Below are 57671 nucleotides of genomic sequence, written 5' to 3' on the forward strand. Positions count from 1 at the left end.
GGCTGAAAATGTACACTGTGAATTGCTTCAGTTTGATGTTTCTGATACCAAAATGAGCGAAAATGTATTACAAGATTTCCGCAAAAATAATCCTGATGCAGAAATTGAAATCATTGTAAATAATGCAGGAATAACCAGAGACGGCCTTTTTATGTGGATGAAGCCTGAAGACTGGCATTCGGTAATCAACACCAGTTTAAATGGTTTTTATAATGTTACACAGCCTCTATTAAAAGATATGCTGAAAAGGCGCTATGGTAGAATCATTAATATTGTCTCACTTTCGGGCTTAAAAGGAAATGCCGGGCAGGTAAATTATTCGGCTGCAAAAGGGGCATTAATTTCTGCAACCAAAGCACTGGCAAAGGAAATTGGTAAAAGAAAAGTTACTGTAAATGCTGTAGCACCCGGTTTTATAACTTCAGATATGACAGCCGATTTTGATGAAAAAGAACTCAAGAAAATGATCCCATTAAATCGTTTTGGCGAAGCAGAAGAAGTAGCCGATTTAGTGAGTTTTTTGGCTTCTAAAAAAGCTTCCTATATTACCGGAGAAGTTATAAATATTAACGGCGGACTCTATTCTTAAATGGCAAAGTGGAAAGGAAAATCCAGGGGCAGCGTTTTAGGAATGAGGATTTATATTTTTATCCTAAAAAATTTCGGCCTTTATGCGTCCTATTTTGTTCTGCTTTTTGTGGCGCTTTACTTTGTTTTTTTTGCTTTTAATTCAACTGAAAGTGTCTACTTCTTATTTAAAAAGCATCTTGGTTACTCTAGAACCAAAGCTGTCTTGAACGTTTATAAAAGCTATTTTACCTTCGGAAAGATTCAATTAGATAGGGTGGCCATAGCTTCGGGTTTAAAACATAAATATACTTTCGAATTTGACGGAATTCAGCACATTCAAAATTTATTGAAACAAAATAAAGGCGGGATTTTGCTTACCGCACACATCGGAAATTTCAACCTTGCTAAACATTTCTTTGACAAAAAACATGATCATACTATTGTAAATCTGGTAGTTACCGATCTGGAACACGAAGAGATCAAAAATTACCTGGAATCGGTTACCGGAAAATCGGCTATAAAACTCATTGTTTTAAAAGAAGATCTCTCCCATATTTTTGAAATGAACAATGCGCTTCAAAATAACGAACTCCTTGTCTTTGCTGCCGATCGTTATACCGAACATGCTAAAACTTATACTCAAGATTTTATGGGGAAACCGGTGAAATTTCCCCAGGGTCCCTTTAAACTGGCTGCACGTAATAAAATCCCAGTGTTGTTTGTTCACATTATGAGAGAGCAGAATTTTCATTATCATTTTTATGCAAGGCCTTATAATCCTGAGAAAAATGAGGCGAAAAATTTATTAAAAGCTTATCTTGAAAACCTTGAAATGATGCTAAAGAAATACCCTCATCAGTGGTATAATTATTACGATTATTGGAACGATTTCAGCTAAAATCAGTTTATGGAAGAAAATTTATTGAAAGAACCAATTTTAGAATTAGATAGAATACTTCAGTTAATTCCTCAAAAGCCACCATTTGTAATGGTAGACAGTTTGTTGGAGTATAATGAAAAGGAAGGTACCACGGGATTTACTATTCCCGCAGATAATATTTTAGTTGAAAACAATATCTTTTCTGAACCCGGCGTAATAGAGCATATGGCGCAAAGTATGTCGCTTTGGCGTGGTTACCAGGGATTTTTAAGCGGACTTGACAAACCAAAAACAGGGTTTATTGGTGCAATTAAGGCTGTAGAAATTATGAGACTACCAAAGTCCGGAAGTAAACTGACTACTTATGTGGAGATTCTCCAGGAGTTTTTGAACGTAACTTCTGTTGGCGCACGTACTTTTGATGAAGAAGGAAATCTTTTAGCCACTTCTGAAATGAAAACGGTAACTGTAGATTAATTATGCTGGAGAAATCCCTAACTACCATTACAAAACTTAAGGTTCGTTTTCACGAATGTGACCCGTTGCAAATCGTTTGGCACGGGAATTACCTGAAATATTTCGAGGAAGGCAGAGAAGATTTTGGAAGGGAACACGGTATTTCTTACCTCGATGCAAAAGCTGAAGGATTTTCCACGCCCATTGTAAAATCTGTTTGTGAACATAAATTACCTTTAAAATACAGTGATTCATTTACGGTAGAAACTACTTTTAAAAATTCAGATGCGGCAAAAATCAATTTTTCTTATAAAATTTATAAGGGTGACAATTTGATCTGCACCGGGAAAACAACGCAGGTTTTCCTGGATAAAAACCGTGAATTAGTCTTAAATAATCCGCCGTTTTTCTTAGATTGGAAAAAGAAAATGAAGTTGCTTTAATGAAGAAGCTCTACCTGTTAGACGATGCTATTATTTCTCCGCTTGGATTTTCTATTGAAGAAAATATCAGTGCCATTCGAGAAGGGAAATCGGGTTTACAACTTCAGCAAAAACCTGAGATCACCGAAAATTCTTTTTACGCGGGAATTATTGATGAATCCCCTTTAAATGATGCTTTTAAAGCCATTCGAAACCCTAAAAAATATACCAAGCTTGAGAAAATGATGCTGCTGGCGGTACAGCAGATTTTAAATAAAAACCCAAACTTAAATTTAGCTGAAACCGCCCTGGTGATTACTACCACGAAGGGCAATATTAACCTCCTAAAAGATCCCGGTAATTTTCTTGAAATCCGTTTAAAACTAAGCGAACTCGGAAAAGTGATTGCTAATTTTTTCGGCTTTATTCTAAAACCCATTATTGTTTCTAATGCCTGTATTTCTGGTGGTCTGGGACTTGCTGTGACGAGAAGATTAGGAAGTATAGGAAAACTTAAAAATGCACTAGTGGTGGGAGGCGACCTGGTTAGCGATTTTGTAGTTTCAGGTTTCAACTCGTTCCAGGCTTTAAGCCAGGAAGCTTGCAAACCATTTTCTAGAGACCGCAACGGAATTAGTTTAGGCGAAGCCGCAGCGGCTATGCTTGTGAGTATTGATAAACCTGAAAGTTCAGGAAATATAGCATTGATTGGAGATTCTACAGTAAATGATGCAAACCATATTTCGGGACCGTCCAGAACCGGAGAAGGACTATATCAAAGCATTCAAAAAGCGCTAAAAGAAGCTTCTATTTCTACAACAGAAATAAATTTTTTATCGGCTCACGGCACGGCAACTATATATAATGATGAAATGGAAAGTATGGCTTTTCATCGGTCTGGATTACAAAATACGCCGCTTCACAGTTTAAAAGGCTATTTTGGGCACACTTTGGGCGCTTCAGCTTTAATAGAAAGTATTGTTACCAAACATTCGATGCTGAAAAATCACTTGTACAGTTCCAAAAATTTCGGAGAATTAGGGGTTTCTAAATCACTGAATATAATCCAGCAAAATGGGGAAAAGCAAATTAATTATGCGCTAAAAACCGCTTCTGGTTTTGGAGGATGTAACCTCGCTTTGGTTTTTAAAAAGGAATAAATGCAACAGGATTTCTACATAAAAGATTGGGTTAAGATAAAGGATGGAAAGATCTCAAATTCAAAAAGTGAGATTTTTAATTCTTCGGAAAAGAACCTCGATTTTTTCCTTAAATCGGTTTATGATTTTTTAGAACTGAAGTACCCGAAATTTCATAAAATGGACGGCTTATCTAAATTAGGGATTTTAGGGACCGAAATTCTTTTTAGAAAGAATAGTATTTCTACCGATACCGCGTTAATCCTATCTAATAATGCCTCAAGCCTGGAAACCGACAGGCAATTTCAAGAGAGTACAAAAACCTTTGCTTCCCCTGCGTTATTTGTTTATACACTACCTAATATTGTTTTAGGCGAGGTCAGTATAAAATTTAAACTACAAAGCGAAAATGCTTTTTTTATAGCGGAAAGTTTTAATGCTGAATTACTTAAGAATTATACTGAAAGTTTATTGACTTCGGGAAAGTCTTCAGAAGTGCTTTGTGGCTGGTTAAACTTGCAAAATGGCGAATATGATGTATTTTTGTGCCTGATTTCCCCGGAAATAAATATCTCTTTTTCCGAAGAAAGCCTTAAAAATTTATATTTTGCTGAAAATGATTAACCTACAAACCGAACTTAAAGAAAGTATCATCGAGCAACTCAACCTGGAGGATGTGGAGCCGGCTGATATAGGAAACGACGAACCGCTTTTTGGTGACGGTTTAGGGCTGGATTCTATAGATGCGCTGGAACTTATTGTACTTTTAGAAAAAGATTACGGTATAAAACTTACTGATCCTGCCCAGAGCAGGGAAATTTTTGTTTCCATAAATAAAATGGCAGAATTTATAGAAGCGAACCGTACCAAATAAACTATGAATAGAGGTGTTGCCGTAACCGGAATGGGAATTATTTCTGCTATTGGCAAAAATACCGAGGCCAATTATAGATCGCTCTTGTCTAAGGAAAGCGGAATTAGTTTTCCTGAAATTCTTAAAACCACCCATAAAAATATCCCGGTTGGGGAAATTAAAATTTCGAACAAATCACTTGCCGAAGCCTTAAAGCTACCTCAAGATCATAGTTTTACCCGTACTGCTTTACTTGGCAGTATAGCAGTAAAGGAAGCCCTGGAGCAGTCAAAGATTAAAATTGATACTGAAACCGGTTTTATCTCGGGAACCAGTGTGGGAGGCATTGATGCGACTGAAAATCATTTTAAAGAATTTACAGAAGGTAAAACTAAGAACAATCGTTTTATTCGTTCTCAGCATCCCGGATTTACTACGGAAAAAATAGCCGAACATTTCGGTATTACGGGATTTGTTAGCACAATTAGTACCGCCTGTTCCTCTGGAGCAAACGCAATTATGATGGGTGCCAGAATGATTAAAGCGGGAAAGCTAAAACGCGTTATTGTTGGCGGAACAGACTGTCTTACCAAGTTCACGCTGAACGGATTTAATTCATTAATGATCCTGTCAGATCAACATTGCCGGTCTTTTGATGAAAACCGCAGTGGACTAAATTTAGGAGAAGGAGCCGCTTATCTGGTTTTAGAAGCCGAAGAAGAATTAAAAGGAAAAACTGTTTTAGGAAGAATTATGGGATATGGAAATGCGAATGATGCGTTTCACCAAACTGCTTCTTCAGAAAATGGGGAAGGCGCCTTTTTAGCGATGCAGGAAGCGCTAAAAATTGCAGAAATTAATTCAGGAAAAATTGATTATATCAACGCCCACGGTACTGCTACTAAAAATAATGACCTTTCGGAAAGCAGAGCAATACGAAGACTTTTTGGTGAGAATGTTCCCCATTTTAGTTCTACGAAGGCTTTTACCGGACATAGCCTGGCGGCTGCAGGTGCTTTAGAAGCGGTTTATAGCTTGATAAGCTTAAACAAGCAGCAAATGTTTCCAAATCTCAATTTCTCCCGGGAAATGAGTGAAACAGGATTGGAGCCGGTTACCGAATTAAAAGAAAAGAAATTGAATTTTATTTTATCAAATTCCTTCGGATTCGGCGGTAATTGCACCTCCTTAATTTTCGCTAGAGATGAAGCCTAAAATTTACATTAACGGGATTAGTAGTATTTCTGCGCAAAATTTAGATTTTGAGGAGAATCCGGTTTCCTATCACAAAACCATTTTCCCGGCAATTTCACCAAATTATAAGGAGTTTATAAAACCAATGGCTTTAAGGCGAATGTCTAAAGCTATAAAAATGGGAATTACTTCGGCAAAAGTAGCTTTAAATGAAGTGAAAATTGAAAATCCAGATGCCATTATCACCGGCACCGGCGAAGGTTGCAAACAGGATACCGAGAGATTTCTGGAAAATTTAATAGACCAGGACGAAGAATTGTTATCGCCAACTTCATTTATACAATCTACGCATAACACTATTGGAGGGCAAATTGCTTTAAATTTAGGCTGTAAAAATTACAATGTCACTTATACACAAAATTCAGCTTCTTTAGAAAGTACTTTGTTAGATGCCGAAATGCAACTTTTAGAAACTTCAAAAAAGAAATCTGTTTTGGTTGGAGGCGTAGATGAGCTTTCAGAAAAAATAACTCAGTTTAGAGCGCTGGATGGGCAATTAAAATCTATTGATATTCATAACCTGGATTTATTGAAGGAAGATTCCCCTGGTACAATCACTTCTGAAGGCTCACATTTTTTCACACTTTCAACAGAAAAAAACAATAATTCATATGCTGAATTTAGAGACGTTTCTATACAAAATTCCATTCAGCCGGAGAAAATTAATGATGAAGTTGAAATTTTCCTGAATAGGAACACTATAAATGCTGCTGCAATAGATGTAGTGATTTTAGGGAATAACGGCGATAATAGGTATGACCATTATTATAAGAATCTGCAGCAAAATCTTTTTAAAAATACCGCCCAATTAGCTTATAAACATTTGGTAGGAGATTATGATACGGTTTCGGGCTTTGCACTTTACTCAGCGTGTAAAATTTTAAAAAACCGCAGAATTCCTTCTATAATGAACCTAAATACTTCAACCCCAAAAGAATTGAAGAACATTTTAATTTACAATCAGTATCTTGGAAGGGATCACAGTTTAATTTTACTAAGTGCAGTTTAGAATTATAAACACGATTATCATTCTCTTGCTGGCTGCAGGATTGGTATTAGCCTTTTTTGAGCTCGCCTCGTTTATTTATGTGCTGGCTTTTATAGTTTTTTACATTTTTTTTCTACTAATAGTTGCTACCAATGTGCGTTTTAATTTTTTCGTAAAATCTTTTAGCGAAAATCGAAAGATCAAGGAAAACCATATCGCCATAACTTTTGACGATGGCCCGGTGGAAAACACATTGGAAGTACTTAAAGTTTTGGATAAGTATAATGCAAAGGCCGGCTTTTTTTGCATTGGAGAAAGGATTGAAAAATATCCAGAGATCTTTAAAGAAATTATTCAAAAAGATCATCTTGTAGGTAATCACACTTACACTCATACCAGAAAAATGGGCGCTCTAAGTGTTTCCAGGATTATTTGGGAAATTGAAGAATGTAATAGAATTGCCGAAGAAACCGCAGGAATAAAGCTAAAGCTATTTAGACCACCTTTCGGAATAGTAAGTCCAAAAACACAAAAGGCACTTGAAAGGACCGGCTTAAAATCTGTAGGCTGGAGCATCCGTTCTTTTGATGCCGTAGTTTCTTCAGAAGAAATTATTTTAAATAGAATTAAGAAAAGAATAAAACCAGGTGCGGTAATTCTTTTGCACGATAATAATGCTAAAACCGTCAACATACTGGAACAGTTGTTGTTATTTTTGAAAAATAATCATTACGAGGTCGTAAGACCCGATAAATTACTGGAAATCAATGCGTATTCTTAGTCTCTTACTTTTCTTTTTTAGCCTTAACCTGGCTGCCCAGCAAGAACTTTCTAAAAAAGAAGTTGCACAATTCCAGGAAAAAATGACGGCTAAAGCAAACGAGCTTGAAACTTTACAAGCCAATTTTATGCAGACCAAGAGTATGGAGATGATTGCAAACGAAACTGTGAGCCGCGGGAAAATATACTATCAAAATCCTGGAAAGCTAAAATGGAAATATACCGAACCACAAGATTATATAATACTTTTTATAGAAGGTAAATTACACATTAATGACGCCGGGGATAAAAGTGTTAGGAATACTGCTTCCAGTAAACTTTTTGGCAAAATCGCTAACTTAATAATCGGAAGCGTGAATGGTAAACTACTTCAGGATAATGAGAACTTTGATATTTCATATTTTAAAGAGAATGATAATATAATAGCGGTTATTATTCCTAAGGATGAGCATTTAAGTCAAATGTTTTCAGAAATTCAAATGCAATTTAATACTGAAAATTTAGTGGAAAAAGTAAGTTTGATCGAAGAGTCAGGCGATGCTACAGTTATTGAGTTTAGCGAAATCCAGTGGAATAAAGATATTCCGTCTTCTGTATTTCAGCCTTAAAACTTACTTTAAAGGCTAAAAATCCTGAATTTTCTGTTTAAATTAGTAAAAAACTTCGGAGCAAGCTAGGGGAGCATTGTTATTGGAAAAGATAGTTTAATTTCGATGCACCCCGATACTTCCTCACGAATCATTTAATCTCGATTATCGAGTAAGACATCAACAACCAACCAATATGTTATTAAAGGATTTTTATTCGGTATTGAATTCTTCCAGGGAAGAGGGGAAATATTTTACAAAACTTCAAATTAATAAAGATCACGCTATTTACGAAGGGCATTTTCCCGGCAGGCCGGTAACTCCTGGTGTAATTTTAATGCACTTATTTAAAGAAGAGGCGGAGCGTAGGTGTGATTGTAAACTTCAGTTCAAAAAAGGTTCTAATGTAAAATTTATGGCAGTAGTAGACCCTAATAAAAATGCTGTATTAAATCTGGAATCTGAAATTGAAGAATTAAACGGAGAAATAAAACTTAAAGGAATTGCACGAAATTCGGAAGGTATATCGTTGAAAATCAATTCTTTTTATAAAAAATTAGAATCTTAGTCGTTTAACATATTGTGCTCTGCTTTTTAATTATACTTTTGCAGTTAAAGCCATTTTAATTTGAACCAAAAACCAATATATCAATCCAGATTTGAAGCTTTAAATTGTTGTATTCTCATTCCTACCTACAACAACGAAAAGACTCTGGGCAGTGTTTTGCAGGATTTACTGTTATACACGTCTAATCTTTTGGTAATTAATGATGGTTCTACAGACGCTACCGAAACAATTCTCAAAGATTTTCACGAAATAGACATTCATCACTTCGAAGAAAATAAAGGTAAGGGTGAGGCTTTAAAACATGGATTTAAGCTAGCTGAAGACCTGGGATATGAATATGCTATTACTATAGATTCAGATGGCCAACACTATCCCGATGATCTGGATATTTTTCTTACGCATTTAGAAGAAAAAAGTGACGATTCTGAGATTTTACTCGTAGGAGACCGTAATATGGGCCAGGATGGGATTCCGGGAAAAAGTACCACTGGAAATAAATTTTCTAATTTTTGGTTTTTAGTGGTTACCGGCACCCAACTTACTGATACGCAAAGTGGCTACAGGCTTTATCCCTTAAAAGTGGTGAATCAAATAAGACTTTATACCAATAAATTTGAGTTGGAAATTGAAATTATTGTAAAGTCTGCCTGGAGAAAAGTAAAGGTTAGAAACGTACCTATTAAGGTTTTTTATGAAGAAAACCGGGTGACGCATTTTAGACCTTTTTGGGACATTACCAGGATAACCATACTTTATATTTGGTTTGTTTTGGTAAGTTTTTTCTATATCCATCCTCGCGATACTTATCAGGATTTTAGGAAGAAGGGTTACAAACGTTTTTGGAAAGAAAATATAATTAAAAGTCAGGAGCCTGCGCATAAAAAGGCGGCGGCAATCGCACTTGGAGTGTTTGTAGGTATTTTACCGTTTTGGGGGCTGCATACTCTTTTGGTGTTTAGTCTTGCAGCTTTATTTAAACTCAACAAAGTAGTAGCATTTCTCTTTAGTAATATTAGTATTCCGCCACTTATTCCATTTATAATTTATGCGAGTTACCAGGCGGGTTCTTTGCTTACCGGTCGCGGTTTAGCCTGGGAATTAAGACCGGAAGATTTTGATTCTACTGCCGATATTTTCCTTGGGCTTTGGCAATATATAATTGGAAGTTTTGCCCTCGCAGGAATTGCAGCCCTACTGCTGTGGATTGTCTTTTATTTCTTATTTTCGGTGACAAACCAAAAACAGGTGGTAAAACCTTAAATGCACACTCTTTTTCTCAGGCTTTATTATTTTTTCCGAAAACAGAAAGCAGTTGGTTTTTTGTTGCTTGCACTGTTTGTAGTTACCGGTGGATATTTTGCTACTAAAATTCAGTTAGAAGAAGATGTCACCAAACTGATTCCAACTGGAGAGAAACAGGATGTTTTGAGGAAAGTTCTGGATCATACCGAGTTTTCAGATAAACTCATTATCGCTATTTCTTCAGAAGAAAAAGATCCCGAAGCACTTACCCAATATGCAAATCAATTAACCGATTCCCTTCATAGCAAAATACCGGAATATTTTACTAAAATTCAGGGGAAAGTACCTGAAGAAGGAATTCTGGAAGTTTACGATTTTGTGTACCAAAACTTACCTTTATTTCTAAATGAAAGAGATTACACTGAAATAGAGCAGCGGCTTACAGTTGATAGCATCCAAAATCGCCTGGAGAAATCGTATAAAAACCTGGTTTCTCCCACCGGCTTTGTTACAAAGCAATTCATTTTTAAAGATCCTCTTTCTATAACCAATCTGGGCTTACAGAAGCTTCGGGAATTACAGGTTGATGATAACTTTCAGATCTATAACAACTATTTAATCTCTAAAGATGAACAACATTTACTATTGTTCATCACGCCTAAGTATTCCTCTTCAGAAACTAAAAACAATGAGATTTTTATCAATGAATTGGAGCAAATTGTTTCGGGTTTAAATCAAAATTCAAAGGTTACTGCACAGTATTTTGGCGGGGTTTTATATGCAATTGCAAATGCAAATCAGATTAAAAAGGATATTCAAATAACCTTAAGTATTGCTTTTAGTATTCTGTTTATTTTACTAATCTTCTTTTACCGAAAGTTCTACGTTCCTCTATTGCTTTTTATTCCAAGTGTTTTCGGCGCTTTAATGGCAATTAGCATTTTATATATTACAAAATCTTCGGTTTCAGCTATTTCTTTGGGAATTGGTGCTATTCTCTTAGGCATTAGTCTGGATTACGCTCTGCATATTCTTACTCATTTCAGGAATAATGCTAATGTAGAATCGCTGTATAAGGATGTGGTCAAACCTATTTTAATGAGCAGTTTTACCACGGCCATCGCTTTTTTATGCCTTTTATTTCTCAAAAGTGAAGCTCTAAACGATTTGGGAATTTTTGCTGCTGTTAGTGTTACGACTGCTTCAGTTTTTGCACTAATTTTAATTCCGCAGTTTTATAGAGCACCAAAAGATTCCAAAACAATAAAATCTAATTGGTTAGATAAAATTGCTGCAAAACGGTTTTATCAGAATAAGATTCTTGTTGGTGGAGTGATCTTACTATTTATAGGCGGGATTTTCTTTTTCAATTCAGTTAAATTCAATGAAGATCTTTCTCAGCTTAATTATGAACCTGAACATATAAAACAAGCTGAGGAAAATATTAAGAATATCTCCGGAAAAGCCGCCAACACTACTTACGTGGTTTCCTACGGAAAAGATATTGAAGAAGCCCTCGAGCAAAACAACGAGTTATACCAGGAATTACGGCTATTGAAGAATGAAAATAAGGTTAAAAGCTTTAGTAGCATTGGTGGAGTAGTGCTTTCTACCCAAACCCAGAATAAAAAAATCGAAAATTGGGAAGATTTCTGGACCCAATCTAAAAAGGAAATTCTAAAAGAAAATCTGCTAGAGGAATCGGCTAAGCTTGGTTTTAAGGAAAAAAGTTTTACCCGATTTTATGAGCAATTAAACAAAGATTTCAGCGGAATTTTCCTTGACGATTATCGCAATGTTAATACCCTTTATTTAGATGATTTTATAAATAGAAGTCCGGGGTTTGCTACCGTAACCAGTACCGTTAATTTTGACGAAGTGCAACCTGATGTATTAAAGAAGCTGGAAAAAGATAAAAACATTATTGCAATAGATAGAAAACAAATGAACCAGGACTTTCTTGGGAATTTAAAAAACGAATTTAACCGACTTATCTTATTTTCAGTCCTTGCGGTTTTCTTTGTTTTATTGTTGTTCTACCGTAGGTTATTGCTAAGTCTACTTACGCTTTTACCTATTGCTATCACCTGGATTATTGCGCTGGGGATTATGGCAATTTTCAGCATCCAATTTAATGTTCTTAATATTATTATTTCCACCTTTATTTTTGGCCTGGGCTTAGATTACAGCATTTTTATTACCAATGCCTGCCTTAAGGAATACGAGATCGGTAAACCGGCTTTAAAAACCTATCAAGCCTCTATTTTATTATCGGTTTTAACTACTTTACTGGGAATTGGTGCGCTTGTTTTCGCCAAACATCCCGCGTTACAATCGGTTTCCATAGTTTCAGTTATTGGGGTGCTAACAGCGATGATCGTAGCATTCGTACTACAAACAAAAATCTTCCAGATCTTGTTCTTTAATAGCAAAAGAAATGGAAAGCCAGCTTTCAGTTTCATTTCTTTTTTTAAAAGAAAAGGGGTAAAAGAAAAACTATATTTCCAGCAGAAAGTTTTATCAAATTATCGATATAAATCTGTTTATAAAAAAGCAAAAAAGGAATTTTCCAGTGACAGGGAACGGTTTCTAGTAATTTCTAGATTTATAGAACCAAATGAAAAAGTGTTTTTACAGAACACCTATTTAGGACTTTTACCGGTGTTCTTATTTCTGAAAAATCAAAATGCTCATTTTACGGTTTTTGATCCCAATGAAGAAAATTTAGAGATTTCAAAAAATACTTTCAGCGCCAATTCTGAAAATTTGCAATTTCAGAAAGAATTTCCATTAGAATTTAATGATATTTCCGTACTTATAATTGCTAAAAAGCCGGAAGCAACAATTGCTGAAAGCCTAAAAGATGCCATAAAGAAAAATGCTGATAAAGTAATTATTTTAACTTCGGAGTACGAGAGCAGGTGGTTAATAGACGATAACTTTGAAATCGCTTATCGTCAAAATGATATCCTGGTTTTAAAAAGAATGGATTAAGTGAAATTATTTTTTATAAAAATATCAGTTTTTATTGGAGTCCTATTTCTCCTAAATTCCTGTGGAATAAAGCGCTCTATGCAGGATCGTCCCGATATTTCCGGAATAGAAGATATAGATACTACTAGAACTAAGCTCAGTGATACTCATTTTAAGATTGGCAAAAATTCATTGTATAAAAATAAATATGGCATTTGGGAATTATATATTGAAGGAGATGCCTTGGAGCGCGGTGTAATAAGCGGAAGCTTAACCCGGGAGTTGATGCACAAGCAGGAAACTGCTTTTATGGATAAGATCTATGAACTCGTTCCCGGCACCGGATACCGTAACTTTCTTAAAAAAACCGTGGCCTGGTTTAACCGTAAAATGTATTTGCACGTACCGGAAGAGTATAAGCAGGAAATTTACGGCACTTCACTATTTGGATTAGAAAAGTATAATGAATTCGCTCCGGCATACGTTAGAATGCTTTATTTTCATGGAGCACACGATATTGGTCACGCCTTGCAGGATCTAATGCTGGTGGGTTGTACTTCTTTTGCTGCCTGGGATGATAAAACAGAAGATGGGCAATTACTATTGGGCAGGAACTTCGATTTTTATGCGGGCGATGAGTTTGCTGAAGAAAAAATTGCAGCCTTCGTAAATCCCGATAAAGGGCATAAGTTTATGATGTACACCTGGGCCGGGATGATTGGTTCGGTGAGCGGTTTAAATGAAAAGGGCATCAGCGTAACCATAAATGCCGGAAAAAGTAAAATCCCAATACAGGCGAAAACTCCAATTAGTTTGGTTGCACGTGAGATCTTGCAATATGCCTCTTCAACTGCAGAAGCTATAGAGATCGCTAAGAAGCGTGAAGTTTTTGTTTCGGAATCTATTATGGTCGGTAGCGCTTCAGAGAGCAAAGCGATCTTAATTGAAGTGGCGCCCGGGAATTTTGGAGTTTTTGAAGTTGAAAATTCTAATAAATTAATTTGCAGCAACCATTTTCAAAGTGAAGCTTATGCGGAAGATCACCGAAACTTAAAGGCCATTGAGGAAAGTCATACCCAATATAGATTTGATAAAATGCAGGAATTGCTTTCTGAGAAAGAGAAATTAAATCCGAAAAAAGCTGCTGAAATATTAAGGAACAAAGCGGGATTAAAAGGTGCTAAGCTGGGGATGGGAAATGAAATGGCGATAAATCAACTGCTTGCTCACCACGGCATTATTTTTAAACCTGAAGAAAGAAAAGTTTGGGTGTCAGCAAATCCTTATCAACTTGGTGCTTTTGTAGCTTACGACCTGGATACTGCATTTAAAAAGTTTGAAGCCGGAAATGTTTCGGGGAGTGTTTTGCAAGCTCAGGAAACCATTGCTGAAGATCCTTTTGTAAATACTGAAGCTCATAAAGATTACGAGAATTACCGAAAATTAAGTGCTGAGATTACTGAAGCACTTTCTAAAGAAAAGAAGGTTTCAGAAGAAAAAATTAAGCGATTAAAGTATTTAAATCCTTATTTCTGGGAAGTTTATAAAATTGCCGGCGATTACTATTTTCAGCAAAAAGAGTTTAAAAAAGCGGTGATCAATTATAAGCAGGCAAAAAGGAGGGAAGTGACCACTTTACCAGACGAGCAATACTTAGAAAAAATGATTAAAAAATCTTACCGCAAAATCTAAAATGACAAATTACCTTGATATAAATAAGAATGAGGAATTGCTGAAAAAACAGCTAAATTATGCTTTGGCGAATTCACCATTTTATAAAAAGCGTTTTGCAGATTGTAAAATTGATATTGACGCAATTCAGTCTCATGAAGAATTCAGAAAGATCCCGATTACTACTAAAGAGGATTTGCAGAATTATAACGAGGAATTTATTGCGGTTAGAAAGGATGAAATTATAGATTATGTAACTACTTCAGGGACGTTAGGGAATCCGGTTAGTTTTGCCTTAAATGACACCGACTTGGATCGGCTGGCAGAAAATGAACGACTGTCTTTTGAAATGGTAGGAGTCAGGAAGTCTAGCGTGGTGCAACTTACTACGACTTTGGATCGCAGGTTTATGGCCGGGATGGCTTACTTCCTGGGATTACGAAAACTGGGCGCTGGGATTGTAAGAACCGGAAGCGGCTTACCCGGTTTACAGTGGGAATCTATACAGCGATTTCAACCTGATTTTTTGGTTGCAGTTCCTTCATTTCTGCTGAAAATGATCGATTTTGCTATTGAAAACGGAATCGATTATAAAAACTCTTCCATTAAAACTGCCGTTTGTATTGGGGAACCTTTGCGAAATCCAGATTTCAGTCTGAATTCTTTAGGACAAAAAATCAAGAATTTATGGGATATAGAATTATTTTCTACCTACGCCAGTACCGAAATGGGAACCGCTTTTACCGAGTGTGAATATCATAAGGGCAATCATAGCTTACCCGATTTGATCTTTTCGGAAGTTTTAGATGAAAATCAAAACCCGGTAGAATCCGGTAAAATTGGGGAATTAGTGGTGACGCCTTTACAAACCCAAACAATGCCGTTAGTGAGATTTGCAACCGGGGATATGGTAAAATTTTACGGCCAAAATTGCGATTGTGATAGAAAGTCAATGAGAATTAGCACACCTGTTGGGCGTAAAAAGCAAATGATAAAATTGAAAGGAACTACCCTTTATCCGCAGCAAATCATCAATTTACTTACGGCTTTTCAATCCCTGAAAATATTTGTTATTGAAGCAAGTTTAAATGAAAATCAAACCGATGAAATCCTGATAAGGATTCCTAATGATTTTGCTGAAATTAATAAGCTTCAGGAGCATTTGCAAGCGGGACTAAAAGTGAAAGTTAGCTTAAAAAAAACCTCAGTAGAAAAAATTGAACAGCTAAAATTTCCCAGAGAAAGCAGGAAACCAAAGCTTTTTCACGATTTCAGATAGATGTGAAAACTAATTTTTTAAATGAATGACAGAGTATATTTTGACAATTATTGCTTATTTATACGCAACCTTTTTGGGTTTAGTACATCTACTTAGAAACAACTATTATGAAAAAATATACTTTAATCCTGCTTAGTTTAATATCAGTTGTAGCATGTTCTAAAAATGATGATTCAATTCAACAAGAAATTTTACAAGCCGATAAAGTAATTTTTGGTGGCGTTTATGGTATGTGCGGTGGAGACTGCAGAGATTTGTATCTAATTAATAGCAAAGGATTATATAAAGATGCTGACAATACTTCGGATGAGTATGGGGATTGGTCAAATACTACTTTTGAAGAGAAAATGAATGAGGGAAAATTTAATGCAGCTAAGAGGCTTTTTGAGGTACCATCAAGTTTACTGAACCAGGGACAGGATGAATCAGAAGAGCTTATCGTTCAATCCTGGGCTGATGTAGATTATTACTTATATATTGAAAAGGATGGTAAATCAAAGGAATTAATTCTGGACCATATACATAAAGATGCAAGTCCCGAGATTAAATCTTATTTTAAGACTTTTCTGGAAAGTTATAAGGAATTAGGAGGATATATGATTGACACTACTAATATTGAACGATACTATTAACCAATATTTCTAAGTAGTAAGCTTAAATAATCTTCTTTATAACCCTTAATTGATGAGTATGTCTTTTTAGTTCAGCATTAAAAATTCCTGAATGATCAATACGATCAATACGAACTTTTCCATCTACATGAATAATATAATTATCGTTCATCATAATACCCACGTGATCTATTATTCCTTCTTTATCATCAAAAAAGGCCAGATCTCCAGCTTCACTTTCTTCAATAAAACTAAGCGGTTCGCCTTGTTTAGCCTGATCAGCTGAATTTCTATTTAATTGGTAGCCGTTTAACTTGTAGACCATTTGTGTAAGTCCGCTGCAATCAATTCCCAGCGGCGATTTCCCGCCCCAGGCATACGGACTGTTTAAATAGAGCAGTGCAGTTTTTACAATTTCCATTTTAGGTTTCTCCCCTGTAACTGAATGTCCTTCAAAATGATGGTTTAATAAACCAGTAGCATTAAGGGACGCGCCAATAGGGATAGTAATAAGATGCCCGTTATGATCGGTCACGAAATCAAAAAGATCTGCAGAATATTTTGGAGTAGTCTGGTCTAACTGGAAATAAGTTTCTTCCGGTATTTTAAGTAATTGTTTATTTGAGATCCAGGCCTCAAAATTATCGAATGCAACACGAATCCTGCTCCATTGAGCACGTTCTTCAAGTATTTTAAAATGTTCTCCATAAAGAACCTGAGAGACCATTTCGCTATTATTAGATGTGGTTTCACGAAGTGGCACAATGCTTAAGGGGCAAATTCCGTATTGCATTCAATAAAAAATATAAAATTAAGAGTTTCGCTCTATTACCATTGCAGATGCACCGCCACCGCCATTACAAATTGCGGCCGCACCTAATTTAGCATTATTTTGCTGCAATACATTTAGTAAAGTAATTAGAATTCTTACTCCGCTACAACCCAGTGGGTGACCAAGAGAAACAGCACCACCATGAACATTGGTAATCTCGTCGCTAATTCCCAAAATCTTCATATTAGCCAGTCCAACTACAGAAAAAGCTTCGTTGAATTCAAAGAAATCTATTTCATCTTGAGCAACACCTGCATTTTTAAGCGCTAAAGGTAAAGCTTTGGCTGGAGCAGTAGTAAACCATTTTGGTTCTTGTGCGGCATCAGCAAAACCTTTAATGCTGGCCAGGATTTCTACACCTAATTCTTCAGCTTTGGCACGGCTCATTAAAACCACGGCACCAGCGCCATCGTTAATTGTAGAAGCATTTGCAGCAGTTACCGTTCCGTCTTTACTAAACGCGGGACGAAGTGAGGTTATTTTATCCATTCTCACATTCTTGAATTCCTCGTCTTCTTTTACCACTAAAGGATCTCCTTTTCGCTGTGGCACTTCAACCGGTACCACTTCATTATCAAATTTTCCATCGGCCCAGGCTTGAGCAGAACGTTCGTAAGATTTAATGGCAAATGCATCCTGATCTTCCCTGGAGAATTGATGTTCGGTAGCACAAAGATCGGCGCAAACACCCATTGCATTATGGTCGTAAGCATCTACCAAACCATCCTTTTGCATTCCATCTTCCATTTTTGCAGGTCCAAATTTTTGACCTTTTCTATGGTATAAATAATGCGGAATTAAACTCATATTTTCCATTCCGCCGGCCACAACAATAGAAGTTTGTCCCAGCATAATAGATTGAGCGCCCTGCATTACGGCTTTCATCCCGCTGGCGCATACTTTATTTACAGTTGTACATGGAACGGTATCTGGAATCCCGGCTTTTAAAGCGGCTTGTCTTGCAGGTGCCTGGCCAACACCGGCCTGCACTACATTTCCCATTAAGACTTCCTGTACAAGTTCAGGTTTTAAATTAATTTTATTTAGAGCTCCTTTGATGGCAACAGCACCAAGATCGGTAGCTTCTACGGTAGATAAGCTACCCAAGAAACTTCCAATTGGAGTCCTTGCGGCGCTTACAATTACAACTTCGTTATTCATCATTTATGTTTTAGTTATTTCTTCTTTTGCGAATTTAGTGATTTTATAAGGAACTTAACAAGAGTGCTCCTTTGGCCGCTATTTTTTAGTACATTTGAGCAATAGCACGATTTATATGAAGAAATTCGTAAATAACCTGTATAAGAATCAGGCGTTATTTTACAAGGTATTTTTATTTGCGCTTACGGCAGTGCTAATTGTTTACCTGCTTCCCAGAGGTGGAAATTTTAAATATGAAATTCCTAAAGGAAAGCCGTGGCAGTATGAAAATCTTTATGCGCCGTTTGATTTCGCTATATTAAAATCTGAAGAAGAAATTCAGCAGGAACGGCAGCAAATTCGAAATAATCACACTCCTTATTTCCAGTATAACCAGGAAATCCCAAAACAGGTTAAAGCTGAAGTACCCGATGTGGTATATGAAGTATTCCCTGATAGTCTTTTAAGCAATAGGGAAATACAAATTATTGGTTTTGTAAATGAGACTCTTGAAGAAGTTTATGAATTTGGTTTATTGCAGGCCAATAATCGCGTAGAAGATAACCAGCTTGTTTATTTACGAAAGGGAAATGAAGCTTTTGAAATCTCATATAAAAATATTCTTAAACAGGATGAAGTAAGAAGCTTTTTGAATACCGAAATTGAGCAATCTAATCTTTCATATATAGAAAACGAATTATTAGAAGTGTTCTTCAACCTAATAGAACCTAACGTAAGTTTTGATAGCGAATTTACCCAAAAAGAACTTGAAAGTAAATTAGACAACATTTCTTATACCCGCGGTAATATTGAGCAGGGAAGTAGGGTAATAGCCCGGGGAGAAGTGGTAGAAGGCAATAAATATAATATTCTTAGATCGCTTAAAAACGAATATGAATCGCAGGTTTGGAGTGAAAGTAACTATAAATGGATTATAGTTGGATATAGTGTATTAGTGGCCCTGGCGCTTTTAATGTTACTCTTATTTATTAGAAAATACCGGCAGGAAATTTTTGAGAATAATGTGAAGGTGACATTTATCTTCTTCAACATTCTCTTTATGGTTTTACTCACCACACTGGTAGTTAATTTCAATATAGATTACGTTTATGTAGTGCCTTTGTGTATTTTACCACTTACTTTAAAAGCCTTTTTTGATGCTCGTTTAGGAATGTTCACTCACGTAATTACGGTACTATTATTAGGCTTTATTGTGCCTAACAGTTACGAGTATATGTTTCTGCAAATTATCGCAGGAATTGTCACTATTCTAACTGTTTCTGAACTTTATAAAAGAGCAAACCTTTTTATTTCTGTAGGGCAAATTACCCTGGTTTATATAATTTCATACTTTGCTTTTACCGTTATTCAGGAAGGAAATATCGCCGATGTTGAAGGTGAAGTTTTACTAACCTTCCTACTTGGAGGATTGGCTACGCTATTTGTTCAGCCTTTGATCTATATTTATGAAAAGATCTTCGGAATGGTGTCAGATATGTCTTTATTGGAACTCTCCGATACCAATTCAAAATTACTGAAAGAGCTTTCAGAAAAAGCACCGGGAACATTTCACCACTCTTTAAATGTAGCTAACCTGGCTGAAGCTGCTGCCAATGAAATTAATGCGAATGCGATGTTGACTAGAGTAGGAGCACTATATCACGATATTGGAAAAATGAAAAACCCGACATATTTTTCTGAAAATCAAACTTCGGCGGTGAATTCACATGATGAGCTGGCGCCAAGAGAAAGTGCGCAAATTATTACCGATCACGTTATTAACGGTATTGAAATCGCTAAAAAAAATAATCTTCCAGATAGGGTTATAGATTTTATTAGAACGCATCACGGCACTACCACGGTTTACTTCTTTTATATGAAAGAGAAAGAGCAAAATGATAACGCGGTAGCCGATGATTTCAGGTACCCAGGGCCTATTCCTTTTAGCAAAGAAACGGCAATATTAATGATGTGTGATAGTGTGGAAGCCGCCAGTAAAAGTTTAAAGGAACCAACTGCAGGAGTGATAGATAGTTTTGTAGAAAAGATTATCGATAAGCAAATGAAGGAAGAGCAATTCTTAAATGCTAATATTACTTTTAAAGAAATACAAGTGGTGAAAAAGATCCTTAAACGTAAGCTTAAGAATATTTTTCACCTAAGAGTAGAATATCCGGAATAAGTTCTTAACCTACTGCGGTGATTTTCACTTCCTCATCATTAAAACTAAAGGTATCACCTTCTTTTTTTCCTTCCATTTCTTTGTAAATTGGAGCTTCAGTAGAAATTGCATAAACGCTGCTTCCATCTTCCATAGAAATTTCACCAATAGGGACTGAAATAAAATAATAATTCCCACTGGTTTCCACCACGCTACCAAAACTAATTTTCTCGCTATAATGATCTGGATCTATGCGGCTTAAACTTTCTTTCATCTCACGGGCATCACTCAAACGACTGGCATTTTTTTCGAAATCGCTTAATAATTCCCCTTTATTATCCTCGTCATAATCTGTTTTCACATCGTTGGCCTCCATAGATTCCTTTATAAGGTCCATTTCCTTTTGATAACGTTCAATTTGCTCATTTACAGCGTCTAAACAGTTTAAATAGAGTTCTTTTTTATTACTTACCATATTATTTTTTTTGTTGATTTTTTTAAAATTAATTAACCTAAACAGGCTACAAGAACATTTAGCAAAAGTTTAATAAGACCGGTTAATTTACATATAAGTCTAGAAGCTTATAATCATTTGATATAAGCCTATGAGCTTATAATTGGTTAATATAAGTTTACAGACTAATATTTTTATTATATTTGAAATATGATAGCCGTAATCACAGCCGATTTAATTAATTCTTCCAATTATTCAGAATCGTTTTTAGATGAAATTTTAAAGAATCTAAATTCAGAATTTGAAAAATTGCAGCAGGATTATGCCAAAAATGAAATTGATTTTGAAATTTATCGCGGCGATAGTTTTCAGGGTGTAATTTCAAAATATCAGGATTCATTAAAAATAGCTTTGCGAATTAAGAGCCTTATTAATAAGGTAAAATCGAAAGATCAAAAAACTTCAAGTACTTTGGCCGATGTGAAAATTGCTATTGGAATTGGAGCTTTCGATTATAAAGGAGATTCTATAGCCGAATCTAACGGGCAGGCTTTTCAGTTATCGGGAAGAACTTTAGACGAGATGAAAAACGATTCCCGGAAAATTCGTTTAAAAACACCGCTGGAAAGCTTAAACTCTGAATTTGAAGCAAGCTTATTTTTATTAGATGCGGTAATGGAAAAATGGAGCCAGGCTTCAGCAGAAGTGGTTTACTTTCTTTTAAAAGGAATGAAAGAAACAGAGATAGCCAAAATATTGAATATAAGTCAGTCGGCGGTAAATCAGCGAAAAAAGGCTTGTGGTTGGGAAGCAATTTCGGTCTTACTGAAACGTTTTGAAAATGTAACAACCCAGAGCTTTTAATTATGGAAGAAACTACATTAATCTTGCTTCAACTTCTCCTGGCACATATTTTAACCGATTTTGTGCTGCAACCCACTAAAATGGTAAAACAAAAAAGAGAGAAAAAAGCAAGCTCCTGGTTTTTATACTTTCACTCATTTTTAGCAGGTTTTTTAACTTATCTCTTTCTACAGGAATGGGATTTATGGTATATACCCATTGTAATTAGTTTAAGCCATTTTTTTATCGATCTATGGAAGCTTCAGCATAAAGACGATACCTTAAAACTGTTTTTATTAGATCAATTATGGCACATCCTCATCATAATTTTGGTTTGGCTTTATCTTATTGAAGGTTTTTCAGAATTGATTCCTTTTATCACTGAAATATTTTCTTCACCACAAATCCTCGCAATTTTAATGGGATATTTACTGGTTATTTTTCCCACGGGTTTTCTAATTGGGAAAGCTACCAGCCGTTGGCATAATGAACTTGAACCTAATGGTGAAAGCCACAGCCTGGAAGCTGCAGGAAGGTATATAGGTATTTTTGAAAGAATTCTGGTTTTAACCTTTATTCTTACCAATAACTTTTCGGCAATAGGTTTTCTTATAGCCGCGAAATCTATTTTACGTTTTAGTGATAAAACCGATGCAAGTGCCAGAAAACAAACCGAATACGTACTTATAGGTACATTAATGAGTTTTGCGATCACTATTTTAATCGGACTTCTAGTACGCTACTTCCTCCTCTAAAAGCTGAATATTGCTTTGTAAACGCTCTTTTACAATATTCATCATACGTTTATTTAAGGCCGAAGAATTCTCAATATAAGTGGCATATTCCTCTAAAGTGAATTGTCCTATTATAATACCCTTTAAACTATTTCTGAATTTTATATCCTTTTGGATTGCGTTTTCAATGTAAATAAAGCGTTTTTCAAGCTTAAGTTCATAGAATTTGTTCTTGTGTTTTTTGGTGTAATTTCTAAAGACTTCCAATAACAATTCATCCTGAAGTTTGGCGATTGGCCGTAAAGTTCTGTTCTGAAATTGTTCGTCTAAACTCATGTTTTCTGAAACTCTGGCAGAAGGAATTTCTGGCCTAAGTGCTACTAATTGAAGGTCACGTGGTATCATAAGAACTGTGTTTTCTTAAATTTAATAAACTTAATACCTCAAAAGTCGAGCCCCTTTAAAGACTTGTAAACTAGTTATAAACATTTCTACAAGTTAAAATCGTCTTAATCGGCCTGCCTAAGCCTATTCTTCTTTTTATCTTTAAATGAAAGCCTAGATCAACCAAATTCTTAAAACATTAAATCGCCAATGATAATTTCAAGGAATCCATATACAGGAGAGGAAATTTCTAACCATCACGAATTAAGTGATACCGAAGTTGAAAAATGCATACAAAAAGCTCATTCCAGGTTTAAATCCTGGAAGGAAACTTCATTTGCCGAGCGCAGTAATTTAATGATGAAAGCTGCGAAAGAACTTAAGGACAATTCCCGGGAATATGCAGAAGCTATTACAAAAGAAATGGGGAAGCCTATTACCCAGGCTACTGCAGAAATAGAGAAGTGCGCCTGGGTTTGTGAATATTACGCCGAGAATGCAGAATCTCAATTAGAAAATGAAAAGATAAAAACCGATGCTAAAAACTCTTATGTAGCTTATGAGCCTATAGGAGTTGTTTTGGCAGTAATGCCGTGGAATTATCCATTCTGGCAGGTATTTAGGTTTGCGGCACCGGCACTTATGGCCGGGAATATCGGAATTCTAAAACACGCAAGTAACGTGATGCTTTCTGCCAATAATATTCAAAAAGTATTTGAAAGGGCAGGTTTTCCAAAAGATTGTTTCCAAAACCTGGTAATTGGCAGTAAAAAAGTTGAAAATATAATACGACATACGAATGTAAAAGCCGTAACCTTAACCGGTAGCGGCCGGGCGGGAAGCAGTGTAGCTTCTATTGCCGGTGAAGAAATAAAGAAATCGGTTTTAGAGCTTGGCGGAAGTAATGCTCTGGTAATATTTAAAGACGCTAATATTGCTGAAAGCGTTAAAACCTGTGTTCAAGCGCGATTTCAAAATACAGGACAAAGCTGTATTGCCGGGAAACGTTTACTAATATATAAAGATATCGCTGAAGAATTCCTGGATGAATTCACCAGGCAGGTTCGCGAATTAAAAAGTGGCGATCCTATGGATAAAGAAACTTTTATCGGGGTAATGGCTAAAGAAAGCCTTGCTGAAGACCTGGAAGACCAGATCAAAGATTCCGTAAAAAAAGGGGCAAAAATTATTTTAGGCGGAAAACGCGATGGGACTTATTTTGAACCAACTATTATAACAGGAGCCAAAGAAGGAATGCCAATTTTTGATGAAGAGACTTTTGGACCTGCGATCTCTGTAACCGAATTTAAAGATGACCAGGAAGCGGTAGATCTCGTTAATTCTTCCAATTTTGGCCTTGGTGTTTCCATTTTTACAGAAGATGAAAAATTTGCACTTAAAATGGTTCCCAAATTTGAAGATGGAGCCGTTTTCGTGAACGAGCTTGTTAAGAGTGACCCAAGACTACCATTTGGCGGCACTAAGATTTCTGGCTATGGTAGAGAATTATCGCATCACGGAATCAAAGAATTCACCAATAGAAAAACGGTTTACTTTAACAAATATTAGTTTAGAATGAAGTTTGGAAAAGTAGAACATCCCGAAAATATAGACTTTAACCTGCCTAAAACGCATCCCGACACCATTAAAGTTCTTAATGATAAAGGTAATAATGGAGGATTTAAGGATGTTAGAATAGGTTGTGCGAAATGGAATAGAAAAGATCTTAAGAACTTCTATCCAAGAGGTACAAAAGACGAGTTGAAATATTACTCTTCGCAGTTTAATAGCATAGAATTCAATGGGTCCTTCTATAGGATGTACGAGGAAGAGCAGTTTAAAAAATGGTATGAAAAAGCAGACGATGATTTTAAGTTCTTCCCAAAAGTGCCAAGGCTCATTAGTCATTTAAAACGCTTAAATGAAACCGAGGAATTAACAGACGATTTCATTAAAAACCTGCTTCAGCTAAAAGAAAAATTGGGAACGGTTTTCCTGCAAATGCCTGAAAATTTTGCTCCTAAATTTTTAGAAAGACTGGATAGTTTTTTCGAGCATTGGCCAAAAGAAATTCCGCTTTCTGCAGAAGTACGACACGAAGATTGGTATGCTGATGAAACAGTGGCCAATGAATTCTATGATGTATTAAAAAAACGAGATGTAGCGCATATAATTACCGATACCGCCGGAAGACGTGATCTTATTCATATGAGATTGAGTAATCCAACAGCTTTTATAAGGTATAACGGCGCCAATCACAGCTCAGATTACACGAGGCTGGACGATTGGTTGGATAGATTGGAAGAATGGCATAAGGAAGGCCTGGAGAATGTTTACTTCTTTATTCATCAAAATGTTGAAGAAGCGTCTCCGTTACTTTCAGCATATTTTATAGAAAAATTCAATAAAAGATTTAAAACAGATATACAAATACCTAAAACTTTAAAATAAAATGAAACAGCAAGAAGTAGCAGTAACCGTAGATAGTGTAGTTTTTTGTAATGCTAATAATGAATTTAAGGTTTTGCTTATCAAAAGAAAAAATGATCCCTTTGAAGGTCAATGGGCCTTACCGGGAGGTTTTATAAACGAATCTGAAGATTTGATAACAGCGGCCAAGCGAGAACTTAAGGAAGAAACCGGAGTAGCTGTAGAAACAATGGAGCAAGTGAGAGCTTTTGGTGCGCCGGGTCGGGACCCCAGAGGAAGAACCATTTCTATAGCTTTTGTAAGTAGAATCTTTTGTGAAGAAGATCTTAGTGCCGGTGATGATGCTGCAGAAGCATCCTGGGTAAGTATAGATGACTTGCCTCAACTTGCTTTTGATCACGCTGAAATCATTGAAGCCGCTAAAAACTATTTATAAGTTTTTGCAATTCTAAGGCCCTATTTTTAGGGGAAATAAAAATAACTTATCTAAATTTTATGGGTTTGGTAAATCTTTAAAAAGCTTTTACCAGCCCATTTTTAATGATTAATTTTAAAAGAAAAAGATGAGATTTCATACCAGAAAATGGATCAAACCTGAAGATCTAAACCCAAATGGCACCTTATTTGGCGGTAAATTATTGGCCTGGATAGACGAAGAATGCGCCTTGTATAGCATTATTCAGCTGGAAAATTCGAAATGTGTCACCAAATATATGAGTGAGATTAATTTTCAATATTCAGCTAAACAGGGTGATATTGTAGAGATAGGAATTGAAGTATTAAAATTTGGAACTACTTCATTAACGCTAAAATGTGAGGTTAGAAACAAAATGACCCGTTCTACGATAATTACTATAGACAAGGTAATTATGGTGACTTTAGACGAAGAAGGGAAACCAACACCTCACGGTAAAACTAAGGTAGAATTCGTAAAAGACAGGCTTCAGGATAGAGCCTAAATCTTCTCGCAAAAAAGTACAATCTTTTCGTTATTTATATTGGTGGTAAAAAATAAGTAATTTTTACCGCCATCTTTTATTTTAAATTTTTTCCTTAGCACGGCTACACTTTCAGGAAAATTTCTAACGCTAATATTCGCTTTGTAATTCTTAAACTTTTTCTTTAACACTCCTGGTTTATATTCTTGTATTTCAGTAATCTTAAATTTCCTGCCAGGGAAAACAACTTCTTTATCTGAAGTGTACAAATGTGAGTTAGGATGCAGTTTTGAAGTTTGAATTTGGCCAGCAACTGCTTCAAACAATCCGCTCTTCATAATTGCTGAGTTGGGTTCATAAAGGAAACTTTTTGGAAGCGAATAATTTACATCAGTTGGACTATTATTAAAATTCCCATCAAATTTTTCAACCTTATTTTTAGTAAAATTTAGGGTTTTAATTTTTGGGGAAACACATTCTTCTTTCTTCAAAAACCACAATAATTCCTTTACTTCATTATTAACTGCAACAATATGCATTTCGGTTACAAATTTTAACTCTGAAATTCCAGCTTGCAAATCGAGTAGTGGCGAGGTTTTAATAAGAATTGTATCAGATTTACTAAAAAGTAATTCCAGGTTTTCTGGAATATTCGGTAAACAGTCTGCGAGTCTAAAGACTTTTCCACCAGAGCCATCACGTCTGGAGGGATCAGCGTAAATGCAATCGTATTGTATATTGGAATCTTTAAGGAAATCAATACTGTTTTGATTCTTGAAGCTAATATTTTTACAGCCTAAATGCTTTAGATTATGTGCAGAAATTTTAGATAATTCAGTATTTAACTCGCAATGAACTACTTCTTTAAAGTTTTTGGCAAAATAGAAATCATCTATTCCCAGACCGCCGGTTAAATCTATTAATTTATCTCCCTTTACAAGTGAAGCTTTATATTTTGCCGTGGTTTCAGAGGAAGTTTGTTCTAAGTTAACTTTTGGAGGATAATATATTTCCGTCTGCTCGAACCAGCCAGGCAGCTTCTTTTCGGCTTTTTGTAATCCCGTTAACTGCTGTGCCAGTTCTGAAGAAGAAATACCGGGAAAAGGGCTTCCGCGAAGCGCTATTTCAGCAGGAGACATTTTCAGGTTCTTCCTTAAAAACTCCTGAACTTCGGGATCTAATAAGGCTTTATTCAAAATAATAATTTAAAGGTCTCGTGTGAGTCGTTTTACGATCTTGTATTCGCTTAAAGATTCTTTGGCTATTACTTTTAGGGCGGTGTAAAAAGGTACTGCTACAACCATTCCGGTAATCCCAAAAATAATTCCTGCGATTAGAATAATAAGAAAAATCTCCAGAGGATGCGATTTTACACTGGCACCAAAGATCATTGGTTGTGAGATCATATTATCTATAAGCTGGCAAATAGCATAACCCAGCATTATATAGCCTAGTTTCGGTAAAATAATCAATTGAAAATCTGCGCCCAGATTGCTCGAAATCACAAAAAGCGCCATTAAAACTCCGGCGAAAAGTGGGCCTAAATAAGGAACCAGGTTTAAAAATGCACAAATAAATGCGATCGCTATGGGATTGTTAATTTCAAAAACACTCAATAGAATAGCATAAAGCACAAATAAAACCGTGATTTGTAATGTTAGCCCAACGAAATATCTGGATAATAGAATTTTTATTTTATTAAAAACACGCTGAAATTTCTGCTCATCTCCACGGTTGGCAAAAACCAAAATGCTATTTAGCATTAGCTTACTGTCTTTTAAGAGAAAAAAGGATATAAAAAGTATAGAAAAAATTGCTATCAATGTAGCTCCTAAAATGCTGAAAACATTGTTAAGCAGTGTGGGAACTGCGCTAATATCAAAGTTTCTAATGAACTCACTTTGCTTTAAGCCTTCAATTAAATTGATTTCTTCTACTCCCAGGTAATTGTTTACCTGGTTGTTAAGCTCATTAAGATCGCTTCTAAAAGCATCCATATCTATTCGACTTAAATACTGACTTTGCTCAATAACGATTGGAACGAATACCAGGATAATGCCCGCGAAAATGGAAAGAACCAGAATAAGTACTAATACTACCGAGAGTTGATTGGGAATTTTTAATCGTTGCCTTAAAAAGATAACTACCGGGCGTCCCACAAGTGAAATTACCGCGGCAATAGCGATATAAACCAATACCGATTGGATTTCATATAAAAAATAGAGTAAAAGAATAATGCCAATCATTATTCCTGTTGCTCTTAAGATTCCTAAAGTAATTGATTTTGAATTCACGAGGTAAATATATTATTTCTTATCGAATGCCGATATTGTTTTTGATATTTCATATAACGCTATTCCTGTGGCTTGAGCAACATTCATGCTGCTATTTTGCCCAAACATATTGATATGCAAATGTTTATCAGAAATATCCAGGAAATCATTATTTATTCCTGAAGCCTCATTGCCCAGAATTAGAATAATTTTCTTTTTCTCCCCGGAATAGTGAAAATTTTCAACTGGAATGCTTGCTGAAGTTATTTCCAGTGAAAAAATTTCAGAATTTGTTTTTGCGGTTTTGAGGAAATGAATCGCATCTTCGGTTAATTCGTATTTTACGGTCCTATGTGTATTTCTGGAAGTTTTTTGAAGTCTTCGGCTTTTAAGATTAGGTTCAATTCCAGAAAAAATAATCTTTTCAATGTTAAAAGCATCTGCTAGCCTAAAGATGCTACCAATATTTGCTTCCCCGATAATATTATCTAACACCAGAGTGATGGGAAATTTTTTCTTGCTGAATTTTTCATCAAAATGAGAGAGCTGTTCCATTAATTTTCAAACACGTATTTTAAAATATTTGCTCCCATTTTTAATGCCTTTAATCGCACTTCTTCGGGATCGTTATGCACTTCGGGGCTTTCCCAGCCATCACCAAGATCACTTTCTACAGTAAATAATAGAACCAACCTATTTTCATCGAAAATACCAAAAGCTTGTGGTGGTCTATTATCGTGTTCGTGAATTTTAGGTAAACCGGCAGGAAAATTAAAAGCAGTAGAAAATATAGGATGATTTGCAGGTAATTCTTCCAGTTTTTTCTCCGGAAATACTTTCTCTAACTCCTTTTCTAAATACTGCTGCATGCCGTAATTATCATCTATATGCAGAAAACCTCCGCTTAATAAATAGCTTCTAAGGTTTTCAGCTTCTTCCTGGTTAAAGATTACATTTCCGTGCCCCGTCATATGTACAAAAGGATATTGAAAAATGTCTGAACTCCCGGGTGAAACGGTAACAGGTTTACTTTTAACACTGGTACCGATGTTGTTATTTGAAAAAGTGATCAAATTGGGTAGGGAAGTAGGGTTGGCATACCAATCGCCACCGCCATTATATTTTAATAGCGCGATCTCCTGGGCTTCCAGGAATTGAAAAAAACCAAGAAAAAGAAATAGCAGGATATATTTTTTAAAACTCAACATAAACGTAAAAATATCAATAAAATATCGTCGCGCAACCTAATCCTGATTAATTAGCGCAATAGTATGGCAGGCAACAATGGCAGCGGTCTCAGTTCTTAAGCGGCTGTCTCCTAAGCTTACCGCTCGCCATTCGCTTTCTAAAGCAAGTTTTATTTCTTCAGGCGAAAAATCACCTTCGGGGCCAATAAGAATAGTGACTGTTTCTTTTTCTTTAGCTTCATTCTTTAACGAAATGCGTGAAATATCTTCTTCACAATGCGCGATGAATTTTTGACCTTTAACTTCAGTAGTTATAAATTCTGAAAAAGCAATCGCTTCATTAAGAACAGGTAATCTATAATGCAATGATTGTTTCATTGCACTTTGTAAAACCCTTTCGTAACGATTTAGTTTTATGATTTTTCTTTCACTGTGATCACAAATTATAGGAGTGATCTCATCAATCCCGATTTCGGTAGCTTTTTCTAAAAACCACTCGTACCTGTCATTCATTTTGGTTGGCGCCACTACAAGGTGTAAACGATAAGGTTTAGAAACTTCTTCTTCAAAATTAATGACTTTAGCTAAACACTGTTTTGGATTCGCTTCAATTATTTCGGCCGTAAATAAGAAACCTTTTCCATTGGTAACTTTTAAAATATCACCCTGGTTTTTTCGCAAAACCTTTGCTATATGCCGACTTTCATCTTTGGGAAAAATGATTTGCTTGTCGGTTTTTTCAATATTTGGGGTGTAGAAAAGTTGCATCGATTAAAATTTATAGCGTGCCTGGGCAGTAATAGAATAGTCTGAAAAGTCTTCTTCCAAATATTTGTAATGCCCTGCGATAGCAATCATCGCAGCATTATCTGTAGTATATTCAAATTTAGGAATAAAGCAATTCCAGCCATATCTCTTTTCGGCATCTATTAATGCATTTCTAATGCCACTATTTGCTGAAACACCACCGGCGATGGCTATTTGATTAATTCCGGTTTGCTTTACTGCTTTCTTTAGTTTATCCATTAAGATCCTAACAATAGAAAATTGAATAGAAGCGCAAATATCTTTTAAGTTTTCCGCAATAAAATCGGGATTTTCTTTGGTTTGTTTCTGCACAAAATAAAGCACCGAAGTTTTAAATCCGCTAAAACTAAAATTTAATCCGCTTACTTTAGGGTTGGGAAATGGAAATGCTTTAGGATTTCCTTCCTTTGCATATTTATCTATTAAAGGTCCGCCGGGATAGGGTAGACCAATAATTTTAGCACTTTTATCAAAAGCTTCGCCTACGGCATCATCTGTAGTTTCCCCAATAACCTCCATATCAAAATAATTAGAAACTTTCACAATTTGAGTGTGCCCACCACTTATCGTTAAGGCCAGGAAGGGGAAACTTGGTTTTTTAAAATTTTCCTCTTCAATAAAATGCGCTAAAATATGCGCTTGCATATGGTTAACTTCAATAAGCGGAATTCCTAATCCCAGCGATAAAGATTTAGCAAAAGAGGTGCCTACCAATAATGATCCCATAAGACCGGGACCGCGTGTAAATGCAATTGCAGATACATCTTTTTTATCGATATTTGCCCTGGCTATGGCCTGGTGGATCACTGGAACTATATTTTGCTGGTGTGCTCTGGAAGCAAGTTCTGGAACTACACCACCGTATTGTTGATGTACTTCCTGTGTAGCAACAATGTTAGATAGTATTTTGCCGTTATGTAATACAGCTGCGGCTGTATCGTCGCAGGAAGATTCGATCCCTAATATGTAAATATTTTGTGAAGCCATTAAGAAATAAGGGGCATAGAAATTGTTAATATTGTGTACAAAGTTAAAATATAAAAGCGTATCAAAAAATTCTGGAAAATATTAACTAGAACAGTGGTTGCGCTGCTTTTGATTTTTGTCATTGTTTTGATAATTTTCTCTATTCCTGCCGTACAAACCGAAGTTGCAAATCGTATTACCACTTCGCTCAAGGAAAAAAACAACGTTAATATTTCTATAGACCGGGTAAGTTTAACTTACTTCGGAAGGGTGAAAATTAACGGAATTTATATTGAAGATCATCATAAAGATACCTTAATTTTTTCTGAAGAATTACGCACTTCGCTGCCCGGGATTTCTAACCTGCTCAGCAATAATCCTAATTTGGGTAATACCTATTTAGAAGGATTAGAGGTAAATATGAGGAAATACGAGGGAGAAGATAGAGATAACCTGGGGCAGTTTATTCAAAAATTAAGCAGTCAGCCTACCGGCGATTCAACGCAATTTGAGCTCCTGGTTGACCGGGTGGAGATTTCTGACGGAAATTATAGTTTCATCAATGAAGACAGCGAAAACCCTGAATTTTTAGTGCTGGATAGCCTAAATATTTATGCTAGAAATTTAAAAATAAAAGGTCCGGAGGTGAGTGTAATTATCGAAGGACTAAAAGGAAAAGAAAAACGTGGGCTAAATATAGATAATTTAAGCACCAGATTCCTTTATACTCCCGAGCAAATGGTTTTTGACGATCTTATGCTTCAAACACCGCAATCTTTAGTGAATGCTAACCTCGAGTTTAACTATCAAACTGAAGATTTTTCCGATTTTGTTAATAAAGTAGAAATTACGGGAAATTTCACCGAAAGTATTGTTTCAAGTACAGATCTTCAGGCTTTTTATGCTGAATTTGGCGACGATCAAATTCTGCAATTAAATACCGATTTTGAAGGTACGCTTAATAGTTTCGATCTTCCTAACCTCCAATTAACCGGGATGGATCGAAGCAGGGTAGAAGGTGATGTAAATATTGAAGGTGCTTTTTCCCGGGGAGGAGAAGATTTTAAACTAACCGGAGATTTTTCTGAATTCACTACCAATTATTACGATCTAGTTAATCTACTACCCGGCGATCTAAGGGGCAAACTTCCCGAAACTTTACGTGAATTTGGTAATTTGAGAATGCGGGGAGCTGCAATTGTGACCGGTTCTAACCTGGATGCCGATGTGATAATAAATACCCAATTGGGATCTGCAGAAGCAGATGTAATTTTACGTGGGTTTGATAATTCACAAAATGTAACCTATACAGGAAAACTGATTTTTGAAGATGTAAATATTGGAAAACTTGCAAATAATGAAAGCCTGGGAAAAACAAGTTTTAACCTCGATATAGATGGAACCGGATTTGACGCTGAAACCCTGGATGCCGAGTTAAAAGGGCAGATTTCAAAATTGCAATTTAATAACTATACCTATCAGGGAATTAGGGTGATAGGAAATCTTAGGAATCCTGTTTTTAATGGATTATTGATGGCCAACGATCCTAATTTAAAAATGGAATTCAACGGTTTGGCCGACCTCTCTGAAGATATTAATAATTACGATTTTGAAGCATCAGTAGGTTATGCCGATCTAAATGCGCTTAACTTCGTGTCTCGCGATAGCCTTTCTATTTTTAAGGGAGATGTGATTATGAATATGAAAGGCACAAGTATAGATGATGCTTTTGGTGAAATTTTATTGCTGAATACCTCTTACCAAAACCAGAACGATCTTTATTATTTCGATGATTTCAGTATTACCTCCAGTTTTGAAGGTCCTGTAAGAACCCTAAGCATAAACTCTCCTGATGTGATTAGTGGTGAAATTAAAGGAGATTTTATTCTTTCAGAAATAAGACCTTTAATAGAAAATTCTTTGGGAAGTATTTATACTAATTATCAGCCTAGAACCATTACAAATAACCAATACCTAGAATTCGATTTTGACATTTATAACAAAATTGTAGAAGTTTTTTATCCCGAAATTAACCTTGCTCCAAATACATTTGTTCGTGGCCAAATAGCTTCAGACGAATCTGAATTTAAAGTGAATTTCCGATCGCCAAGGATAGATCTTTTCGGGAATATGATGGAGACTGTAAACCTAAACGTAGACAACACTAACCCTATCTATAATACTTATTTTGAAGCCGATAGTGTTGCTACAGACTTTTATAACTTTTCTGAATTCAGTTTTATTAATGTTACCCAAAGAGATACGCTTTTTATAAGATCTGAATTTCAGGGTGGAAGAAACAATGAGGATTTTTTCAATGTCAACCTCTTTCACACGATCAATGAAGAAAATAAATCGGTAGTGGGAATTCAGCGATCTGATCTTACTTTTAAAAATAATACCTGGTATTTAAATGAGGAAGGAAATAAAAATAACAAGATAGTTTTTGATCTTGATTTTAAGGACATCATCATAGATTCGCTGGTAATGAGCCATAAAAATGAAGAAATTAGGCTTAGTGGGGAAATGCGCGATAGTACTTATAAAGATTTTAAAATGGAATTTGATGAAGTAGATATCGGTAAAATAACACCGCACGTAGATAGTCTTCGTCTCGCCGGAATGCTAAATGGTAAACTTGATCTACTGCAGGAAAACGGAGCCTATTATCCAAATACAGACTTACGGATAGATTCATTAAATATCAATGATAATTTGTTGGGTAACCTTGTTCTTAATGTTGAAGGAAATGAAACCCTAACCAATTATGCCATAAATGCCAACTTGCGGAAAAATGGTCACGAATCTTTAAATGCCATTGGAAATATAGATGTGAGTGGGAGCGAACCCACCATTGATATGGATGTAGACCTGGAAGATTTAAACCTCGCGGCATTTAGTCCGCTGGGTGGAGAAGTGATCAGCAATATTCGAGGAGCTGCTTCTGGAAATGCTAAAGTTGCCGGGAATTATAAAAATCCGGATTTTTCGGGAAATATAAGTTTGGAAAATGCAGGTTTAAAAATCCCATACCTAAATGTTGACCTTGCTTTTAATGATGCTGCCGTAGTTAATTTAAACCAGCAGGAATTTATTTTTGATGATGTTGAAATAGTAGATACCAAATACCAAACTACCGGAACCCTTAATGGAAGTATTGGCCATGAAAATTTCAAGGAATGGAACCTGGATCTTAATATAGATACTAATAGGCTTCTTGTTTTGGATACGGAAGGCGATGAAGACGCGCTTTATTATGGAACTGCTTTTATAAGCGGGGATGCAAGTATTGCCGGCCCTACAGATCAATTGGTGATAGATGTTACCGCCACTACAGAGCGCGGGACGGTTTTTAAAATCCCATTAAGTGACACCGAATCGGTTGGAGATAATTCATATATCCATTTCTTAAGTCCTGAGGAAAAAGCCGCCCGGGAAGCAGGACAAAATATAGAACTGCCTGAAGTTACCGGGGTTGAACTTATTTTTGATCTTGATATTACTAATGATGCTGAAGTTGAAGTAGTAGTAGACCAAACTAGTGGAAGTACTCTAAGAGGTCGCGGTTCAGGAAACTTGTTGCTGGAAATTAATACCAATGGAAAATTTAATATGTGGGGCGACTTTGTGGTTTATGAAGGTGTTTATAATTTTAAATATGCCGGGCTTGTTCAAAAAGTTTTTAAAGTAGAGTCTGGAGGTAGCATCAATTGGAATGGAGATCCTACTGATGCCCAATTAGATGTAAGCGCGATCTATGCCTTAAACGCCAATCCAGCGGTTTTGCTAGAGAATCCTTCTATAAATAGAAAAATTCCCGTGGAAGTCATTATCAATCTAATGGGTGAAATAGAACAACCAGATATCACTTTTGATATTGCATTTCCTAATGCTAGCTCTGTAGTTCGTTCAGAATTAGAATATAGAATGGACGACCGTGCAAGTAAAGAACTCCAGGCTTTATTTCTTGTGACACAGGGAGCTTTCTATAGTGAATTTGGACTAAGACAAAATGCAATTACAGGTACACTAGCAGAAAGAGCCTCCAGTATTGTAAATGATATTTTTGCTGGGGATGATGGTAAATTCCAGGTGGGCGTAAATTACGTACAGGGAGATCGCACCCCAGATCAGCAAACTGTTGATAGGTTTGGATTAACTCTTTCCACTCAAATTAGCGATAGAGTTATTATTAATGGCCAGGTTGGAGTTCCTATTGGCGGAGTAACCGAATCGATTATTGTGGGCGACCTGGAAATAGATTTTCTTCTAAATGAAGACGGAACCCTGAGAGCTAAGGTCTTTAACAGGGAAAACAATATCCAGTTTATAGGGGAAGAGATTGGTTTTACACAAGGTATTGGATTATCTTATTCGGTAGATTTTGATACTTTCAAAGAATTGATCAGGAAAATTGCCAGCACCGAAATTACAGCTTTAAATGAAGAAACTAAACAGAAAGCAAAAACTCGTCCTGTAGCACCTGATTATATAAGGTTTCCAGACGAAAATTCAAATTAAACTACAACCTCTAAAAATTTTCTTTTTTCTTTTAAGGTAGCGCCTGAGTTTGTAATTTTAGACAAGAAATTGAAAATATGACAAAAAGAATAAAACGAATTGGAGTGATGACTTCCGGTGGAGATTCTCCCGGAATGAATGCTGCAATTAGGGCTGTTGTTAGGGCTTGCGCTTATTATCGTATAGAATGCGTAGGTTTTATGATGGGTTTCCAGGGAATGATAGATGGCGAATATATTGAGCTTAATGCCCGTAGTGTACGCAACATCATTAATTTAGGAGGAACTATCCTGAAATCGGCCAGATCTAAAGAATTTAGAACTAAAGAAGGTAGGGCGAAAGCTGCTGCACATTTAAAAGAAGCCAATGTTGATGCTATGATCCTTATTGGTGGCGATGGAACGTTTAAAGGGGGACAAATCTTTAGTGAAGAACACGACATTCCCGTTATAGGAGTTCCGGGAACAATAGATAACGATATTTTCGGGACACATTATACCATAGGCTATGATACTGCCTTAAATACGGTGATTGATGCTGTAGATAAAATAAGAGATACCGCCAGCTCACATAACAGGTTGTTCTTTGTGGAGGTGATGGGGCGCGATGCCGGTTTTATTGCTTTAAATAGCGGAATTGGAGCAGGGGCAGAAGAAATTTTGATTCCCGAGGAAGATCTTGGTTTAGATCGATTGCTAAACTCTTTGGAGCGTAGCCGTAGATCTGGAAAAACATCCAGTATTGTTATTGTTTCTGAAGGAGACAAAATTGGTAAAAACGTTTTTGAACTGGCCGCTTACGTTAAGGAGAATTTACCCTACTATGATGCGAAAGTAACTGTATTGGGCCATATTCAGCGCGGGGGAAGTCCTACTTGTTTTGATCGTGTTTTGGCAAGCAGGTTATGCGTAAAAGCAGTTGAACTTGCTTTAGATGGCCAGCGCGATATTATGGTGGGAATGATGAATAATGAAATACAGGCTATTGAACTAGAAAAAGCCTTAAAATCGAAACCAACTATTAACAAAGATCTGCTTCGCATTTCTGATATTTTATCTGTATAAAAATGAAAACAGTCGCAATAATTGCACATAACGGTAAGAAGGCCGAGATGGTTCAATTTCTAAATAACCATAGAGAATCACTTCAAGCAAAAAATATAAAACTCATAGCTACGGGAACTACAGGTGCAAAAACAGAATCTGCAGGTTTTGAAGTAGAGAAATTACTTTCGGGACCATTGGGAGGAGATGCGCAAATAGCTTCGCGTATAGCAGAAGGGAAAGTAGATATGGTAATTTTCTTTAGAGATCCTTTAGATAAACATCCGCACGAGCCCGATATTTTTATGTTGATGCGTTTATGTGATGTACACGATATTCCACTTGCTACAAACCCTGCGAGTGCCAGGTTGCTCATGCAGGCTTTTTAAAACTTAAGCTCTTTTCTTGAAAATAACGCCAGGTTTTATTCTATTAGCTCTCTTTGTTTTTATAATGTCAGCGCAATCATTGCGCTCTCAGAATAATTATACAGGGGGCTGCTTTATTTAATATAGGAATTGGGTCGGTTTTTAGTGGAATTGGTGCTGTTATCAACAAAGAACCGCAGGAAAGGTTTGGCAAGGTTTTATTTAAAGGAATGGCACAGGGTGCTCTTGGAGGTTATTTAGTTTTTGAGAGTAAAGTGATTGCAGGAAGAATTGCTAAACAGGAAAATCTCACCTATGGCTGGCCGGCTAAATTTGTAAATTCAGCAGGAACTTCTATTATTGAAAATGCAGCTTCTAACCGAAATTTCTGGGAACAATGGAATTTAAATATAGGCTTTAACCGAATAGAGTTTCATACCAAAGAACGTTTGCAGGTAAAGTATAGAGTTCAACCGGTAGCATTACTATTAACGGCCTATACAGCTTTTTATAATAAATTTGAACCAAAGAAAAGTTTAAAAACAGGTCAATTTGTTTTCTCCGGCGACAGCTATTTCACTAGTGATAGAAGTTTTCGGGGAGCTGCTATTGGTACTTCTATTTTATTGAATACTGAAGGGGAATTTTACTATAACACCATTGCCCACGAAGTTATTCATGTTTTTCAATATCATGATTTTAATGTATTCTTTTTCGCCGGACTTTATAAAATGGAGCACTGGGGCAAAGACCAACAAACATTTGAAGGTTATTATTCCAATTATTTCGAAAAAGAAGCCTATCTGTTTAGTAATTATTAGCTCTTTACTGCGATAGCGCTAATCTCTACATTTACAAATTTTGGCAAATTAGCTACTTCTACGGTTTCTCTGGCAGGTGCGGTTTCCGCATTAAAATAAGAACCATAAACTTCATTTATTTTAGCGAAATTATTCATATCACTAATAAAAATGGATGTTTTTATTACGTTTTCAAAATCCATTTCGGCTTCATTGAGAATGGCTTTTAGATTTTCCATTACTCTTTTGGTTTCTTTCTGAAGTTCTTCAGTTTCCAACTCGTTAGTTTCAGGATTAAGAGCAATTTGTCCTGAAATGTAAAGCATATTTCCGGTTAAAACAGCCTGGTTATAAGGTCCGATTGGAGCCGGAGCTTTGTCGGTTTTGATTATTTTTTTCATCATTTTATTATTTAAAATTTATAATCTACGGTCTGGTTCATTTCGCTTGTCGTATTTGATATCACTTAAAATAGACGATTTAATTCCTATAAAGAAATACCAGGATCTACGCTCGCTAAAAGGCACCCAGTTAAAACTTAATCTCCAGGTATTTAGATCTCGCTGAAATCTTAATTGGGTATAGGTAAATCCTAAATCTTTTAGATCATAACCAGATGAAGCGCCAACCATCCATTTAGGTGAAAGTTCTACATCACCAGAAAACATAATGGAATGAGAAGTTATCTCATTTTGCCGCGCCGTGTTATTGTAGGTCATGGTATAAGACATTCTTAAATCCCAAGGAATTTTATAATTATACCAATTATCATTTCTTTCCTGGCGATCTTCATCGGCAAAAGGATCTTCTTCTTCATCATAAAACTTTCCTTCCAGGTCAGATCCTTTTCCAAAAAGATCATCACGCCTTCCACCACCGCGATAGGTGTCATTATCTATATCATCTTCGTTTTCATCATCGCCTTCATCTTCAAAATCCTTACTGGAAAAAGAATAGCCAAAACTTACGTTCGCGTTGGTAAACCTAAATAAACTCCCGCCGTTATTGATATTAAGCTCGTTTGTTCTTCGGTTATTATTATCCAGGGCATAGATATCCATATTACCCGCAACGTTTATATCTACTTTATCTCTAATAATTGGTATACTACCTCTTAAAGCAATAGGAGAAAGCTTGGGTTCACCTGCCTCACCAGCAAGATTATATGCGGTACTCATACTAAAGTTATTTAGTAAGGTGATCTTTTCAGGCTCAGTAGCTGTACTATCTTTAGACCGTACTTTGGCCTCAAGGGTATTACTAATACTCAAGCCAAGCGAACTTGAAAACCGGTTGCCCGGTGCTCCATATAATGTCCCATCAAACCTGGAATAATCTACCATATTAGTTTCAATAGGATTTGCCGGGTTAATTCTCTCGTAAGTATCGTAATACTGGTTAAATGCAGGGTTTACGTTATAACTTATGGAAGGACGCATCACGTGCCTAATGGCTTGTATCTTCTTATCTTTTCCGAAGTTTTTTAAACCATAAAGTGTAGTCCCAATACTAGTCCCAAAATTATAGGTTCGGTAAGAATCAAAACCGTTTATAGTATCTATTACAACTTCATCATTAAATTCATCATAAGATTGCTCAAAAGTCCTGAAAACCCAATTTTCCTCGTAGTTTGCGTTTGCACTAACACTTAAATAATTAAATAATTTGAAATTGGTCGCGACCGGAATTGAGTGTTGTGCACCATAATTAGCATCTTCAAACATTTCTGGCTTAAAGAAAAGAGAATCTGTAGTTCTTATCTGATTTTCGGCCCTTAGGTTATATTGGAAGTTGATATTTTCTATTAATCCCTTTTTTGAACCGGTTTTAGAAGCAAAAGGATAAATACGCGTCATACTCGCCTGTAAAGTGGGCAAACTCATATTTATAGTTTGTGTTCTTGTATTCTGGTTATGCCTGGCAGCGATACTTAAATTTACCTGCGGCTCGCCAGGAAAGGTCTTACTATAAGATACAGATGAACTTAAAGAATTGGTTAAGAAGTTACCGGTATTCATTTGATTTACAGAGTTTTGATAGTAAGTACTACTACCTAAGTTTACAGAGGCATTAAACCGGGAATTGGGATTTGCCTTGGCATCTTGATTATGCGACCACTGTATATTATATTCTGTTCTTTCTGCATAGTCAGGAAAACCACGTTCACTTTGATATTGGTTTTCGTAACGAATTCTAACATTTCCTCGGTAGCGATAACGCTTTGCGTAATTACTTTCTAATCTCACGGCATAACTGCCATTGGTATAGTAATCTCCCAGGGTAAGTAGATCTACGTAATCGCTAATTGCAAAATAATAACCTCCATTTTGCAGAAAATAGCCACGTTGACTATCTCCAAAACTGGGGATAATAAAACCAGAAGTTTCTTCTTCGGTTAAAGGAAAATAACCAAATGGTAATCCTAAAGGAGTAGGAACATCGGCTATATACATATTTACTAGTCCGGCTACAATTTTCTTGTCTGGAACAAATTTTATTCGTCTGGCATAGAAATAATAGTCTGGATTTTCTAAATCTTCATCAGTAGTAAATCGCACATTTTGCATAAAATATACCGAATCGTTTTCCCGCTTGGTAACTTCGCCTTTAACATTAAAATTAGCCTGTTGTGTCCTCGAGTTATAAACCAGCGCTCTTTCAGTATCGAAATTGAAGCGAATAGAATCTGGTTCTACGGTTTGATTTGCCTGAACAAATACAGGTTTCTGCGAATATGCCCCGGTAGAATCGGGAATTCCGTAGGCATAAACTTCATTTTTGTTATTGTCTATAATGATCAAGCCGGCATTAATTTGCATATCACCGTAGATAATTTGTGCTTCATTATAGAGAAACATGCGATTTTCCTTTTGGCTAATCCGCATATAATCTTTAGCCTGATACTTCACCGCATCGGTAATAAGCTGATTTCCTTTTTGAGGAACCTGCAAAGAGTCTCCTAAAATACTATCGGTTGCCTTAATGGTTTGGGCGAGAGGTAAGGAATCACCAACAGTAACAAGGGAATCTCTCTCTTTGGCATCTATATTTATCTCTTTATTATTTCCTATTTCCTGAGCGTTTAGACCAACGAGAGGAAGCAGTATAAAAATACAGCAAAAAAGTATATTGGGTATGTTTGTTTGCAATGCTCTAAGTGCTATTTTTGTAAAGAATGGCTTGCTTTTTGCAATTTCAAAATTACATATATTTTTTCAGCTTAGATTTGAGATTCACTGAAAAAAAGTAATTAAAATAATCAGCATAAACTTAGCGTTACCTTTTTATGAGAACGAACCTACTTAAACTTTTCGTATTTTTCTTCATTTTTCTTACAAGCTTTCAAAGTTTGCTGGCATTTAACGATAAGCCCCGAGATCGTTTTGTAGTTGTGCTTGATGCCGGTCATGGTGGAAAAGATCCCGGTAATATGGGAAACGGTTTTAAGGAAAAGGATATTGCGCTCAATATTATTTTAAAGATTGGGAAAGCCCTGGAAAGAAAAGGTGGAGTAGAGGTTATTTATACTCGGGATTCCGATGTTTTTATTCCTTTAGACCAGAGAGCTAAAATTGCTAATGAGGCCAATGCAGATCTTTTTGTATCGGTACATTGTAATTCTCATAATTCCCAGGCTTATGGTACAGAGACTTTTGTATTGGGATTGCATAAAACCCAGGAAAACTTTGAAGTAGCCAAAAAAGAAAACTCGGTGATATTTTTAGAGGAAGATTACGAGGTAACCTACGATGGGTTCAACCCCAATTCTCCTGAATCTTATATAGGAATGGCGTTAATGCAGGAAGAATATTTAAACCAAAGTATTCTTCTGGCAGATTTTGTACAGAAAAACTTTACGAACGATCTAAAAAGAAAAAACCGCGGTGTAAAACAAGCCGGATTCGTTGTATTAAAAATGGCGGTAATGCCAAGTGTTCTTATAGAAACAGGATTTTTAACCAATAATCACGAAGGGCCTTATTTAAATAGTACCAGCGGACAAAACAAAATGGCTGCAGCAATTGTAGAGGCTATAGATAAATATGCAAATAGTATCAATCTTTCCAGCCTGGAGGATATTGGAGGAGAAGTTTCTGTTAACAGTACTAATAATCAAAGCCAGGTTTATAAAGATATTACTTTTAAAATTCAACTTGCAGCGGGTTCTAAACGCCTGGAAACTAAATCATATAATTTCAAAGGATTGCAAAATGTAGAACGATCTAGAGAGGATGGTTTGTACAAATATTATTATGGAGCTACTTCAGATTATGCTAAAATTACTGAGTTACACAGGGAAGCTAAGCGAAACGGATATCCATCAAGTTACATCGTTGCATTTAAGGATGGCAGCAAGATTACAGTTAATGAGGCGTTAAAAACAGAGTGAATTAACGCTTCTTTTCTATTTTTATTTCTAAATTTGTCCTTATCTTAAAAAAATAGCTTTTGAAATTTACACGTGAAGTAAAAACTGCCTTGCTAGCAATAATTGCTATCCTCTTACTTATTTTTGGTTATAGTTTCTTAAAAGGTAAAAATCTACTGGACTCCAGTAGAACTTTTCATGCGGTTTATAATGATGTAGAAGGTCTTTCACCTTCTTCAGCGGTCACTATAAACGGTCTTAAGGTGGGCCAGGTTACAAAAATTAACTTTCTAGATCGCAAAGGAACTCTTGTAGTAAGTTTTACCGTAGAAAATGATTTTCAGTTCTCAAAAAATAGTACTGCCCAAATTTATGGCGGAAATATTATAGGTGGCAAATCTTTAGCTATTATTCCAGATTACAAGATGAAAGAAATGGCTAAAACTGGAGATACCCTTAACAGTGAAATTGAAGAAGGTATCATGGAGTTGGTTAATGATAGGTTGACACCACTTCAGGAAAAGGTTGAAAACACCATAGTTAGCGCCGATTCATTGGTAACAGCCGTGAATAAAATCTTAAATGACAGTACTAGATATAATATTAGAAACACCTTTAAAGATCTTAACGCAACTGTAGCTTCATTTAAAGTCACCGCAAATACTTTAGAAGGCATTGTTGGTAGAAATTCAGGGAAATTAGATAGAACATTCACCAACCTGGACGAAATGACTACTAATTTTAATTCTTTTTCAGATACCTTAACTCAAATGGACATTGGTAAGATCACCAAAGATCTTGAGAAGGTAGTGGCCGATTTTGAAAGTATTTCAGATAAATTAAATAATAAAGAAGGTACCGCAGGGAAGTTAATTAATGATGATGCCGTATATAACAACCTGGACAATGCTACCAAACAGTTGGAGCAATTACTACAAGACGTAAAACTGAATCCTAAGCGATACGTGCATTTTTCTGTTTTCGGAAAGAACCCGGAACCTTATCAGGAACCCAAAGAAAAGGATTCAACTAAATAACCAACTATGCAAATTATTGCCCAAGTCTTATTTTTAGTTGCCTTAGTGGCGGGAATCGGATTTTTTATTAGAAATATTCGAAGGTTAGTAAGAAACATTAAATTAGGAAGAGAAGTAGATCGCACTGACAATAATGGAGAGCGGTTTGCTAAAATGGCAAGGATCGCGTTTGGCCAGAGCAAAATGGTTAAAAAGCCAGTTTCTGGATTTCTTCACGTAATAGTTTATGTTGGTTTCGTAATAATTAATATTGAAGTTCTAGAAATCATTATAGACGGATTATTTGGTACACACCGTATTCTTTCGTTTATGGGTGGTTTTTACGATGTACTAATCGCTTCTTTTGAGGTTCTTGCTTTATTGGTTTTAATAGGCGTAATCGTTTTTTGGATAAGAAGAAATGTTCTTAATATTTATCGGTTTTTAAGCAGGGAATTAAAAGGATGGCCTAAGAACGATGCCAATTATATTCTTTATTTCGAAATGGTACTTATGATACTTTTCCTAGTAATGAATGCTACAGATTACCAACTTCAATTAAATGGCGCGCCACATTATGCAAGTGAAGCTGGCATTACCGGAGCTTTCCCTATCAGCCAGTTTCTACTACCTATTTTTGATGGAATGAGCAATGCCACGCTTATCATAATTGAAAGAGCAGCCTGGTGGTTGCATATTTTAGGTATTCTTTTCTTCTTAAATTACCTGTATTATTCAAAACATTTACATATTCTTCTTGCTTTCCCGAACGTTTATTTCTCAAAACTTCGTCCGCAGGGTGAGATGAATAATCTACAATCGGTAACCGATGAAGTTAAATTAATGATGGATCCTGATGCCGATCCCTTCGCTGCTCCTCCTGAAGAAGAGGAAGGTGCAGAACCTGAAAAGTTTGGAGCTTCAGATGTTTTTGATCTTAACCAGGTACAATTATTAAATTCTTACACCTGTACCGAGTGCGGAAGATGTACCGCAGAATGCCCTGCAAACCAAACCGGCAAAAAACTCTCTCCAAGAAAAATTATGATGGATACCCGAGATAGGGTAGAAGAAGTAGGAGAGATTATTAATAAAAAAGGGAAATACGAAGATAACGGCAAGCAGTTGCTAGACGATTTTATATTGAGAGAAGAACTTTGGGCTTGTACTACCTGTAATGCTTGTGTAGAAGCATGCCCGGTAGGAATAGACCCTTTATCTATTATTCTAGATATGAGACGTTACCTGGTGATGGAAGAAAGTGCTGCTCCAAATGAACTTGCAATTGCAATGACAAATATTGAAAACAACGGTGCGCCCTGGCCATATAATCAACAGGACAGATTAAATTGGGCAAAAGAAAATTAATTTTTCTGAAAGCGCTACCGCATAAGATTTAAGAAAAAATTTTACACTTCAGGACTGCAGAAGTCTTTTGAAAAAATTAAAAGGAATTAGATATGGCAGAAGCATTAAAAGTACCCACAATGGCCGAATATATGGCAGAAGGTAAAAAACCCGAAGTTTTATTTTGGGTTGGTTGCGCTGGTAGTTTTGATGATAGAGCAAAAAAGATCACTAAAGCTTTTGTAAAACTTTTACACGAAGCCGGAGTGGATTTTGCTGTTTTAGGAACCGAAGAAAGTTGTACTGGAGATCCTGCAAAGCGTTCTGGAAACGAATTCCTTTTTCAAATGCAGGCTGCTACAAACATTGAGGTTCTTAATGGTTACGAAATAGAAAAAGTAGTAACCGCCTGTCCACACTGCTTTAATACCATTAAGAATGAATATCCTGCCTTAGGTGGGAATTACGAAGTAATGCATCATACACAATTTTTAAAATCTCTTTTAAATGAAGGAAAATTAAAAGTTGAAGGCGGAAAATTTAAAGGTAAGCGTATCACATTTCACGATCCTTGTTATTTAGGTCGTGCTAATGGCGAATATGAAGCTCCGCGTGATCTACTTAGAAAGCTGGAAGTAGAGCTGGTAGAGATGCGTAAATGTAAATCTAACGGACTTTGCTGCGGTGCCGGAGGCGGGCAGATGTTCAAAGAACCGGAGCCTGGAAATAAAGATGTGAATATAGAAAGAACCGAGCAGGCTATGGAAGTAAAACCTGAAGTTATTGCCGCCGGTTGTCCATTTTGCAACACTATGATGACAGATGGTGTGAAAGATAAAAATAAAGAGGATAGTGTAGAAGTGATGGACGTTGCAGAACTTATTGCAAACGCTCACGATCTTTAATAAATTACCCAAATTTAAATAAATAAAGCCTGGGATTTCTTTTCAGGCTTTTTGGCTTTTTAATCCAAATTTTTAGTGAAATAGCAAACGTTAAAAGCAAGAACTATATTTGAGACATAAGCTAAATCCACTAGTTTTGTGTAAATATAACTTTAGCAATTCATGTTAGTACCATTCGAAAATCTACCCGATTCTTCAAGGGTTTGGATATATCAGGCAAACCGATCTTTTACCAACGAAGAGTTGGAAGAAATACAATCCCGTTTAGACCAGTTCGTAACTCAATGGACGGCTCATGGGGCCGACTTACAGGCCGGTTACCTCATTAAATACAAGCGATTTATTATTCTTGCTCTAGACCAGCAGATTAATGCTGCTACTGGCTGCTCTATAGATGCCTCGGTGCATTTTATTCAGCAATTAGAGAAAGAATTTAATGTAGATCTTTTAGACAAAATGAATGTCTCTTATAAACAGGGAGAATTCATAGCCTACAAGAGTTTGACAGATTTTAGGAAAATGGCCAAGCAAAAAGCGGTTTCCCCTAAAACTATTGTTTTTAATAACCTGGTAAACAATAAAGCTGAATTTCTTTCAGATTGGGAAGTTCCTGCTTCTGAAAGTTGGCACAAGCGTTTCCTTAATTGATGAAACTTATTCTTAATCCGAAAATCTTACTTTTAACCTGCTTTCTTTTCGTCTTTCCTAATCTTGCTGCGCAAAATAATCCTTTACTCACAATTGATGTGGAAGAACAAAATAGATGGGTAGATAGCGTATACAATTCAATGAGCCTAAAAGAAAAAGTTGGGCAGTTGTTTATGATTAGCGTTTCTTCTGAAAGCGGAAAAACCTATATCGAGCAGGCTAAAAAGCAAATTGCTGAAGAATATATTGGTGGGATTATTTTTTCTAAAGGTGGGCCTTTAAGACAGGCCAAGTTAACAAACGAGTTCCAGGAAATTTCAAAAACACCACTTCTCATAGGAATGGATGCTGAATGGGGACTGGCTATGCGCCTGGATTCTACTTTTGCGCTTCCCTGGAATATGAGCCTTGGTGCCATTCAGGATAATAAATTAATAGCAGATGCCGGCGCCGCGATTTCACGGAATACTAAACGATTGGGTGTTCATATTAATTTTGCACCGGTGGTAGATATTAACACCAATCCCGATAACCCGATTATTGGAAATAGAAGTTTTGGAGAAAATAAAATAAATGTAGCTGAAAAGTCCGTCGCTTTTATGCGTGGTATGCATAGGGAAGGAGTTTTATCTAGCGCTAAACATTTTCCCGGTCACGGAGATACAGATGCAGATTCGCACAAAACCTTACCTACTATTCCTTTTTCAAAAGAAAGACTGGAAGATTTAGAATTGTACCCTTATTATCCATTAATTACCCACGGACTCTCCAGTGTGATGGTGGCGCATTTAAATGTACCGGCACTTCAGGAAAATCGTAATACACCAACTTCGCTTTCAAAAGCGGTGATAACAGATCTTTTAAAGGATAAAATGAATTTTGAAGGTCTCGTTTTTACTGACGCACTTAATATGAAGGACCTTACAAACAACACCGAACCCGGTGATGCTGAATTAAGAGCTTTTTTGGCGGGAAATGATATGCTTTTAATGCCGGAAGAGGTTGAAGTAGCTTCGGAAGTTTTGGTCAATGCCTTTAAAAACGAAATTATAAGTCCGGCGCGATTAGCGCATTCAGTTAAAAAAATTCTTCAGGCTAAATATAAAGCCGGATTGCATCGACAGAAAGCAGTTCAGGAAAATTTTCTTTCCGAAGAACTCAATACGGTACGCGACCAGGTTTTATTAGAAGAGCTTTTTGAAAACGCATTGACCCTCATTAAAAATAATAAAGGTGTTTTACCTATTAAAGATCTCGATGATAAAAGGATCGCGTATGTAAATTTTGGAGACGCAGATGGAGGTCCGTTTTTAAGAGAGTTAAGAAAATATGCAGCAGTAGATTGGATTACTGCAGCCCGTTTAACCGATCTACAAGATAAACTTTCTGATTACGATTTAGTGATTCTAGGATATCATAAATCTAACAATAGCCCCTGGGCTTCCTATAAATTTTCCCCGGCAGAACTACATTGGATTCATCAAATTGCACAGGAAAATAAATCAACCTTAAGCTTGTTCTCAAGTCCGTATGCTTTAAATGACTTGCGAGGCCTCAATGAACTGGATGGAATTTTAGTTAACTATCAGAATCATGAAGTAGCCCAGGAAAAAGCTGCTCAATTAATTTTTGGTGCAATCGAAGCTAAAGGAAAACTTCCGGTAAGTATTGGCACTAATTTTCCTGAAGGTACCGGTTATCAAACAAACAATTTAGAAAGATTGTCTTATGGACTACCTGAAAGTGTTGGGTTAAATTCCTATAAATTAAATAGAATAGACAGTATTATTAGCGAAGCTATTGATGAAAAAATGACTCCCGGGGCTCAGATTCTTGTAGCCAGAAAAGGGAAAATCGTTTACAATAAAAACTTTGGATACCATACTTACGATAAGCAAATTCCGGTTTCAGACACCTCTGTTTACGATTTAGCATCCTTAACCAAAATTCTCGCGACTTTACCATTAATAATGGAACAGGAAGAAGAAGGAATTGTAAGTTTTGACACGAAACTTGGAGAAGTGATGCCTGTTTTTCAAAATTCTAACAAGGCCAATATTAGGTTGCAGGATATGCTAATGCACTATGCAAGATTAAAATCCTGGATTCCTTTTCATATAAATACCATAGATAGAAAAACAAGGTTGCCTTCTAAGGAATATTTCCATAAAACACCTTCAGCTGAATTTAATACGAAAGTTGCTAACGAAATGTATCTTAGAAATGATATGCAGGATACTATTCTTAATATTATAAAGGATAGCGAGTTAGAACGGAAATTAGATTATAAATATAGTGACCTTCCTTTTTATATTCTCAAATATTACCTGGAAGGCTATTACAATCAAACTCTGCATAATCTTACCCAAAAGAAGATATACAAACCTCTTGGTGCCACACATACGGGTTATTTACCAACTTCAAGATTTCCTTTAAAACAAATTGTTCCTACCGAAATTGATAAATTATGGCGTAGACAACTTATTCACGGTGTGGTTCACGATCAGGGCGCGGCTTTACAGGGTGGTATTGGAGGTCATGCAGGGCTTTTTAGCAATGCCAATGATGTGGCTAAAATAATGCACATCTTTCTTAATAAAGGTGTCTATGGAGGCAAAAGATATTTAAAAGGTGAAACCATTTCTAAATTCAACACTTGTTATTATTGTGAGCAAGATGTAAGGCGTGGCGTTGGTTTCGACAAACCCCAGCTGGGAACTTCGGGTCCAACCTGTAATTGTCTCTCTATGGAGAGTTTTGGGCATAGTGGCTTTACAGGCACCTTTGCCTGGGCAGACCCGGAAGAAGAAATTGTTTATGTATTTTTGTCTAATCGAACTTTCCCCGATTCAACCAATAGAAAATTGATTAGGGAAGATGTTAGATCTAGAATACAGGAAGTTATTTATGAAGCTATAGATTTTTAGCACATAAATTTCAGAAGAATGTCTGCAAAGCTTAATTAATAGAAATAAGATTTGGCTTTAATGTCGTAATACCTCACTTAGTGAGTAAAATATTTTCGTAGAAAGTTCACGAAGCATTTTAATTGTAAAATATAATTTTATTTCGAGCATGTCTCGGAGCATTTAATCTCGATTATCGAGTAAATCAAACTTAATGAAAATAGCCATTGTTTGTTACCCTACCTTTGGTGGTAGTGGAGTGGTAGCGACAGAGCTGGGCTTAGCTCTTGCTAAACGCGGTCACGAGATACATTTTGTTACATATAGTCATCCTGTTCGCTTAGATCAGCTTACTGGTAATGTTCGCTTTCACGAAGTACACGTACCAGAATATCCACTTTTCCATTATCAGCCTTATGAGCTTGCTTTAAGTAGCAAATTGGTGAATGTGGTAAAACAATTCAATATAGAACTTTTACACGTTCACTACGCTATTCCGCATGCTTATGCCGGTTATATGGCTAAAAAGATGCTTGCTGAAGAAGGCATAAACCTGCCAATGGTTACTACGCTTCACGGGACCGATATTACTTTAGTGGGGAATCATCCTTTTTATAAACCTGCGGTAACTTTTAGTATTAATAATAGTGATGTAGTGACATCGGTTTCCCAGAGTTTAAAGGAAGACACTTTAAAATTCTTTCAAATAAGAAAGGAAATTGAAGTTGTACCCAATTTTATAGACTGCAGCAAATACGATAAAAAAGAGTTTACCGATTGCCAGCGGGAAATGATGGCCGATAAAAAGGAAAAAATTATCACGCATATCAGTAATTTCAGGAAAGTGAAGCGTATAGATGATGTGATTAAGATCTTTTATGAAATTCAGAAGAAGATAGACGCTAAATTAATGATGGTGGGCGAGGGGCCCGAAAAAGAAATGGCAGAAGATTTAGCTGAAGAACTACACATAGAAGATAAAGTAATGTTCCTGGGGCAAAGCCATGAAATAGATAAAATTCTGTGTTTTTCTGACCTGTTCTTGCTGCCTTCAGAGAAAGAAAGTTTTGGACTTTCTGCTCTTGAAGCGATGGTAAACGGGGTGGCTGTAATTTCTACGAATACCGGCGGTTTACCGGAAGTAAATCAACACGGAATTTCTGGTTATTTAAGCAATGTTGGTGATATTGAAGAAATGGCTTCTAACGCGCTAAAAATTCTTCAGAATGAAAAAATCCTGGAGAAATTTAAGCAGGGTGCTCGAGATGTTGCCGAAAAATTTGATATAAAAAATGTAGTGCCTTTATATGAAGATATCTATACAAAGGCGCTGCAAGTTAAAGCATAAAAAAAGAGGCTGATTTGATTCAGCCTCTTTTTAATTTTATCCTCCGTTAATTACTAGAATTGGTATCTAACTCCTAAAGCAATATCTGGTGAGAATTCGTTTAAAACATCATTATCACTAAAGAATCCAAATTCCGGTCTAACATCCAATGATATTAATAGCGGGATATCAAAGTCGTACTCTATCCCAACATTACCGGCAAGAAAAAGGTAAGTTCCATCGTCACCATCTCTGTCGTTAAAACGAGTATCGTCAACTCCAAGAAGACCAGCACCAGCACCGGCGTACCAGTTAAAACCTCCTTCTATGTTCCAAACCCATTGATAAATCCCGGTTAGTTTAAAAGCGTCATAATCGCTGTTATCTCTCCATCCAAGGTCTAATTCCAAACGGTTGTTGTTTGTACCAACAGCTCTTTGATAAGAAATTTCGGCTCCAACACCATCTCCGCCTCCAAATCTAAGTCCAAGAGCGTTATCTGAAATGGTTTGGGCTTCAGCCTGATTGTAAAATGTTGCGCCGATTACAAATGCGGCAAGTAAAAATAATTTTTTCATAGTTAGCGTTTTTAGAATTCTTGCCAAATTTAAATGTTAAAACATCATCTAAAACGTATGGGACGCCAATCTATTGTTAATATTGTATAAAAATCTGTTAAGCGTTTCAGGCAAAATTCTCTATTTTTATCGCGTAATTATGAAAGAAAAACTCTACCACTTAGCCCAGGAAATTGAAGGCCAGTTATATGACGATAAGTTATGGCGTTCTATTTACGCAACAGATGCATCGGTTTACCGCGAAATGCCATTGGCAGTCTGTTATCCAAAAAGCGAAAATGATTTAAAGAAACTTATAAAATTTGCAAAAGCGCAAAAAACTTCTTTAATCCCACGAACCGCCGGAACTTCGCTGGCAGGCCAGTGTGTGGGAGATGGGATTGTAGTAGATGTGTCTAAACATTTTACAAAAATCTTAAATATAGACCAGGACGCTAAAACCGTAAGCTTGCAACCTGGAGTAATTCGCGACGATCTAAACCGGGTTTTAAAAGAATACGGATTGTTTTTTGGACCCAATACTTCAACTTCTAACCGCTGTATGATTGGGGGAATGGTGGGAAATAATTCGAGCGGAACCACTTCAATTAAATATGGCACAACTCGAGAAAAGCTCGTTTCTCTAAAAACCATTTTAAGCGACGGGAGTGAGGCTGAATTTAAAGATATTTCTGCCGAAGAATTTCAGGAAAAATTGAAATTAGAAAGCCTGGAAGGAGAAATTTACCGTAAAATTAATGAGCAACTCTCTTCCGAAGAAAATAAAAAGGAACTTATAGAAAAGTTTCCGCCTAAAAGTTTACATAGAAGAAATACGGGATATGCGATAGATGAATTGTTGTATGCAGAAGTTTTTTCTAAAGATTCTACCGAGCCTTTAAATTTATGCAAATTACTATGTGGAAGCGAAGGCACCTTGGCCTTTACTACTGAAATTACGCTGAAACTGGATGATCTTCAACCTCCGAAAGCAGCGATGATCGCAGCACATTTTGATAGTATTGAAAGTTGTATGCAAGCTGTGGTTCCCGTAATGCAGCATTCGCTCTATACCTGCGAAATGATGGACAAAACCATCTTAGATTGTACCAAGCAAAACCTTAAATACAAAGAAAATCGATTTTTTATTGAAGGTGATCCCAAAGCGATCTTGATGCTGGAGATAAGGGCCAATACGGCACAAGAAGTCCAGGAACAAAGTCAAAAAGTACTGGACACCTTAAAAGATTCTAATTTAAGTTATGCTTACCCGGTTTTAATGGGCGACCAAATAGAACTGGCTATGGAGCTTCGGAAAGCCGGCCTTGGACTTTTAGGGAATATTGTAGGAGATAAAAAAGCTGTAGCCTGTATTGAAGATACCGCCGTGGCTATTCCATTCCTGGCCGATTATATATCGGAATTTGCGGAAATAATGAAAAATTATGGACAGGATGCCGTCTACTATGCACACGCCGGTGCCGGGGAAATTCATTTACGTCCAATTCTGAATTTAAAAAAATCTGAAGATGTAAAACTCTTTAGAAGCATTACTACCGATGTTGCTAAATTGGTCAAAAAATACAATGGTTCTTTAAGTGGCGAGCACGGAGACGGTAGGGTAAGAGCCGAATTTATTGAGATGATGATTGGCCCAAAGAACTACCAGCTTCTTAGGGATATTAAATTCACGTTTGATCCCGATAATATTTTTAATCCCGGAAAGATTACCGATACCGCTCCCATGGATACTTCGCTTCGCTATGAAGTAGACCGAAAGGAACCGGAAATTTCAACTTTAATGGATTTTTCGGAATCTGAAGGAATTTTAAAACTATCTGAAAAATGTAACGGGAGCGGAGACTGCCGAAAATCGGCTGAAGCCGGCGGAACAATGTGCCCAAGTTACCGCGCTACTAAAGATGAAAAAGATACAACCCGCGCCCGGGCAAATACTTTACGCGAATTCCTGACAAATTCAGATAAAAGTAACAGGTTTAATCACGAAGAAATAAAAGAAGCTTTTGATCTCTGTATTAGTTGTAAAGGTTGTAAAAGTGAATGCCCTTCTAGCGTAGATGTTGCTGCTTTAAAAGCTGAATTTCAGTACCAGTATCAAAAAGAAAACGGTAAAAGTTTAAGAAGTAAGATCTTTGCCAATAATGGTAAAATGAATGGTCTAGCGTCCAAAACTCCGGGTATTGCTAATTTTTTCTTTAAAAATTCCGTGGCTTCCGGCATTGCCAAAAAGATAATGGGCGTAGCTCCAGAAAGGACTTTACCAATTTTAGCCAAACAAACATTAGCAAACTATTATCAAAAGAATAAGAGTCGTTTTCAGATAGAAAATCCTATCAAAACAGTCTATTTCTTTAATGATGAATTTACCAATTTCCTGGATTCAGAAATTGGAGTTGACGCTTTAGAATTACTGTATAAACTCAATTACCGCGTAGAATTTGTGAAACACGAGGAAAGCGGAAGAAGCCATATTTCTAAAGGCTTTCTGGAAGAGGCCAAGGTTTTTGTTGATAAAAACGTGAGTCTATTCAAGGATATAATTTCGGAAGAATCACCATTAATTGGCTTAGAACCTTCGGCGATCTTAAGTTTTAGAGATGAATATTTAAGATTAGCCGATGATAAAGCGGAAGCAGAAAAACTGGCAAAAAATGCGTTTATCATCGAAGAATTCCTGAAAAAAGAGATCGCTCTAGGCAATGTAAACTCCGATCAATTTACTTCAGAAGAAAAAAATATTAAAATTCACGGGCATTGCCACCAGAAAGCACTTTCTAATACAGCCGTAACTTTTGATGTTCTAAATCTACCAAAGAACTTTAAAGTAAGCATTATTCCATCGGGTTGTTGCGGAATGGCAGGCTCTTTTGGTTATGAAAAAGAACATTACGAAGTGAGTATGAATATTGGTGAACAAACCTTGTTCCCGGCGGTTAGAAAAGCTTCTGAAGAGACCGTTATTTCAGCCAATGGAACCAGTTGCAGACACCAGATTTTTGATGGTACACAGCGGCAGGCCAAACACCCCGTGAGTATTCTAAGGGAAGCTTTGGTTTAATCCTTTTTTAAAACGGTAACTGCGGCTACCAAAGGTTTTTGCTTTTTTAGTTCACTAAAATAAGTTAAGTTCCATTTTTTATTTTCGTATTCCAGGACGCTTAAGTTTTCTATCCAATCGCCGGAATTTAAATATAAGCAGGTGCCTCTCCTATTGGTTTTTCTAATTATTTTAGGCTGGTGGATATGGCCGCAGATCACATATTTATAGCCGTTTTCAATGGCCAGATCTGAAACTGTTTTTTCAAAACTTGCTATAAATTTCCCGGCATTTTTCACGCTGTTCTTAATTTTTTTGGAAAGCGAATATTTCTTTTTCCCCATTTTCACCAAAACCTGATTCAATAATCGGTTAATCAAAATCAATAGATCGTAGCCCCAGCCGCCCAGTTTAGCGATCCACTTCGCTTTGTGGATTCCAACATCAAATACATCTCCGTGAAAAAACCAGGCTTTTTTGCCGTCCAGTTCCAAAACTAGTTTATCGGTGATACGCAGTTCTCCAATTTGAGTATCACTAAATTTTCTTAGAAATTCGTCATGATTTCCAGTGATATAGATCACTTCGGTACCCTTACTGCTAAGATCAATGATCTTTTTAATTACTTCTAAATGAGCTTTAGGAAAATAACTTTTCCTAAATTGCCAGATATCTATAAAGTCTCCGTTAAGTACCAACTTTTTAGGCTGTACACTTTCCAGATATTCACTCAGCTCTGCGGCGTGAGCGCCAAACGTACCAAGATGTACATCTGAAATTACTACTATTTCGGGTTTTCTCTTAATAAACAATGATGTGCATTTCTTTGTATACAAATAAAATCAAAGGAAAGGTTTAAGACCTTCAATTAATTTTATTGAATATTTATTAAATCATTAATAAGTAAGCGGTTTGTTAGGTTAATATTAAATGGAGATACATTTTTAAATATTGCCTGAAAAAATTACATTTGTTCAAAATCAATAAAATGGCAGGAAATTCCTTCGGAAAATTATTTAAACTCACCACTTTTGGAGAATCCCACGGGCAGGCCATTGGAGGAATTATTGACGGATGTCCGGCAGGAATTCAGCTGGATTTGGAAAAAATACAGTTAGAACTCAATCGTAGAAAACCAGGTCAATCGGCTATTGTAACGCAAAGAAAAGAACCTGATACTGTAGAGTTTTATTCGGGAATTTTTGAAGAAAAAACTACCGGAACTCCTATTGGGTTTGTAATTAAAAATGCCAACCAGAAATCTAAAGATTATTCACATATAAAAGACACCTACCGTCCAAGCCACGCCGATTATACTTACGATGAAAAGTATGGTGTAAGGGATTATAGAGGTGGCGGAAGATCTTCTGCACGCGAAACTGCCTGTAGGGTAGTGGCAGGCGCTGTGGCGAAACAATTTTTAAAAGATATCCAGTTTAATGCCTATACGGCTTCAGTTGGGAAAATTGAACTCGATAAAAATATTAAAGAATTAGATTTTTCTCTTATAGAAACTAACGCCGTTCGTTGTCCTGATCCTGCTTCCGCAGAAAAAATGGAAGATTATATTAAACAGATTAGAAAAGAAGGCGATACCGTAGGCGGTACCGTACAGTGTGTGATAAAAAATATGCCAAAAGGCCTGGGTGAACCGGTCTTTGATAAACTTCATGCCGAATTAGGGAAGGCCATGCTTTCCATAAATGCCGTAAAAGGTTTTGAATATGGTAGCGGATTTGAAGGTACTAAAATGAAAGGTAGCGAGCACAACGACCTGTTTAATGAAGACGGCACCACCAGAACCAATTTAAGCGGTGGAATACAAGGCGGCATTTCAAACGGAATGGATATTTATTTCAATGTAGCCTTTAAACCTGTGGCTACTATTATGCAAAAACAGGAAACTATAAATAAACAAGGCGAAAATGTTGAAATGCAGGGGAAAGGTAGACACGATCCCTGCGTTGTACCAAGAGCTGTACCCATTGTTGAAGCGATGGCTGCATTGGTAATCGCCGATTATTTACTTCAGAATAAAAGTTCAAAAATTTAATTGATTTAAATCCTGAAATTTATTTAGCATGAAAAAACTTGCACTGCACTGGCAGATTTTACTTGGAATGGCTGCCGGGGTTATATTTGCCCTTATTCTTACTAATTTTAGCTGGGGAGCAGAATTTATTGGAGACTGGGTAAAACCCTTCGGTAATATTTTTATCAATGCTTTAAAGCTTATTGCAGTGCCACTTATTTTGGCTTCTTTAATAAAAGGAATTTCAGATCTTAAAGATATTTCAAAGCTCTCTAAAATGGGAGCTCGTACTATCGGGATTTATATTTTCACCACTGTAATCGCCGTTTCCATTGGTCTTGGGATGGTTAACCTTATTAAACCGGGTAACGCAATTACTGCAGAAACGCAACAGGATTTAATAGCGAGCTACGAGGGAGATGCGTCTGGCGTGAAAGCCAATGCCGATAAACAAAGAGAATCAGGGCCGTTGCAGGCTTTAGAAGATATTGTTCCCGATAATATTTTTGCTGCTGCCAGTGATAATGCCAATATGCTGCAAGTTATTTTCTTCGCAATTTTCTTCGGAATTGGCCTTATTCTTATTCCTGAAAAAGAAGCCAAGCCGGTTAAAGATTTCTTTGATGGTTTCAATGAAGTGATCCTGAAAATGATTGATTTGATCATGCTAACCGCACCTTATGGTGTATTTGCCTTATTAGCTGCTCTAGTAGTCGAATCACCAAGTACCGATCTCTTTGCCGCCCTGGCAATGTATGGTGTGACTGTGCTTATAGGTCTAGCTTTAATGATTGGGTTTTACATTCTTTTAGTTTGGGTTGTTACTAAAAATAAACCATCATTCTTTATTAACGGAATTGCACCAGCACAGTTATTGGCTTTTTCTACCAGTTCCAGTGCCGCTACTTTACCGGTAACTATGGAAAGAGTAGAAGAGCATATGGGCGTAAGCCGTGAAGTCTCCAGTTTTGTTTTGCCAATTGGCGCTACAATTAATATGGATGGAACCAGTCTTTACCAGGCGGTTGCCGCTGTTTTTATTGCGCAGGCCTTTGGTATGGATCTAAGTATTGGTGCGCAACTGGGAATTATCGCTACAGCCACTTTAGCCTCTATTGGCTCTGCAGCTGTTCCAGGAGCGGGAATGGTAATGCTGGTAATTGTTCTTGCACAAGCCGGAATTCCAGAAGCAGGATTGGCGCTTATTTTTGCGGTAGATAGGCCTTTAGATATGTGCCGAACTACTGTAAATGTAACTGGTGATGCCGCAGTATCTCTTATGGTTGCTAAATCTGTAAACAAAATGGGCCCACCAAACGTAAAAGAGTGGGACGACGATTATCATCCTGATA

At 36.4% G+C, this 57671-nt stretch carries 52 protein-coding genes (2 of these 52 running past the window's edge); 38 read left to right on the plus strand and 14 right to left on the minus strand.

Annotation, left to right across the window (positions count from 1 at the left end; translation table 11 throughout):
- The 17 genes from fabG to APB85_RS09530 all read left to right on the plus strand — a co-directional run.
- Nucleotides 1-589, plus strand: partial view of a 3-oxoacyl-ACP reductase FabG gene (gene fabG / locus APB85_RS09450; RefSeq protein ID WP_057483116.1) — the 3' portion only. Its footprint begins 143 nt before the window's first position; 589 of the gene's 732 nt are visible here — the last part of the coding sequence; its start codon lies off the left edge, out of view; its stop codon occupies nucleotides 587-589.
- Entirely contained in the window at nucleotides 590-1468 is an 879-nt protein-coding gene (locus APB85_RS09455; RefSeq protein ID WP_057483117.1) for an LpxL/LpxP family acyltransferase, read from the plus strand.
- A gap of 9 nt (nucleotides 1469-1477) precedes the next feature.
- Complete coding sequence (locus tag APB85_RS09460; protein WP_057483118.1) at nucleotides 1478-1927, plus strand: hypothetical protein; 450 nt, start codon at nucleotides 1478-1480, stop codon at nucleotides 1925-1927.
- A gap of 2 nt (nucleotides 1928-1929) precedes the next feature.
- Complete coding sequence (locus APB85_RS09465; protein ID WP_057483119.1) at nucleotides 1930-2349, plus strand: acyl-CoA thioesterase; 420 nt, start codon at nucleotides 1930-1932, stop codon at nucleotides 2347-2349.
- Nucleotides 2349-3488: a beta-ketoacyl synthase N-terminal-like domain-containing protein gene (locus tag APB85_RS09470; protein WP_057483256.1), complete on the plus strand. Its 1140-nt coding sequence runs from the start codon at nucleotides 2349-2351 to the stop codon at nucleotides 3486-3488. Before APB85_RS09465 ends, APB85_RS09470 begins: the two co-directional genes overlap by 1 nt.
- Nucleotides 3489-4091 carry a hypothetical protein gene (locus APB85_RS09475; RefSeq protein WP_057483120.1) on the plus strand — a complete coding sequence of 201 codons (603 nt, stop codon included), beginning with the start codon at nucleotides 3489-3491 and terminating at the stop codon, nucleotides 4089-4091.
- Nucleotides 4084-4341, plus strand: coding sequence for a phosphopantetheine-binding protein (locus tag APB85_RS09480; RefSeq protein WP_057483121.1), 258 nt, complete (start codon nucleotides 4084-4086; stop codon nucleotides 4339-4341). The genes APB85_RS09475 and APB85_RS09480 overlap by 8 nt, the downstream gene beginning before the upstream one ends.
- 3 nt (nucleotides 4342-4344) lie before the next feature.
- A complete protein-coding gene (locus APB85_RS09485) occupies nucleotides 4345-5535 on the plus strand; it encodes a beta-ketoacyl-[acyl-carrier-protein] synthase family protein (protein WP_057483122.1) in 1191 nt (396 codons plus the stop codon).
- On the plus strand, nucleotides 5525-6583 hold the full coding sequence (locus APB85_RS09490; protein WP_057483123.1) for a beta-ketoacyl synthase chain length factor: 1059 nt from the start codon (nucleotides 5525-5527) through the stop codon (nucleotides 6581-6583). Before APB85_RS09485 ends, APB85_RS09490 begins: the two co-directional genes overlap by 11 nt.
- Nucleotides 6573-7343 (plus strand): polysaccharide deacetylase family protein, encoded by a 771-nt coding sequence (locus APB85_RS09495; protein ID WP_057483124.1) that lies wholly within the window; start codon nucleotides 6573-6575, stop codon nucleotides 7341-7343. The genes APB85_RS09490 and APB85_RS09495 overlap by 11 nt, the downstream gene beginning before the upstream one ends.
- Nucleotides 7330-7950 (plus strand): LolA family protein, encoded by a 621-nt coding sequence (locus APB85_RS09500; protein ID WP_057483125.1) that lies wholly within the window; start codon nucleotides 7330-7332, stop codon nucleotides 7948-7950. Before APB85_RS09495 ends, APB85_RS09500 begins: the two co-directional genes overlap by 14 nt.
- 175 nt (nucleotides 7951-8125) lie before the next feature.
- The gene (locus APB85_RS09505; protein ID WP_057483126.1) at nucleotides 8126-8497 is read left to right on the plus strand and encodes a hotdog family protein; all 372 of its coding nucleotides are present in this window, start codon (nucleotides 8126-8128) and stop codon (nucleotides 8495-8497) included.
- Nucleotides 8498-8557: 60 nt separating this feature from the next.
- Nucleotides 8558-9757: a DUF2062 domain-containing protein gene (locus APB85_RS09510; protein WP_057483127.1), complete on the plus strand. Its 1200-nt coding sequence runs from the start codon at nucleotides 8558-8560 to the stop codon at nucleotides 9755-9757.
- A complete protein-coding gene (locus tag APB85_RS09515; RefSeq protein WP_057483128.1) occupies nucleotides 9758-12733 on the plus strand; it encodes an MMPL family transporter in 2976 nt (991 codons plus the stop codon).
- A complete protein-coding gene (locus APB85_RS09520; protein WP_057483129.1) occupies nucleotides 12734-14404 on the plus strand; it encodes a C45 family autoproteolytic acyltransferase/hydolase in 1671 nt (556 codons plus the stop codon). It abuts the gene before it with no gap.
- Between the two features lies 1 nt (nucleotide 14405).
- A complete protein-coding gene (locus tag APB85_RS09525; protein WP_057483130.1) occupies nucleotides 14406-15662 on the plus strand; it encodes a phenylacetate--CoA ligase family protein in 1257 nt (418 codons plus the stop codon).
- A 107-nt stretch (nucleotides 15663-15769) separates the two neighbouring features.
- Nucleotides 15770-16294 carry a hypothetical protein gene (locus APB85_RS09530; protein ID WP_057483131.1) on the plus strand — a complete coding sequence of 175 codons (525 nt, stop codon included), beginning with the start codon at nucleotides 15770-15772 and terminating at the stop codon, nucleotides 16292-16294.
- A gap of 22 nt (nucleotides 16295-16316) precedes the next feature.
- Here the strand turns inward: APB85_RS09530 and APB85_RS09535 are convergent, their stop codons facing one another.
- Complete coding sequence (locus APB85_RS09535; protein ID WP_057483132.1) at nucleotides 16317-17066, minus strand: C40 family peptidase; 750 nt, start codon at nucleotides 17064-17066, stop codon at nucleotides 16317-16319.
- An 18-nt stretch (nucleotides 17067-17084) separates the two neighbouring features.
- Nucleotides 17085-18266, minus strand: coding sequence for an acetyl-CoA C-acyltransferase (locus tag APB85_RS09540; protein WP_057483133.1), 1182 nt, complete (start codon nucleotides 18264-18266; stop codon nucleotides 17085-17087).
- A gap of 115 nt (nucleotides 18267-18381) precedes the next feature.
- On the opposite strand from APB85_RS09540, the gene APB85_RS09545 reads away from it, so the two are divergent.
- Nucleotides 18382-20427: an HD family phosphohydrolase gene (locus APB85_RS09545; RefSeq protein WP_057483134.1), complete on the plus strand. Its 2046-nt coding sequence runs from the start codon at nucleotides 18382-18384 to the stop codon at nucleotides 20425-20427.
- A 4-nt stretch (nucleotides 20428-20431) separates the two neighbouring features.
- Here the strand turns inward: APB85_RS09545 and APB85_RS09550 are convergent, their stop codons facing one another.
- Nucleotides 20432-20881 carry a hypothetical protein gene (locus APB85_RS09550; RefSeq protein ID WP_057483135.1) on the minus strand — a complete coding sequence of 150 codons (450 nt, stop codon included), beginning with the start codon at nucleotides 20879-20881 and terminating at the stop codon, nucleotides 20432-20434.
- 189 nt (nucleotides 20882-21070) lie between these two features.
- On the opposite strand from APB85_RS09550, the gene APB85_RS09555 reads away from it, so the two are divergent.
- Both APB85_RS09555 and APB85_RS09560 read left to right on the plus strand, forming a co-directional pair.
- The gene (locus tag APB85_RS09555; protein ID WP_057483136.1) at nucleotides 21071-21724 is read left to right on the plus strand and encodes a hypothetical protein; all 654 of its coding nucleotides are present in this window, start codon (nucleotides 21071-21073) and stop codon (nucleotides 21722-21724) included.
- 2 nt (nucleotides 21725-21726) lie between these two features.
- Nucleotides 21727-22458, plus strand: a complete 732-nt coding sequence (locus APB85_RS09560; RefSeq protein ID WP_057483137.1) for a DUF3307 domain-containing protein — start codon at nucleotides 21727-21729, stop codon at nucleotides 22456-22458.
- Here APB85_RS09560 and APB85_RS09565 read toward each other — a convergent pair.
- Entirely contained in the window at nucleotides 22435-22842 is a 408-nt protein-coding gene (locus APB85_RS09565; protein WP_057483138.1) for a hypothetical protein, read from the minus strand. The genes APB85_RS09560 and APB85_RS09565 overlap by 24 nt on opposite strands.
- A gap of 189 nt (nucleotides 22843-23031) precedes the next feature.
- On the opposite strand from APB85_RS09565, the gene APB85_RS09570 reads away from it, so the two are divergent.
- The 4 genes from APB85_RS09570 to APB85_RS09585 all read left to right on the plus strand — a co-directional run bounded on the left by APB85_RS09570 (nucleotide 23032) and on the right by APB85_RS09585 (nucleotide 26210).
- Complete coding sequence (locus APB85_RS09570) at nucleotides 23032-24390, plus strand: NAD-dependent succinate-semialdehyde dehydrogenase (protein ID WP_057483139.1); 1359 nt, start codon at nucleotides 23032-23034, stop codon at nucleotides 24388-24390.
- A gap of 6 nt (nucleotides 24391-24396) precedes the next feature.
- Complete coding sequence (locus tag APB85_RS09575; RefSeq protein WP_057483140.1) at nucleotides 24397-25272, plus strand: DUF72 domain-containing protein; 876 nt, start codon at nucleotides 24397-24399, stop codon at nucleotides 25270-25272.
- 1 nt (nucleotide 25273) lies between these two features.
- Nucleotides 25274-25687, plus strand: coding sequence for an NUDIX domain-containing protein (locus tag APB85_RS09580; RefSeq protein WP_057483141.1), 414 nt, complete (start codon nucleotides 25274-25276; stop codon nucleotides 25685-25687).
- 127 nt (nucleotides 25688-25814) lie between these two features.
- On the plus strand, nucleotides 25815-26210 hold the full coding sequence (locus tag APB85_RS09585) for an acyl-CoA thioesterase (RefSeq protein ID WP_057483142.1): 396 nt from the start codon (nucleotides 25815-25817) through the stop codon (nucleotides 26208-26210).
- Here APB85_RS09585 and APB85_RS09590 read toward each other — a convergent pair.
- The 6 genes from APB85_RS09590 to tsaD are packed head-to-tail and all read right to left on the minus strand — an operon-like array spanning nucleotide 26207 to nucleotide 31443.
- Nucleotides 26207-27385 (minus strand): class I SAM-dependent methyltransferase, encoded by a 1179-nt coding sequence (locus APB85_RS09590; RefSeq protein WP_057483143.1) that lies wholly within the window; start codon nucleotides 27383-27385, stop codon nucleotides 26207-26209. The two genes, APB85_RS09585 and APB85_RS09590, sit on opposite strands and share 4 nt — an antisense overlap.
- A 9-nt stretch (nucleotides 27386-27394) precedes the next feature.
- Entirely contained in the window at nucleotides 27395-28435 is a 1041-nt protein-coding gene (locus APB85_RS09595) for an AI-2E family transporter (RefSeq protein WP_373295154.1), read from the minus strand.
- 60 nt (nucleotides 28436-28495) lie between these two features.
- Nucleotides 28496-29017 carry a TrmH family RNA methyltransferase gene (locus tag APB85_RS09600; RefSeq protein ID WP_057483145.1) on the minus strand — a complete coding sequence of 174 codons (522 nt, stop codon included), beginning with the start codon at nucleotides 29015-29017 and terminating at the stop codon, nucleotides 28496-28498.
- Nucleotides 29017-29670, minus strand: a complete 654-nt coding sequence (locus APB85_RS09605) for a DUF4159 domain-containing protein (RefSeq protein WP_057483146.1) — start codon at nucleotides 29668-29670, stop codon at nucleotides 29017-29019. Before APB85_RS09605 ends, APB85_RS09600 begins: the two co-directional genes overlap by 1 nt.
- Before the next feature lie 36 nt (nucleotides 29671-29706).
- A complete protein-coding gene (locus APB85_RS09610) occupies nucleotides 29707-30417 on the minus strand; it encodes a 16S rRNA (uracil(1498)-N(3))-methyltransferase (protein ID WP_057483147.1) in 711 nt (236 codons plus the stop codon).
- A gap of 3 nt (nucleotides 30418-30420) precedes the next feature.
- Nucleotides 30421-31443 (minus strand): tRNA (adenosine(37)-N6)-threonylcarbamoyltransferase complex transferase subunit TsaD, encoded by a 1023-nt coding sequence (gene tsaD / locus APB85_RS09615; protein WP_057483148.1) that lies wholly within the window; start codon nucleotides 31441-31443, stop codon nucleotides 30421-30423.
- A 93-nt stretch (nucleotides 31444-31536) separates the two neighbouring features.
- Between tsaD and APB85_RS09620 the strand changes: the two genes are divergently transcribed.
- From APB85_RS09620 to APB85_RS09635, 4 genes are all read left to right on the plus strand, one after another.
- Nucleotides 31537-35943: a translocation/assembly module TamB domain-containing protein gene (locus tag APB85_RS09620; RefSeq protein WP_229792217.1), complete on the plus strand. Its 4407-nt coding sequence runs from the start codon at nucleotides 31537-31539 to the stop codon at nucleotides 35941-35943.
- A 77-nt stretch (nucleotides 35944-36020) separates the two neighbouring features.
- Nucleotides 36021-37007, plus strand: coding sequence for a 6-phosphofructokinase (gene pfkA / locus APB85_RS09625; protein WP_057483149.1), 987 nt, complete (start codon nucleotides 36021-36023; stop codon nucleotides 37005-37007).
- Nucleotides 37008-37009: 2 nt separating this feature from the next.
- Complete coding sequence (locus tag APB85_RS09630) at nucleotides 37010-37375, plus strand: methylglyoxal synthase (protein ID WP_057483150.1); 366 nt, start codon at nucleotides 37010-37012, stop codon at nucleotides 37373-37375.
- 209 nt (nucleotides 37376-37584) lie between these two features.
- Nucleotides 37585-38175 carry a hypothetical protein gene (locus APB85_RS09635; RefSeq protein ID WP_063870609.1) on the plus strand — a complete coding sequence of 197 codons (591 nt, stop codon included), beginning with the start codon at nucleotides 37585-37587 and terminating at the stop codon, nucleotides 38173-38175.
- On the opposite strand, the gene APB85_RS09640 is transcribed toward APB85_RS09635, so the two are convergent.
- Both APB85_RS09640 and APB85_RS09645 read right to left on the minus strand, forming a co-directional pair.
- Nucleotides 38172-38555 carry a Rid family detoxifying hydrolase gene (locus tag APB85_RS09640; RefSeq protein WP_057483152.1) on the minus strand — a complete coding sequence of 128 codons (384 nt, stop codon included), beginning with the start codon at nucleotides 38553-38555 and terminating at the stop codon, nucleotides 38172-38174. The two genes, APB85_RS09635 and APB85_RS09640, sit on opposite strands and share 4 nt — an antisense overlap.
- Nucleotides 38556-38573: 18 nt before the next feature.
- Nucleotides 38574-41303, minus strand: coding sequence for a putative LPS assembly protein LptD (locus tag APB85_RS09645; protein ID WP_057483153.1), 2730 nt, complete (start codon nucleotides 41301-41303; stop codon nucleotides 38574-38576).
- A 137-nt stretch (nucleotides 41304-41440) separates the two neighbouring features.
- Here APB85_RS09645 and APB85_RS09650 point away from each other — a divergent pair, with 137 nt between their 5' ends.
- The 7 genes from APB85_RS09650 (at nucleotide 41441) to bshA (ending at nucleotide 50693) form a co-directional block, all read left to right on the plus strand.
- Nucleotides 41441-42544 (plus strand): N-acetylmuramoyl-L-alanine amidase family protein, encoded by a 1104-nt coding sequence (locus tag APB85_RS09650; RefSeq protein ID WP_057483154.1) that lies wholly within the window; start codon nucleotides 41441-41443, stop codon nucleotides 42542-42544.
- 59 nt (nucleotides 42545-42603) lie between these two features.
- Nucleotides 42604-43560 (plus strand): MlaD family protein, encoded by a 957-nt coding sequence (locus APB85_RS09655; RefSeq protein WP_057483155.1) that lies wholly within the window; start codon nucleotides 42604-42606, stop codon nucleotides 43558-43560.
- A 6-nt stretch (nucleotides 43561-43566) separates the two neighbouring features.
- Nucleotides 43567-44907, plus strand: a complete 1341-nt coding sequence (locus APB85_RS09660) for a (Fe-S)-binding protein (RefSeq protein ID WP_057483156.1) — start codon at nucleotides 43567-43569, stop codon at nucleotides 44905-44907.
- A 92-nt stretch (nucleotides 44908-44999) separates the two neighbouring features.
- Nucleotides 45000-45791: a (Fe-S)-binding protein gene (locus APB85_RS09665; protein WP_057483157.1), complete on the plus strand. Its 792-nt coding sequence runs from the start codon at nucleotides 45000-45002 to the stop codon at nucleotides 45789-45791.
- Nucleotides 45792-45953: 162 nt separating this feature from the next.
- Complete coding sequence (locus tag APB85_RS09670; protein WP_057483158.1) at nucleotides 45954-46439, plus strand: hypothetical protein; 486 nt, start codon at nucleotides 45954-45956, stop codon at nucleotides 46437-46439.
- Nucleotides 46439-49366, plus strand: a complete 2928-nt coding sequence (locus APB85_RS09675; protein WP_057483159.1) for a glycoside hydrolase family 3 N-terminal domain-containing protein — start codon at nucleotides 46439-46441, stop codon at nucleotides 49364-49366. The genes APB85_RS09670 and APB85_RS09675 overlap by 1 nt, the downstream gene beginning before the upstream one ends.
- Nucleotides 49367-49559: 193 nt before the next feature.
- Nucleotides 49560-50693 (plus strand): N-acetyl-alpha-D-glucosaminyl L-malate synthase BshA, encoded by a 1134-nt coding sequence (bshA, locus tag APB85_RS09680; RefSeq protein ID WP_057483160.1) that lies wholly within the window; start codon nucleotides 49560-49562, stop codon nucleotides 50691-50693.
- A gap of 53 nt (nucleotides 50694-50746) precedes the next feature.
- On the opposite strand, the gene APB85_RS09685 is transcribed toward bshA, so the two are convergent.
- On the minus strand, nucleotides 50747-51250 hold the full coding sequence (locus tag APB85_RS09685) for a hypothetical protein (protein WP_057483161.1): 504 nt from the start codon (nucleotides 51248-51250) through the stop codon (nucleotides 50747-50749).
- Between the two features lie 139 nt (nucleotides 51251-51389).
- Between APB85_RS09685 and APB85_RS09690 the strand changes: the two genes are divergently transcribed.
- Nucleotides 51390-54308, plus strand: a complete 2919-nt coding sequence (locus APB85_RS09690) for an FAD-binding and (Fe-S)-binding domain-containing protein (RefSeq protein WP_057483162.1) — start codon at nucleotides 51390-51392, stop codon at nucleotides 54306-54308.
- Here APB85_RS09690 and APB85_RS09695 read toward each other — a convergent pair.
- Nucleotides 54305-55099: a UDP-2,3-diacylglucosamine diphosphatase gene (locus APB85_RS09695; RefSeq protein ID WP_057483163.1), complete on the minus strand. Its 795-nt coding sequence runs from the start codon at nucleotides 55097-55099 to the stop codon at nucleotides 54305-54307. The genes APB85_RS09690 and APB85_RS09695 overlap by 4 nt on opposite strands.
- A gap of 176 nt (nucleotides 55100-55275) precedes the next feature.
- On the opposite strand from APB85_RS09695, the gene aroC reads away from it, so the two are divergent.
- Both aroC and APB85_RS09705 read left to right on the plus strand, forming a co-directional pair.
- Nucleotides 55276-56340 (plus strand): chorismate synthase, encoded by a 1065-nt coding sequence (gene aroC, locus APB85_RS09700; protein WP_057483164.1) that lies wholly within the window; start codon nucleotides 55276-55278, stop codon nucleotides 56338-56340.
- Between the two features lie 28 nt (nucleotides 56341-56368).
- A protein-coding gene (locus APB85_RS09705) for a dicarboxylate/amino acid:cation symporter (protein ID WP_057483165.1) crosses the window boundary here: on the plus strand, nucleotides 56369-57671 show its 5' portion. The gene runs 50 nt beyond the window's last position; 1303 of the gene's 1353 nt are visible here — the first part of the coding sequence; it begins with the start codon at nucleotides 56369-56371; the stop codon falls past the right edge of the window.

Source organism: Salegentibacter mishustinae, assembly GCF_002900095.1.
GTDB lineage: Bacteria > Bacteroidota > Bacteroidia > Flavobacteriales > Flavobacteriaceae > Salegentibacter > Salegentibacter mishustinae.

Excerpts from the sequence above, each read along its gene's own strand:
- APB85_RS09455 (WP_057483117.1), top strand. The coding sequence starts at position 590 with ATGGCAAAGTGGAAAGGAAAATCCAGGGGCAGCGTTTTAGGAATGAGG.
- APB85_RS09460 (WP_057483118.1), top strand. The coding sequence starts at position 1,478 with ATGGAAGAAAATTTATTGAAAGAACCAATTTTAGAATTAGATAGAATA.
- APB85_RS09465 (WP_057483119.1), top strand. The coding sequence starts at position 1,930 with ATGCTGGAGAAATCCCTAACTACCATTACAAAACTTAAGGTTCGTTTT.
- APB85_RS09470 (WP_057483256.1), top strand. The coding sequence starts at position 2,349 with ATGAAGAAGCTCTACCTGTTAGACGATGCTATTATTTCTCCGCTTGGA.
- APB85_RS09475 (WP_057483120.1), top strand. The coding sequence starts at position 3,489 with ATGCAACAGGATTTCTACATAAAAGATTGGGTTAAGATAAAGGATGGA.
- APB85_RS09480 (WP_057483121.1), top strand. The coding sequence starts at position 4,084 with ATGATTAACCTACAAACCGAACTTAAAGAAAGTATCATCGAGCAACTC.
- APB85_RS09485 (WP_057483122.1), top strand. The coding sequence starts at position 4,345 with ATGAATAGAGGTGTTGCCGTAACCGGAATGGGAATTATTTCTGCTATT.
- APB85_RS09490 (WP_057483123.1), top strand. The coding sequence starts at position 5,525 with ATGAAGCCTAAAATTTACATTAACGGGATTAGTAGTATTTCTGCGCAA.
- APB85_RS09500 (WP_057483125.1), top strand. The coding sequence starts at position 7,330 with ATGCGTATTCTTAGTCTCTTACTTTTCTTTTTTAGCCTTAACCTGGCT.
- APB85_RS09505 (WP_057483126.1), top strand. The coding sequence starts at position 8,126 with ATGTTATTAAAGGATTTTTATTCGGTATTGAATTCTTCCAGGGAAGAG.
- APB85_RS09515 (WP_057483128.1), top strand. The coding sequence starts at position 9,758 with ATGCACACTCTTTTTCTCAGGCTTTATTATTTTTTCCGAAAACAGAAA.
- APB85_RS09525 (WP_057483130.1), top strand. The coding sequence starts at position 14,406 with ATGACAAATTACCTTGATATAAATAAGAATGAGGAATTGCTGAAAAAA.
- APB85_RS09530 (WP_057483131.1), top strand. The coding sequence starts at position 15,770 with ATGAAAAAATATACTTTAATCCTGCTTAGTTTAATATCAGTTGTAGCA.
- APB85_RS09535 (WP_057483132.1), bottom strand. The coding sequence starts at position 17,066 with ATGCAATACGGAATTTGCCCCTTAAGCATTGTGCCACTTCGTGAAACC.
- APB85_RS09540 (WP_057483133.1), bottom strand. The coding sequence starts at position 18,266 with ATGAATAACGAAGTTGTAATTGTAAGCGCCGCAAGGACTCCAATTGGA.
- APB85_RS09545 (WP_057483134.1), top strand. The coding sequence starts at position 18,382 with ATGAAGAAATTCGTAAATAACCTGTATAAGAATCAGGCGTTATTTTAC.
- APB85_RS09550 (WP_057483135.1), bottom strand. The coding sequence starts at position 20,881 with ATGGTAAGTAATAAAAAAGAACTCTATTTAAACTGTTTAGACGCTGTA.
- APB85_RS09555 (WP_057483136.1), top strand. The coding sequence starts at position 21,071 with ATGATAGCCGTAATCACAGCCGATTTAATTAATTCTTCCAATTATTCA.
- APB85_RS09560 (WP_057483137.1), top strand. The coding sequence starts at position 21,727 with ATGGAAGAAACTACATTAATCTTGCTTCAACTTCTCCTGGCACATATT.
- APB85_RS09565 (WP_057483138.1), bottom strand. The coding sequence starts at position 22,842 with ATGATACCACGTGACCTTCAATTAGTAGCACTTAGGCCAGAAATTCCT.
- APB85_RS09570 (WP_057483139.1), top strand. The coding sequence starts at position 23,032 with ATGATAATTTCAAGGAATCCATATACAGGAGAGGAAATTTCTAACCAT.
- APB85_RS09575 (WP_057483140.1), top strand. The coding sequence starts at position 24,397 with ATGAAGTTTGGAAAAGTAGAACATCCCGAAAATATAGACTTTAACCTG.
- APB85_RS09580 (WP_057483141.1), top strand. The coding sequence starts at position 25,274 with ATGAAACAGCAAGAAGTAGCAGTAACCGTAGATAGTGTAGTTTTTTGT.
- APB85_RS09585 (WP_057483142.1), top strand. The coding sequence starts at position 25,815 with ATGAGATTTCATACCAGAAAATGGATCAAACCTGAAGATCTAAACCCA.
- APB85_RS09595 (WP_373295154.1), bottom strand. The coding sequence starts at position 28,435 with ATGATTGGCATTATTCTTTTACTCTATTTTTTATATGAAATCCAATCG.
- APB85_RS09600 (WP_057483145.1), bottom strand. The coding sequence starts at position 29,017 with ATGGAACAGCTCTCTCATTTTGATGAAAAATTCAGCAAGAAAAAATTT.
- APB85_RS09605 (WP_057483146.1), bottom strand. The coding sequence starts at position 29,670 with ATGTTGAGTTTTAAAAAATATATCCTGCTATTTCTTTTTCTTGGTTTT.
- APB85_RS09610 (WP_057483147.1), bottom strand. The coding sequence starts at position 30,417 with ATGCAACTTTTCTACACCCCAAATATTGAAAAAACCGACAAGCAAATC.
- tsaD (WP_057483148.1), bottom strand. The coding sequence starts at position 31,443 with ATGGCTTCACAAAATATTTACATATTAGGGATCGAATCTTCCTGCGAC.
- pfkA (WP_057483149.1), top strand. The coding sequence starts at position 36,021 with ATGACAAAAAGAATAAAACGAATTGGAGTGATGACTTCCGGTGGAGAT.
- APB85_RS09630 (WP_057483150.1), top strand. The coding sequence starts at position 37,010 with ATGAAAACAGTCGCAATAATTGCACATAACGGTAAGAAGGCCGAGATG.
- APB85_RS09635 (WP_063870609.1), top strand. The coding sequence starts at position 37,585 with ATGGCACAGGGTGCTCTTGGAGGTTATTTAGTTTTTGAGAGTAAAGTG.
- APB85_RS09640 (WP_057483152.1), bottom strand. The coding sequence starts at position 38,555 with ATGAAAAAAATAATCAAAACCGACAAAGCTCCGGCTCCAATCGGACCT.
- APB85_RS09650 (WP_057483154.1), top strand. The coding sequence starts at position 41,441 with ATGAGAACGAACCTACTTAAACTTTTCGTATTTTTCTTCATTTTTCTT.
- APB85_RS09660 (WP_057483156.1), top strand. The coding sequence starts at position 43,567 with ATGCAAATTATTGCCCAAGTCTTATTTTTAGTTGCCTTAGTGGCGGGA.
- APB85_RS09665 (WP_057483157.1), top strand. The coding sequence starts at position 45,000 with ATGGCAGAAGCATTAAAAGTACCCACAATGGCCGAATATATGGCAGAA.
- APB85_RS09670 (WP_057483158.1), top strand. The coding sequence starts at position 45,954 with ATGTTAGTACCATTCGAAAATCTACCCGATTCTTCAAGGGTTTGGATA.
- APB85_RS09675 (WP_057483159.1), top strand. The coding sequence starts at position 46,439 with ATGAAACTTATTCTTAATCCGAAAATCTTACTTTTAACCTGCTTTCTT.
- bshA (WP_057483160.1), top strand. The coding sequence starts at position 49,560 with ATGAAAATAGCCATTGTTTGTTACCCTACCTTTGGTGGTAGTGGAGTG.
- APB85_RS09685 (WP_057483161.1), bottom strand. The coding sequence starts at position 51,250 with ATGAAAAAATTATTTTTACTTGCCGCATTTGTAATCGGCGCAACATTT.
- APB85_RS09690 (WP_057483162.1), top strand. The coding sequence starts at position 51,390 with ATGAAAGAAAAACTCTACCACTTAGCCCAGGAAATTGAAGGCCAGTTA.
- aroC (WP_057483164.1), top strand. The coding sequence starts at position 55,276 with ATGGCAGGAAATTCCTTCGGAAAATTATTTAAACTCACCACTTTTGGA.